This window comes from Pseudomonas sp. RIT357, assembly GCF_000632245.1.
GTDB classification, from domain to species: Bacteria; Pseudomonadota; Gammaproteobacteria; order Pseudomonadales; family Pseudomonadaceae; genus Aquipseudomonas; species Aquipseudomonas sivasensis.
Genome location: NZ_JFYX01000046.1, coordinates 1 through 57,671, shown reverse-complemented (window position 1 = coordinate 57,671; position 57,671 = coordinate 1). Strand labels below are relative to the sequence as shown.

General features: G+C 59.9%; 48 protein-coding genes and 1 tRNA gene (1 of these 49 running past the window's edge). 24 read left to right on the top strand and 25 right to left on the bottom strand.

Annotation, left to right across the window (positions count from 1 at the left end; genetic code table 11):
* A protein-coding gene (locus BW43_RS05605) for a formimidoylglutamate deiminase (RefSeq protein ID WP_032890162.1) crosses the window boundary here: on the top strand, positions 1 to 913 show its 3' portion. Its footprint begins 452 nt before the window's first position; the window shows 913 of its 1,365 coding nt (coding positions 453-1,365); its start codon lies beyond the left edge, outside the window; its stop codon occupies positions 911 to 913.
* Positions 914 to 1,027: 114 nt separating this feature from the next.
* Here the strand turns inward: BW43_RS05605 and BW43_RS05610 are convergent, their stop codons facing one another.
* The 6 genes from BW43_RS05610 to BW43_RS05635 form a co-directional block, all read right to left on the bottom strand.
* Positions 1,028 to 1,597 carry a lipocalin family protein gene (locus BW43_RS05610; protein ID WP_032890161.1) on the bottom strand — a complete coding sequence of 190 codons (570 nt, stop codon included), beginning with the start codon at positions 1,595 to 1,597 and terminating at the stop codon, positions 1,028 to 1,030.
* Between the two features lie 30 nt (positions 1,598 to 1,627).
* Positions 1,628 to 1,882: a lipoprotein gene (locus tag BW43_RS05615; RefSeq protein WP_032890159.1), complete on the bottom strand. Its 255-nt coding sequence runs from the start codon at positions 1,880 to 1,882 to the stop codon at positions 1,628 to 1,630.
* A 176-nt stretch (positions 1,883 to 2,058) separates the two neighbouring features.
* Entirely contained in the window at positions 2,059 to 3,069 is a 1,011-nt protein-coding gene (locus BW43_RS05620) for a class 1 fructose-bisphosphatase (RefSeq protein ID WP_003237460.1), read from the bottom strand.
* A 109-nt stretch (positions 3,070 to 3,178) separates the two neighbouring features.
* On the bottom strand, positions 3,179 to 4,531 hold the full coding sequence (locus BW43_RS05625) for a DUF3999 domain-containing protein (protein WP_032890628.1): 1,353 nt from the start codon (positions 4,529 to 4,531) through the stop codon (positions 3,179 to 3,181).
* Positions 4,531 to 8,046, bottom strand: coding sequence for a DUF2339 domain-containing protein (locus tag BW43_RS05630; RefSeq protein WP_032890156.1), 3,516 nt, complete (start codon positions 8,044 to 8,046; stop codon positions 4,531 to 4,533). Before BW43_RS05630 ends, BW43_RS05625 begins: the two co-directional genes overlap by 1 nt.
* A gap of 157 nt (positions 8,047 to 8,203) precedes the next feature.
* Positions 8,204 to 10,654, bottom strand: coding sequence for a glycogen/starch/alpha-glucan phosphorylase (locus BW43_RS05635; RefSeq protein ID WP_032890155.1), 2,451 nt, complete (start codon positions 10,652 to 10,654; stop codon positions 8,204 to 8,206).
* 239 nt (positions 10,655 to 10,893) lie between these two features.
* Between BW43_RS05635 and BW43_RS05640 the strand changes: the two genes are divergently transcribed.
* Positions 10,894 to 11,328: a YkgJ family cysteine cluster protein gene (locus BW43_RS05640; RefSeq protein WP_003187815.1), complete on the top strand. Its 435-nt coding sequence runs from the start codon at positions 10,894 to 10,896 to the stop codon at positions 11,326 to 11,328.
* A 203-nt stretch (positions 11,329 to 11,531) separates the two neighbouring features.
* Here BW43_RS05640 and typA read toward each other — a convergent pair whose 3' ends face one another.
* Positions 11,532 to 13,352 carry a translational GTPase TypA gene (typA, locus tag BW43_RS05645; protein ID WP_032890153.1) on the bottom strand — a complete coding sequence of 607 codons (1,821 nt, stop codon included), beginning with the start codon at positions 13,350 to 13,352 and terminating at the stop codon, positions 11,532 to 11,534.
* Between the two features lie 139 nt (positions 13,353 to 13,491).
* Complete coding sequence (gene thiI, locus BW43_RS05650; RefSeq protein ID WP_032890151.1) at positions 13,492 to 14,946, bottom strand: tRNA uracil 4-sulfurtransferase ThiI; 1,455 nt, start codon at positions 14,944 to 14,946, stop codon at positions 13,492 to 13,494.
* 334 nt (positions 14,947 to 15,280) lie between these two features.
* Between thiI and glnA the strand changes: the two genes are divergently transcribed.
* From glnA to ntrC, 4 genes are all read left to right on the top strand, one after another.
* On the top strand, positions 15,281 to 16,687 hold the full coding sequence (gene glnA, locus BW43_RS05655; protein WP_032890148.1) for a type I glutamate--ammonia ligase: 1,407 nt from the start codon (positions 15,281 to 15,283) through the stop codon (positions 16,685 to 16,687).
* Positions 16,688 to 16,893: 206 nt separating this feature from the next.
* A complete protein-coding gene (locus BW43_RS05660) occupies positions 16,894 to 17,430 on the top strand; it encodes a chorismate mutase (RefSeq protein ID WP_032890145.1) in 537 nt (178 codons plus the stop codon).
* A 311-nt stretch (positions 17,431 to 17,741) separates the two neighbouring features.
* On the top strand, positions 17,742 to 18,827 hold the full coding sequence (gene glnL / locus BW43_RS05665; protein WP_032890142.1) for a nitrogen regulation protein NR(II): 1,086 nt from the start codon (positions 17,742 to 17,744) through the stop codon (positions 18,825 to 18,827).
* The gene (gene ntrC, locus BW43_RS05670; RefSeq protein WP_032890139.1) at positions 18,824 to 20,260 is read left to right on the top strand and encodes a nitrogen regulation protein NR(I); all 1,437 of its coding nucleotides are present in this window, start codon (positions 18,824 to 18,826) and stop codon (positions 20,258 to 20,260) included. The genes glnL and ntrC overlap by 4 nt, the downstream gene beginning before the upstream one ends.
* Before the next feature lie 617 nt (positions 20,261 to 20,877).
* Here the strand turns inward: ntrC and BW43_RS05675 are convergent.
* Positions 20,878 to 21,318, bottom strand: a complete 441-nt coding sequence (locus BW43_RS05675) for a hypothetical protein (protein ID WP_032890137.1) — start codon at positions 21,316 to 21,318, stop codon at positions 20,878 to 20,880.
* On the opposite strand from BW43_RS05675, the gene BW43_RS05680 reads away from it, so the two are divergent.
* Positions 21,317 to 21,772 (top strand): tRNA (cytidine(34)-2'-O)-methyltransferase, encoded by a 456-nt coding sequence (locus tag BW43_RS05680; protein ID WP_010563141.1) that lies wholly within the window; start codon positions 21,317 to 21,319, stop codon positions 21,770 to 21,772. The genes BW43_RS05675 and BW43_RS05680 overlap by 2 nt on opposite strands.
* A 127-nt stretch (positions 21,773 to 21,899) precedes the next feature.
* Here the strand turns inward: BW43_RS05680 and secB are convergent, their stop codons facing one another.
* The 3 genes from secB to BW43_RS05695 are packed head-to-tail and all read right to left on the bottom strand — an operon-like array spanning position 21,900 to position 23,091.
* Positions 21,900 to 22,379 carry a protein-export chaperone SecB gene (gene secB, locus BW43_RS05685; RefSeq protein WP_014716520.1) on the bottom strand — a complete coding sequence of 160 codons (480 nt, stop codon included), beginning with the start codon at positions 22,377 to 22,379 and terminating at the stop codon, positions 21,900 to 21,902.
* A 42-nt stretch (positions 22,380 to 22,421) separates the two neighbouring features.
* Positions 22,422 to 22,676 (bottom strand): glutaredoxin 3, encoded by a 255-nt coding sequence (gene grxC / locus BW43_RS05690; protein ID WP_032890136.1) that lies wholly within the window; start codon positions 22,674 to 22,676, stop codon positions 22,422 to 22,424.
* 1 nt (position 22,677) lies between these two features.
* Positions 22,678 to 23,091: a rhodanese-like domain-containing protein gene (locus tag BW43_RS05695; protein WP_032890134.1), complete on the bottom strand. Its 414-nt coding sequence runs from the start codon at positions 23,089 to 23,091 to the stop codon at positions 22,678 to 22,680.
* A 151-nt stretch (positions 23,092 to 23,242) separates the two neighbouring features.
* Between BW43_RS05695 and gpmI the strand changes: the two genes are divergently transcribed.
* The 4 genes from gpmI (at position 23,243) to BW43_RS05715 (ending at position 28,443) form a co-directional block, all read left to right on the top strand.
* A complete protein-coding gene (gpmI, locus tag BW43_RS05700; RefSeq protein ID WP_032890132.1) occupies positions 23,243 to 24,769 on the top strand; it encodes a 2,3-bisphosphoglycerate-independent phosphoglycerate mutase in 1,527 nt (508 codons plus the stop codon).
* Between the two features lie 256 nt (positions 24,770 to 25,025).
* Positions 25,026 to 26,321: a murein hydrolase activator EnvC gene (locus tag BW43_RS05705; protein ID WP_032890130.1), complete on the top strand. Its 1,296-nt coding sequence runs from the start codon at positions 25,026 to 25,028 to the stop codon at positions 26,319 to 26,321.
* 30 nt (positions 26,322 to 26,351) lie between these two features.
* A complete protein-coding gene (locus tag BW43_RS05710) occupies positions 26,352 to 27,668 on the top strand; it encodes a S41 family peptidase (protein ID WP_027605074.1) in 1,317 nt (438 codons plus the stop codon).
* Position 27,669: 1 nt separating this feature from the next.
* Positions 27,670 to 28,443 (top strand): divergent polysaccharide deacetylase family protein, encoded by a 774-nt coding sequence (locus BW43_RS05715; RefSeq protein ID WP_032890127.1) that lies wholly within the window; start codon positions 27,670 to 27,672, stop codon positions 28,441 to 28,443.
* 61 nt (positions 28,444 to 28,504) lie between these two features.
* Here BW43_RS05715 and BW43_RS05720 read toward each other — a convergent pair whose 3' ends face one another.
* The 7 genes from BW43_RS05720 to BW43_RS05750 form a co-directional block, all read right to left on the bottom strand.
* Positions 28,505 to 29,260, bottom strand: a complete 756-nt coding sequence (locus tag BW43_RS05720; protein WP_032890125.1) for an ABC transporter substrate-binding protein — start codon at positions 29,258 to 29,260, stop codon at positions 28,505 to 28,507.
* 66 nt (positions 29,261 to 29,326) lie between these two features.
* Positions 29,327 to 30,097 carry an imidazole glycerol phosphate synthase subunit HisF gene (gene hisF, locus BW43_RS05725; RefSeq protein WP_003171107.1) on the bottom strand — a complete coding sequence of 257 codons (771 nt, stop codon included), beginning with the start codon at positions 30,095 to 30,097 and terminating at the stop codon, positions 29,327 to 29,329.
* A 9-nt stretch (positions 30,098 to 30,106) separates the two neighbouring features.
* Positions 30,107 to 30,844: a 1-(5-phosphoribosyl)-5-[(5-phosphoribosylamino)methylideneamino]imidazole-4-carboxamide isomerase gene (hisA, locus tag BW43_RS05730; protein WP_003187784.1), complete on the bottom strand. Its 738-nt coding sequence runs from the start codon at positions 30,842 to 30,844 to the stop codon at positions 30,107 to 30,109.
* A 39-nt stretch (positions 30,845 to 30,883) separates the two neighbouring features.
* A complete protein-coding gene (locus BW43_RS05735; protein ID WP_032890124.1) occupies positions 30,884 to 31,141 on the bottom strand; it encodes a DUF2164 domain-containing protein in 258 nt (85 codons plus the stop codon).
* Positions 31,142 to 31,780, bottom strand: a complete 639-nt coding sequence (gene hisH, locus BW43_RS05740) for an imidazole glycerol phosphate synthase subunit HisH (protein ID WP_032890121.1) — start codon at positions 31,778 to 31,780, stop codon at positions 31,142 to 31,144.
* Positions 31,780 to 32,376 carry an imidazoleglycerol-phosphate dehydratase HisB gene (gene hisB / locus BW43_RS05745; protein WP_028615365.1) on the bottom strand — a complete coding sequence of 199 codons (597 nt, stop codon included), beginning with the start codon at positions 32,374 to 32,376 and terminating at the stop codon, positions 31,780 to 31,782. Before hisB ends, hisH begins: the two co-directional genes overlap by 1 nt.
* 269 nt (positions 32,377 to 32,645) lie before the next feature.
* A complete protein-coding gene (locus BW43_RS05750; protein ID WP_032890119.1) occupies positions 32,646 to 34,307 on the bottom strand; it encodes an OFA family MFS transporter in 1,662 nt (553 codons plus the stop codon).
* A gap of 325 nt (positions 34,308 to 34,632) precedes the next feature.
* Here BW43_RS05750 and BW43_RS05755 point away from each other — a divergent pair, with 325 nt between their 5' ends.
* From BW43_RS05755 to BW43_RS05775, 5 genes are all read left to right on the top strand, one after another.
* Entirely contained in the window at positions 34,633 to 36,852 is a 2,220-nt protein-coding gene (locus BW43_RS05755; RefSeq protein WP_032890117.1) for an AsmA family protein, read from the top strand.
* Entirely contained in the window at positions 36,849 to 37,916 is a 1,068-nt protein-coding gene (mutY, locus tag BW43_RS05760) for an A/G-specific adenine glycosylase (RefSeq protein ID WP_032890116.1), read from the top strand. Before BW43_RS05755 ends, mutY begins: the two co-directional genes overlap by 4 nt.
* The gene (locus BW43_RS05765) at positions 37,913 to 38,185 is read left to right on the top strand and encodes an oxidative damage protection protein (RefSeq protein ID WP_032890113.1); all 273 of its coding nucleotides are present in this window, start codon (positions 37,913 to 37,915) and stop codon (positions 38,183 to 38,185) included. The genes mutY and BW43_RS05765 overlap by 4 nt, the downstream gene beginning before the upstream one ends.
* A gap of 103 nt (positions 38,186 to 38,288) precedes the next feature.
* Positions 38,289 to 38,364 (top strand) — tRNA-Phe (locus BW43_RS05770).
* 417 nt (positions 38,365 to 38,781) lie between these two features.
* The gene (locus BW43_RS05775; protein WP_032890110.1) at positions 38,782 to 39,102 is read left to right on the top strand and encodes a hypothetical protein; all 321 of its coding nucleotides are present in this window, start codon (positions 38,782 to 38,784) and stop codon (positions 39,100 to 39,102) included.
* A 65-nt stretch (positions 39,103 to 39,167) separates the two neighbouring features.
* On the opposite strand, the gene BW43_RS05780 is transcribed toward BW43_RS05775, so the two are convergent.
* Positions 39,168 to 40,772, bottom strand: a complete 1,605-nt coding sequence (locus BW43_RS05780; RefSeq protein ID WP_032890108.1) for a glycosyltransferase family 39 protein — start codon at positions 40,770 to 40,772, stop codon at positions 39,168 to 39,170.
* 88 nt (positions 40,773 to 40,860) lie between these two features.
* Positions 40,861 to 41,826 (bottom strand): arsenic resistance protein, encoded by a 966-nt coding sequence (locus BW43_RS05785; RefSeq protein ID WP_032890104.1) that lies wholly within the window; start codon positions 41,824 to 41,826, stop codon positions 40,861 to 40,863.
* A 203-nt stretch (positions 41,827 to 42,029) separates the two neighbouring features.
* Here BW43_RS05785 and BW43_RS05790 point away from each other — a divergent pair, with 203 nt between their 5' ends.
* Positions 42,030 to 42,443 (top strand): hypothetical protein, encoded by a 414-nt coding sequence (locus BW43_RS05790; protein WP_032890101.1) that lies wholly within the window; start codon positions 42,030 to 42,032, stop codon positions 42,441 to 42,443.
* A 113-nt stretch (positions 42,444 to 42,556) separates the two neighbouring features.
* On the opposite strand, the gene gabP is transcribed toward BW43_RS05790, so the two are convergent.
* Positions 42,557 to 43,948, bottom strand: a complete 1,392-nt coding sequence (gene gabP, locus BW43_RS05795; protein ID WP_032890100.1) for a GABA permease — start codon at positions 43,946 to 43,948, stop codon at positions 42,557 to 42,559.
* Positions 43,949 to 44,502: 554 nt separating this feature from the next.
* Between gabP and BW43_RS05800 the strand changes: the two genes are divergently transcribed.
* From BW43_RS05800 to BW43_RS05820, 5 genes are all read left to right on the top strand, one after another.
* A complete protein-coding gene (locus BW43_RS05800) occupies positions 44,503 to 45,276 on the top strand; it encodes an ABC transporter ATP-binding protein (RefSeq protein ID WP_032890098.1) in 774 nt (257 codons plus the stop codon).
* Between the two features lie 13 nt (positions 45,277 to 45,289).
* The gene (locus tag BW43_RS05805; RefSeq protein WP_032890096.1) at positions 45,290 to 46,042 is read left to right on the top strand and encodes an ABC transporter substrate-binding protein; all 753 of its coding nucleotides are present in this window, start codon (positions 45,290 to 45,292) and stop codon (positions 46,040 to 46,042) included.
* 74 nt (positions 46,043 to 46,116) lie between these two features.
* Entirely contained in the window at positions 46,117 to 46,809 is a 693-nt protein-coding gene (locus BW43_RS05810) for an ABC transporter permease (RefSeq protein WP_032890094.1), read from the top strand.
* Positions 46,809 to 47,498, top strand: coding sequence for an ABC transporter permease (locus BW43_RS05815; RefSeq protein ID WP_032890091.1), 690 nt, complete (start codon positions 46,809 to 46,811; stop codon positions 47,496 to 47,498). The genes BW43_RS05810 and BW43_RS05815 overlap by 1 nt, the downstream gene beginning before the upstream one ends.
* A complete protein-coding gene (locus BW43_RS05820; RefSeq protein ID WP_032890089.1) occupies positions 47,479 to 48,666 on the top strand; it encodes a methyltransferase in 1,188 nt (395 codons plus the stop codon). Before BW43_RS05815 ends, BW43_RS05820 begins: the two co-directional genes overlap by 20 nt.
* A gap of 241 nt (positions 48,667 to 48,907) precedes the next feature.
* Here BW43_RS05820 and bcsQ read toward each other — a convergent pair whose 3' ends face one another.
* Positions 48,908 to 49,867 carry a cellulose biosynthesis protein BcsQ gene (gene bcsQ / locus BW43_RS05825; RefSeq protein ID WP_032890087.1) on the bottom strand — a complete coding sequence of 320 codons (960 nt, stop codon included), beginning with the start codon at positions 49,865 to 49,867 and terminating at the stop codon, positions 48,908 to 48,910.
* A gap of 267 nt (positions 49,868 to 50,134) precedes the next feature.
* Between bcsQ and lapG the strand changes: the two genes are divergently transcribed.
* Both lapG and lapD read left to right on the top strand, forming a co-directional pair.
* On the top strand, positions 50,135 to 50,851 hold the full coding sequence (lapG, locus tag BW43_RS05830) for a cysteine protease LapG (protein ID WP_032890085.1): 717 nt from the start codon (positions 50,135 to 50,137) through the stop codon (positions 50,849 to 50,851).
* An 11-nt stretch (positions 50,852 to 50,862) separates the two neighbouring features.
* Complete coding sequence (gene lapD, locus BW43_RS05835; protein ID WP_032890083.1) at positions 50,863 to 52,821, top strand: cyclic di-GMP receptor LapD; 1,959 nt, start codon at positions 50,863 to 50,865, stop codon at positions 52,819 to 52,821.
* 40 nt (positions 52,822 to 52,861) lie between these two features.
* Here the strand turns inward: lapD and BW43_RS05840 are convergent, their stop codons facing one another.
* The gene (locus BW43_RS05840; protein WP_032890080.1) at positions 52,862 to 53,200 is read right to left on the bottom strand and encodes a hypothetical protein; all 339 of its coding nucleotides are present in this window, start codon (positions 53,198 to 53,200) and stop codon (positions 52,862 to 52,864) included.
* Between the two features lie 124 nt (positions 53,201 to 53,324).
* Positions 53,325 to 57,671, bottom strand: a 4,347-nt coding sequence (locus BW43_RS05845) for an S-layer family protein (RefSeq protein WP_032890077.1), incomplete at its 5' end; no start/stop codon positions are given.

Sequence of the window (57,671 nt, the reverse complement as noted above, 5' to 3'; positions counted from 1 at the left end):
CCTGACCTTGGTGCCCGTGCTCTACACCCACTCGGGTTTTGGCGGGCAGGCGCCGAACGAAGGCCAGCGACGGTTTATCAACAGCACCGAAAACTACCTGGACCTGCAGGCGCGCCTCAAACCGATCCTCGCGGCGCAACCGGCGCAGCAACTGGGCTTGTGCTTCCACTCCCTGCGCGCTGTTACGCCACAACAAATCAATGAAGTCCTGGCCGCCAGCGACAAGACGTGCCCGATCCATATCCATATTGCCGAACAACAAAAAGAAGTCGACGACTGCCTGGCCTGGAGCGGCAAGCGTCCGTTGCAATGGCTGTATGACAATGTCGAGGTGGATGAACGCTGGTGCCTGGTGCACGCGACTCACGCCAACCCGGAAGAAGTGACGCGCATGGCAGCGAGCCGGGCGATTGCCGGATTGTGCCTGACCACCGAAGCCAACCTGGGCGACGGGATTTTCCCGGCAGTGGATTTTCTCGCCCAGGGCGGGCGCATGGGCATCGGTTCCGACAGCCATGTATCATTGAGCGTAGTGGAGGAATTGCGCTGGCTGGAATACGGCCAGCGCCTGCGCGATCAACGGCGCAACCGCTTGTATCGCAGTGACCAACCGATGGTTGGCCGTACGCTGTTCGATGCTGCGCTGGACGGTGGCGCACAGGCACTGGGGCAGCCAATTGGTCGACTGGAAGTGGGCAAGCGTGCGGATTGGATCGTGCTGGACGGTAATGACCCTTACCTGGCGACAGCAACAGAGGATGGCATTCTCAATCGCTGGCTGTTTGCCGGCGGTGATCGCCAGGTGCGTGATGTGCTGGTCAACGGGAAATGGGTGGTGCGCGACGGGCGTCATGCAGGCGAAGAAGAAAGCAGCCGGGCATTTACGCAGGTGCTAAGGGACTTACTCGGTTAAAACATATGGGAGGGGGCTTACCCCCGATTGCAGAGTGTCAGCCAGCAAATCAGATACTGACACACCGCTATCGCGGGCAAGCCCCCTCCCACATTGGATTGAGGGGCTCTCAGGTTATTGCGAAGTCTTGGCCATCTGCTTATCCGATGTCCGGAAGATCAATCGCGTGGTGTCATACCCCTGCTGTCGCGCCCTGCTCAGCAGGTCTTCGCGAGTATCGGCACTGACCGTTGGCGTGCGCGACAGGATCCACATATAGCGCCGGCTCGGGCTGCCGACGATGGCGGTCTTGTAGTCATCGCTGACGTACAGCACCCAGTAATCGCCCTTGGCGACGCCCGGCAGCAGTGACGTGAACCAGTTGTTGAATTCCACCCAGAGCTTGTCAGTCTTGCCAGGCACTTGCGGGGTGGCGGTGCCCTTGGCTTCTTCCCACTTCCATTCGGTGGTCAGGCAGCGGTTAAACACCGACATGTCGCCATCGGGCAACAAGGTGTAGCGTGCTTCGGACTGCGCGCAGTTGCGCTGAAAGTACATCGGCAATCGGGCCAACTCATACCAGGTGCCCTGGTAACGCTTGAGGTTGACGCTGCCGGCAGTCTTGGGTTGCAGATCATCGCCAGAATGGCTGGCACAGCCCGCCAAAAACAGGCTGGCACAAAGGAACAAAACAAAACGCATCATTCTTCTTCTCCCGCAGGCTCTCGCCCCGGTTTACTTCAGGCCTTGCCCGGAAAACATGAGAACTTTGTCACCGGCATATTGAACGCTGATAAAGCTGGTTTTATCGCCCCACGTGCAGCTGGACATGCCCAGTGCGCCGGAACAATCGGTCGGCTTACCCAACAACGACTCCACCTCGGCCTTCGGCATGCCGGCCGACAACTTCGCGTAATTTTCCTGGTTGATCTTGCTGCAAGCGGCCAACAGCACGCAAAAAGCCAGCAAAGCGAGACGGCGTAACGACATGGAATAACTCCTGGAGGGACAAGGCAGCGTGGGTATCTGCCAGAAGCTTAGAAGGGAAAACAGGTGTCTGGTTCCCGACGAGTAAAAACAAAAAAGCCCCGAAAACGCTGAAACGTTTCGGGGCTTCTTTAAGGGTGAACCGGCTCACAACAACGCCGATCACTTATCGCCGCAGCTTACTTCTTGTGATAGGCCGTCACGCGCTCAACTTCTTCCTTCGAACCCAGGAACACCGCTACACGCTGGTGCAGGCCTTCCGGCTGGATGTCGAGGATGCGCTGGTGGCCGTCAGTGGACGCGCCGCCCGCTTGTTCAACCAGGAACGACATCGGGTTGGCTTCATACATCAGGCGCAGTTTGCCCGGTTTGGATGGCTCGCGGCTGTCACGTGGGTACATGAACAAGCCACCACGGGTCAGGATGCGGTGCACGTCGGCTACCATCGCCGCGACCCAACGCATGTTGAAGTTTTTCTTCAGCGGGCCTTCTTCACCGGCCATCAACTCGCCCACGTAGCGGGTAACCGGTTCTTCCCAGTGACGCTGGTTGGACATATTGATCGCGAATTCCTGGGTGGACGCAGGAATGGTGATGTCTTCGTGGGTCAGTACGAAGCTGCCCATTTCGCGGTCCAGGGTGAAACCTTTAACGCCGTCACCCAGGGTCAGCACCAGCATGGTCTGTGGGCCGTAGATCGCGTAACCGGCAGCGACCTGCTCGGTGCCTGGCTGCAGGAAAGCCTTTTCGTTCAGGGCTTCGTTCTGGCTCAGGTATTCGTTCGGGCAGCGCAGCACGGAGAAGATAGTGCCGACCGGTGCGTTGATGTCGATGTTGGACGAACCGTCCAGTGGGTCGAACACCAGCAGGTAGGCACCTTTCGGGTATTTACCCGGGATCTGGTAGGCATTGTCCATTTCTTCGGACGCCATGCCGGCCAGGTGACCGCCCCATTCGTTGGCTTCAAGCAGGATCTCGTTGGAGATTACGTCGAGCTTCTTCTGTACTTCGCCCTGCACGTTTTCAGTGCCCATGCTGCCCAGGACACCACCCAGTGCGCCTTTGGACACGGCATGGCTGATTTCCTTGCAAGCACGCGCGACCACTTCGATAAGGAAGCGCAGATCGGCAGGCGTGTTGTTGCTGCGGGTCTGCTCAATCAAATAGCGACTCAAGGTAACGCGGGACATGTAAGGCTCCGGAGAATGGGGGGCTTGAAAACCCGCGCAGTTTAACGCGAGTCGGGGCGTATTTCCTCCTATCAGAGGATTTAAACCCAATAGAGTTCATGGACTTTATTTAACGCGCCGCCGGTGGCTTGCGCAGCAAACTGTAGGCCATGGCGCCCAGTGCCGCCACGCCGAGCAGCAAGACGGCCCAGAGTCCGAGTTTTTTCCAGTTCGGCCCGTCCTCCACAGCGGCTACGACCACCGGCGACGCGACCGCAACGTCCCCCACAACCTTGGCCTGTCCCAGCGTATTGAGGCGCTCGGCACTGTAATCGGGGATCAGGGTCGACAGTGGCAGGCTTGCGGCTTTCACCGACGCATTGCCCAACGCCAGGCTGAACGGCGGCTCACCCCGCGCCAGGAACACCAACTGGGTAGCGCGCACCGCAAAGCGCAGCGCCGGCGCATCGGCGCCCAAACCGCCACCGCGCTCGTCCACCTGCAGCTTGAGTTCGGTCACGACCTGACCCGGCAACTGCAACTCATCCTGCACCACGTCCTGGCCGTTTTGCGTCAGGCGGTACAGCAAGCCATTGTTCAATGGCTGCCACAGTTGTTTGGCATCGCTGCGTCCCGCCAATGTCACCGGTGCCAGCGTGTTGGGCTGCTTCAACTCAATGCGCAAACGCTCGACACTCAGCCCAGTCGGCAACTGCCAGCTGTACTCCCCAGCCTTGAGTCGCGTTCCCGCCAATGGCTGCGACCACACCAACGGCATTGGCAGACTGCTGCGCGTAGCACTCACCAGCTTGGCCGAGGTCAGCAGCGGCGCCGCCTGCCCCTTCCATACCAGACGCAGGTAGCGCGCTGAGCGTCCTGGCAGGCTGACGTCATGCTGTTCGACCCGTTCGTCGGCGAACGACAAGCGTGCCACCTGCCCCTCGCCCCAAGGCTCCCAACGCTGCAAGTCATCACTGGCTTCAATGCTGAAACGCTGGAAGCCCTCTTGCTCACGGCTCCAGTCCAGGCTCAGTTGCTGCAACGGTGCCTTGATCGCGCTGGCGTCCAGCACCCAGCCGCGCAACACCTGCATACCGGGCTTGGCGGCAGAAGACGGTTTGATTTCCACCAGGGTGCCTTCGGTGGTGGTTTTCATCACCACACCGGGCAGGCTTTCCTGAGTGTCGGCGGCGTACAGCGGGAACCACTTCACATCAGCGACGTTGCGACTTTCGGTGCGCAGGGAAGATTGTCGCGACAGCGCATAGGCCTGGGGCTCACCGGCGGCGTTAAACACGCGAACGTCACCGAGGTCCGCCTGGCGCGCGTTGAGTTGCACAGCCAACGGCAATTCAAGGCGATACCAGGGGCCATTGCCGCTCACACTCAGCGGCACATGGTGGGTGAAATCAGCCGGGGCTTCCTGGGCCGACGCCGCCAGCGCCGCACACATGCCCACCATGGCCACGCTCAACTTACCGATCAAGAGGATGCTCCTTCAGTTTCCATCACAGGTTCGGCCCGCTTAGGTGGCAGCGGTGCGAAATAACCCACCACCAGCAACAGCCCGCCCACGCCGATAAACGACACGATCCGCGCCAGGCCGCCACGGTTACTCAGTTCGACAAAGAACAGTTTGGCCACCACCACCGCAATCAACGCGGCGCCGATCAACCACACTTCGCGACGATGGCGCAGGTGGCCGCCGATCATCAGGCCGAGGGCGATCAGAGTCCACACAATCGACAGGCCGGCTTGCACCAGCATCGACTCCAGCAACGCATCCAGATGGAACGGCACGCCGCCCCAGTGGTGCGCAGTGCGCATGACCAGTGCCGTGAAGAACGCAAACAGCGAGAGACCCGCGATCCCTTGTGCGGCCAATTCGGCACGCGGCCCGCGTTGTGGCGCCACGCTTCGGGACCACAGGTAAACACCCAGCAGCGCGAAGAGCAGGCCCAGTTCCAGAGGGTTGAGCAGAGGCACGTAAGGCAACGGATTGGCGGTGCCATCGCTGAAGGTATTCGCCAGCCAGAACCAGCCGAGCATCAGCACAGCCAATGGCAGCGCGGCCAGGACTCGGTACTCCCTTGGGTACGCCGACACTGGCCACGGCCAGGTGCGCGGTGCGGCGGCCAGCACCAGGTACAGGCTTGGCAGGATGGCCCAGCCCAACCAGCGCCAGGCGTTGTATTCAGCCGACAGGCGCAACAGTCCATAGCGCAATTCCAGTGCCAGCACCCCGATCAGCATCCAGCAGCCTAGGACATGGGCAATACTTAGCATCCTGGCCGGAACCACCGGCGCCAAGCGGCGCAGCGAGATGAAATGCACCACAAACACCGCCAACCAGGCCAGCCATCCGTACTGCGCCGCCGGGTGATAGTAGCTGTGGGCAGATACCAGCAACGCCACGCCCGCCGCCGGCATCAGCAAGGTGCACAGCACACCCAGGGATGCCCAGCGCAGTCGCGCCGCGAGCAACGCCCAGATCGCCACGCTCGCTGCGGCAAGCCCCAGCAGGAAAGAACCAAGCAACGCTTGCGGAACAAAACGCAACACTTCGCCGCCCAGCGCCAATGTCCACCACGCCGCACCCCACACCAGCAAAAGGTCGGACAAGCGTTGCAGCTTCAGCACCGCAAACACCGGCGCATGGGGCTCACGTTGCAAGCGCCAGGCGCCGATCAAGGCGGCCAGGCCCAACACCATCGGCGTCCAGAAACCACTGTGCGCCAGCGGACGCAGGCCTTCGCCGGTCAACGGCCCGAGCAATTGCGGCACCGCCAGCAGGAACGAGCCACCGCCGACCAGTTGCAGCAGCAACCCAAACACAAAACTGACGCGCTGTTGCAGGTACAAGCTCAGCCAGATGATCAACAACCCACTGGCAGCCCATACGCCGCTGGCGCTTTCCCATGGCAGCACAAACAGCACCGCCAGATTGATCAACACCAGACCGGCGAGCAGCACCACCGACAACCCACGTAACAGCCGCACATCGCTGCGCACCATGTCGTCGCGTGCCGCCAACAGCATGCCGCCAATCAAGGCCAAGCCGATCAGGGAGGCCGTGAGCAAACCACTCCAGCCCGCATTGAATACCGCCGCGCCCTCCCCACCCTGCAAGCGCACCAGGAATAACGCGCCACCCAGCAATTGCACCGCGAACGCAGTGAACAGGAAAGTGCGCGAGCCAATGCGCAGGCCGATAAACAGGGTCGCCAGACCGGCGATGGCCCAACTGATGGCGGTGCCTTGGGTCAGCAACAGCAAGGGCGCCAGCAGGTACAAAAAGCTCAAGCCCAGAGACGCAAGGACCGGCAGCCCTTTGCGCTCCCACTCTGCCGCGTGCTCCGCCGATGCCTTGCGCATCTGATCGAAGCTGAACAGCAACGCGGCGCCGAGCAACAACGCACCCAGCGGCGCACCGTCGAGCAGGCTGTGTTCGCCAATGCGCAGTTCGCTGAGGAAGGCCAGCGCTGAGCCCAATTGCAGCAACAAGCCGAACGCACGCGCCAACGGCCGCTGCTGGCGCAAACCGAGCCAGAAGATCCCGGCGCCTTCCACCGCCCACGCCGCAGCCGTCCAACGTGCATCAAGGCCCAGAGGAATCGCCAGGCTGGCAAAGATCACGCCCAGGGCCAGGCACGTTTCCGCCAGCAGCAACGCGCGTCCGCCACTGAGTAACCGCGCCAGGCCCATGTAGATAATGCCCAGGCCCAACGCACTGAACGCCGCGGCGAATTCCAGATGCTGTACCAATGCGAACTGCAAGCCAAAGCCCACCAGCGGCGGGCCGAACAGCATGCCGCCGTCAACGTAATCACCCTTGGCAGCCGACCAGCGCAACAACGCATCACGGCCTTCGGGCGCGTCGCCCAGCTCCAGCAATTTGCGTCGGGCGAACAACAGGCCGATGGCCAGATACATTAGGAAGAACAGGATCAGGAATGGCTCGGTACTCCACAGCAATTCCGGCGTGTAGGAACGCATTCCCCAGGCGAAGCCGATGCCGAAGGTACCGACGAACCCGATCAGGTTGAGCAAGCGCCAGGCCTTGAACCAGGCGATGGCGAGAATACCGGCGTTGAGCAGGGCAAAATAACTGAACAGCGCAACATGGTTACCGGCACCGGTGGACGTAAGGATCGGTGCCGCAAAACCGCCGAGTGCTGCCGCGCAGGCCAGGCCCAACGCGTCCTGGGTGACCGCTAGGATCGCCGAGAACACCGTGACCGCAACCAGCAGGCCCAGCGCCGCGCTCGGGTCGATCAACGGATGCAGGCGCATCGCGGCAAACACCGTCAGGTACAGCACCGCAATCCCGGTGCCTTGTAGCATCAGCCCGTAGTTGCTGTTGCGCAGTCTCAGCCACCAGCCCAGGCCCAGCAGGCCGACGGCGGCAGCAGCCACACCGGCGTAACGCAACTCGATCGGCACCACCATGCCTTCGGTGGCATAACGCAGCAGGAACGCCAGGCCGAGAAACAACAGCACCACGCCGACGCGCAGAACAGTGTTGCCGCCAAACAGCCAATTGCGTGCGCCAGCGAGGGCACGTTCGAACAGGTTGGGGCCACGGGGGATAGCAGGTTCTTCAGGAGGGCGCGGAGCCGGAGCAGGCTTCCAGGCGTCTTCGGGCAATGCAGGGCTTGGTTCGGCGATCATGGCGACGGGCGCCAATTCGGCCGGCAGCTCCCAAACCAGTTCGGGGGCCTTGGCGATGGGTGTCGGTTCAGGGATGGAGGGTTCGACCACCGCGGGGCTGGCCGGCGCAGGCACTTCCAATTGCCGCAGTCGCTCACCGAGGGCGATCACCGACTTCTGCGAGGTTTCCAACTGACGCGCCTGCTGTCGCACCTGGGCCGCAAGCTTCGACAGGCCAATCGCCTGGCCAATGCCCAACCCCAGCAGTGCGCCGATGCCTGCGTCATAGAACGACTCATCGAGCGTCCAGCCGACAACCAGGCCAATCAGCATGAAAATCCATTGCATGGTCGATATTCCCTAAGCAAACCGGCGCTCAGTATATCGACGCGCAACCAATGTGGGAGGGGGCTTGCCCCCGATAGCGGCGTGTCAGTCGACATATTCGTCAACTGACCATCCACTATCGGGAGCAAGCCCCCTCCCATATTTGGATCCAGGGTGCTTAGTCGAGCGCTTTCCAGATCTCCGTGGCGTACTCGCGGATCGTCCGGTCCGACGAGAACCAACCCATGCGCGCGGTATTGAGCACCGCCGAACGCCACCATGCCTTGGAGTCATGCCAATGCGCTTCGACCCGCGCCTGGGCATCCCAGTAGGAGTCGAAGTCGGCACACACCAGGAAGCGGTCGTAGTCGATCAACCCGTCGATCAAGCCCACATAGCGGCCCGGATCATCCGGCGAGAACACCCCGCCACGGATCGCTTGCAGCACATCGTTGAGGCGATGGGACGCAGCAATATCAGGCCCGGCGTTGAACTCGCCAGCGTGTTTTCGGGCTTCCACTTGCTGTGCACTGAGGCCGAAGATAAACATGTGATCGGCGCCCACGCGCTCGTGCATCTCCACGTTGGCGCCGTCCATGGTGCCGATGGTCAGCGCGCCGTTGAGGCCGAACTTCATGTTGCTGGTGCCCGACGCTTCAAAGCCGGCCGTGGATATCTGCTCCGACAAGTCCGCCGCCGGGATGATGCTTTCTGCCAGGCTGACGTTGTAGTTGGGCAGGAACACCACTTTGAGCAACCCGCGCACAGTCGGATCGTTGTTGACGGTGCGGGCGATGTCGTTGGTCAACTTGATGATCAACTTGGCCTGGTGATAACTGGCCGCCGCCTTGCCGGAGAAGATCTTCACCCTCGGCACCCAGTCGGTGCCCGGCTCGGCACGGATCGCCTGGTACAGCGCTACGGTGTGCAGCAGGTTGAGCAGTTGGCGCTTGTACTCGTGGATACGTTTGACCTGCACGTCGAACATCGCCGCCGGGTTCACCGAAATGCCCAGGCGCTCGTGGATGATCTCGGCCAGTGCACGCTTACTGTGCAGGCGCTGGTCGGCGAAGGCTTTGCGGAAGGTCTGTTTCTCGGCGAAGGTTTCCAATTCGCCCAAGCGGGTTTCCATGGTGTCGAGAATGTCCGGACCCAGTGCTTCCACCAGCATCTCGGTGAGCTTGGGGTTGGCCTGGTACAGCCAGCGGCGGAAGGTAATGCCGTTGGTTTTGTTGTTGATGCGATCTGGGTAGAGCTTGTGCAGTTCGGAGAACACCGTGCTGCGCATCAGTTGGGTGTGCAAGCCCGACACGCCATTGACGCTGTGGGAGCCGAGGAACGCCAGGTTACCCATGCGCACGCGGCGACCATTGTCTTCTTCGATCAGCGACACAGCGCGCAGCACGTCAAAATCGTGGATACCTTTGGCGCGCAGCGAGTCGATGTGCTGGGCATTGATCAGGTAGATGATCTGCATGTGCCGAGGCAACATGCGTTCCATCAGGCCTACCGGCCAGGTTTCCAACGCCTCGGGCAGCAAGGTGTGGTTGGTGTAGGACAAGGTTTCGACCGTGACCTGCCAAGCGGCATCCCAAGCGATGTCGTGCAAATCCACCAGTTGGCGCATCAACTCGGCCACGGCGATGGACGGGTGGGTGTCGTTGAGCTGGATCGCCGCGTGTTCGCCCAGGCTCAATACCGAGCCATGCATGTTTTTGTGGCGGCGCAGCAGGTCTTGCAGAGAGGCGGAGACGAAGAAGTATTCCTGACGCAGGCGCAGCTCCTGCCCTGCTTCGGTGCTATCCGCCGGGTAAAGCACCCGGGAGATGCTTTCAGCGCGGGCCACTTCGGCGACGGCGCCCAGGTGGTCACCGGCGTTGAAGCGCTCCAGGTGCAAGTCCTCCACCGCCCGTGCACGCCACAGGCGCAGGGTGTTGACGCTTGCACCGCGCCAACCGACCACCGGCGTGTCATAGGCCACGGCGCGCACGGTCTCGCTGGGCGTCCACACTTGGATCAGCTTGCCGGCGGCGTCCGGCAGGGTTTCCACGCTGCCGCCAAAGCCGATCGGGTAGATCACTTCAGCGCGCTCGAACTCCCACGGGTTGCCGAAATCCAGCCAGCGTTCGGTCTGCTCCTGTTGCCAGCCATCGACAATCGCCTGGCGGAACAGGCCATGTTCATAGCGGATGCCATAACCGTGACCGGCAATGCCCAAGGTCGACATGCTTTCCATGAAGCATGCGGCCAGGCGGCCCAAGCCACCGTTGCCGAGCGCCGCGTCAGGCTCCAGCAGGCGGATACGCTCAAGGTCGACGCCAAGTTCGCTGAGCGCTTCGCGGGCAATCTCCAACACACCAAGGTTACTCAGACTGTCGTAGAGCAAACGGCCGATGAGGAATTCGAGGGACAGGTAATACACACGTTTCTGGCCCTTGCGGTAAATACGCCGCGTGTGGTCCATCCAGTGATCGACCATCTGGTCGCGTGCGGCCAGAGCAATGGCTTCGAACCAGTCGTGGTCGAAGGCGTGATCCGGGTCCTTGCCCACCGCGTAGGTGAGTTTGGTCAAGACGGCATCGCGAAATGCGGCTACCTCTGCTTCTCGTGCAAGTGGTTCCTGAGACATCAATTGCGACCTCGGGCGAGATAGAAGGAGTTGCTAGAGCCTAGACGGTCTGACAGACGGTAGACGCTCTGGTTCGGCAGTTTTTTAACGCATTTACCTTTAGCGGGTTTTGATGCATTGGCCGTGCCTGCTTTCGCCCATCGCACCGTTCGGGATGAAATACGCAAAATATTGTTCAAAAAACCACCAATCCCGGTATGATCGCGCGCCCGGATACAGCCCCACCTTTTGGAACCTTGATGAAGCCTCAACTGATCGCCGCCGCGGAACTCGACCGTCTTGAGACCTGGCAGAAATATTCCGCCCACATGTGCGGTGGCTGCGTGTCCAGCTGCTGCACGCTGCCGGTCGAAGTGAAGATCAAGGACCTGATCCGCATTGGCATCGTCGATGAGTTCGAACGCGGCGATCCGCCGAAGAACATCGCCAAGCGGTTGCAGAAGGAAGGCATCGTCGAGCGCTACAACAACAAATCCGAGATTTTTACGCTGCAGCGCATGAGCAACAACGATTGCCTGTACCTGGATCGTAAGACGCGCTTCTGCACTATTTATGACAAGCGCCCGGATACCTGCCGCAATCACCCGAAGATCGGACCGCGGCCGGGGTATTGCGCGTACAAGCCGAAGGAAGTGGTGCGCGAGACCAATTTCAAGACCCTCGACAAGTTCTGATCTGGGTTTTGCAGGGGGCTCAAGGGCTCTATCGGGGGCAAGCCCCCTCCCACACTGACCGCATTCCAAATGGCTGTACTCGATCAAATGTGGGAGGGGGCTTGCCCCCGATGAGGCCGGTACAGCCACCACAAAACCAGCAGGCATAAAAAAACGCCCCCGGCCTTTCGACCGGGGGCGTTTTTCATTCAGCCTGAGTTAACTCAGTTCTTGGCTTTCTTGGCAGCGCGGGTACGCTCGCCTTCGTCCAGGATCTTCTTACGCAGGCGGATCGACTTAGGCGTAACTTCGCACAGCTCGTCGTCCTGGATGAATTCCAGGGCCTGTTCCAGAGTGAAGCGAACAGGTGGGACCAGAGCGATGGTTTCGTCTTTGCCCGAAGCACGCATGTTGTCGAGCTTCTTGCCTTTGGTTGGGTTTACGCCCATGTCGTTGTCACGGCTGTTCAGACCAACGATCTGACCGTTGTAGATCTCTTGACCGTGTTCAACGAACAGCTTGCCACGCGCCTGGAGGGTTTCCAGGGAGTAGGTCAGTGCCTTGCCAGTCTCAACCGATACCAGAACACCGTTCTGACGGCCGGACATGTCGCCGGACTTCATGGTGTCGTAGCGATCGAAGATCGAGGTCAAGATGCCAGCGCCGTTGGTCAGGGTCAGGAACTGGTTACGGAAACCGATCAGACCACGAGCAGGGATGTTGTATTCCAGACGCACACGGCCTTTGCCATCCGGCACCATGTTGGTCAGGTCGCCTTTACGCAGGCCCATCTCTTCCATGACCTTGCCCTGGGATTCTTCAGGGGTGTCGATGGTTACGTTTTCGAACGGTTCCTGCTTCACGCCGTCAACTTGACGGATGATCACTTCTGGACGACCAACGCCCATTTCGAAGCCTTCGCGACGCATGGTTTCGATCAGTACCGAGAGGTGCAGCTCACCACGGCCGGAAACCTTGAACTTGTCAGCCGAGTCGCCTTCTTCAACGCGCAGTGCAACGTTGTACAGCAGCTCTTTGTCCAGACGTTCCTTGATGTTACGGGAAGTCACGAACTTGCCTTCTTTACCGCAGAAAGGCGAGTCGTTTACCTGGAAGGTCATGGAAACGGTTGGTTCGTCAACGGTCAGAGGCTTCATCGCCTCGACGTTGTCCGGCTGGCACAGGGTGTCGGAGATGAACAGGGAGTCCATACCGCTCACGCATACGATGTCGCCAGCGAAAGCTTCTTCAACGTCGATACGGTGCAGACCGTGGTGACCCATCAGCTTCAGGATACGACCGTTACGCTTCTTGCCGTCGGCGCCGATAGCAACAACCGGGGTGTTCGGCTTGACGCTACCACGAGCGATACGGCCAACGCCGATAACACCCAGGAAGCTGTTGTAGTCCAGTGCCGAGATTTGCATCTGGAACGGGCCGTCACGGTCAACTTTTGGAGCCGGTACGTTGTCGACGATCGACTGGTACAGCGGGGTCATGTCTTCAGCCATGTCGGTGTGTTCCAGACCGGCAATGCCGTTCAGGGCCGAGGCGTACACGACTTTGAAGTCCAGCTGTTCTTCGGTAGCACCCAGGTTGTCGAACAGGTCGAAGATCTGGTCCAGAACCCAGTCCGGACGCGCGCCTGGACGGTCAACCTTGTTGATGCACACGATCGGACGCAGGCCGGCTTCGAAAGCCTTCTTGGTCACGAAACGGGTTTGCGGCATAGGGCCGTCTTGGGCATCAACCAGCAGCAGAACGGAGTCAACCATCGACATTACGCGTTCTACTTCGCCGCCGAAGTCGGCGTGGCCCGGGGTGTCCACGATGTTGATGTGGTAGCCGTTCCAGTTGATAGCGGTGTTTTTTGCCAGGATGGTAATACCGCGCTCTTTTTCCTGGTCGTTGGAGTCCATCACGCGCTCGTCGTTGAGCTCGTTGCGCTCCAGGGTGCCGGATTGACGCAGGAGTTTGTCTACCAGGGTGGTTTTACCATGGTCAACGTGAGCAATGATGGCGATGTTACGTAGATTTTCGATCACTTGTGTATCTCGATCAGAGGATTCGGTGTGCTGACAGGTCGTGGCAGCGATTTACAGTAGAGTCAGGCCTTGCCGTTACAGCTTGACGGCAGAGTCGGGGGGCCGGTGACGCAGGCCACAGGCAAACAGCCCCGGGCTCTTAGCTCGGTCGATAAACGCGCACATTGGCATGCCCCTCACTGAGCAAATGGTGGGCATGCAGGCGACTCATCACGCCTTTGTCGCAATACAGCAGGTACTGACGGCTGTCATCCAGTTCCTTGAAACGCGCGTTCAATGCGTAGAACGGCAGCGTTTGTACGTCGACGCCAGGAATTTCCAGCGGCTCATCTTCAGCGGCATCCGGGTGACGGATGTCGACAACAATCTGGCCGGCCAGGGCTTCACTGACTTCTTCGATCTGCACATCCTGGCCCAGTTCGTCGATAACACGATCGATCGGGACCAGCTTGGCGTTCTGAAGCGCACGCTCCAGAATCGCCATATCAAACTGTTGTTCTTCGTACTCCACGCGGTTGCGCTTGGCGTGGGTCTTGGGATTCACCGAGATGACCCCGCAGTATTCAGGCATATGCTTGGCGAAGTCGGCGGTGCCGATTTCTTCTGCCAAATCGATGATGTCCTGCTTGTGGCTGGCGATCAGTGGGCGCAACACCAGCTTCTCGGTCACGCAGTCGATCAGCGACAGGTTCGGCAGCGTCTGGCTGGAAACCTGGGAAATCGCTTCGCCGGTCACCAGGGCGTCGATCTGCAACTGATCGGCAATCCGAGACGCAGCGCGCAACATCATACGCTTCAATACTACGCCCATATGACTGTTATCGACTTTACCGAGAATTTCGCCCAGCACTTCCTCAAACGGTACGCTCACAAATAGCACGCGTTGGGAGCTGCCGTACTTCTTCCAGATAAAGTGCGCGACTTCCATCACGCCCAATTCGTGTGCACGCCCACCCAGATTAAAGAAGCAGAAGTGGCTCATCAGGCCGCGGCGCATGATCTGGTAGGCCGCGACCGTGGAATCGAAACCGCCGGACATCAATACCAGGGTCTGTTCCAGGGCGCCCAACGGGTAGCCGCCGATGCTGTCGTGCTGGCTGTGAATCACAAACAACCGTTGGTCGCGAATTTCCATGCGCACTTCAATTTGTGGCGCTTTTAAGGAAATTCCGGCGGCGCCGCACTCGCGACGCAGCTTGCTGCCGACGTATTTCTCGACGTCCATGGAGCTGAATGGGTGCTTGCCGGCACGCTTGCAGCGTACCGAAAAAATCTTGCCTTCAAGGCTGTCACCGAAGTGCCGTTTGCATTTTTCGGTGATGTCATCGAAGTCGCCCAGCGGGTACTCATCCACCTGGAGGAAATGCGCGATACCCGGCATGCAGCTCAGGCGCTCGGTCATGTCCTTCAAGGCTTTGGCGTCGGTAAGGCGGGTTTCCAGCTCGAGGTTGTCCCACACACCGTTCACCACCACAGCCGGGTCCAGATCGCGGAGCACGGCACGGATGTTCTTGGCCAACTGACGGATGAAACGCATCCGTACCGGTCGGCTCTTGATGGTGATCTCGGGGAAGACTTTAACGATTAATTTCATGGAAACAGCGCGCGCAGGGCCTGCCGAAAAAGGGGGGCGCGGATTATAGCGGAAATCGCTCAAGGTTTAACCAGTTAATATGCACATCACTCGACTCGCACTAAAGCAGTGCATTTGCACGCATCAGCGCCACATTGCAGTGCGCGAATTTCGCGCTTTTGTCGCAATGCACCTTTATAGGGGCGTTTTTGGAGCAAAAAACCCATGTTGGCGCACTGGCATGCAATTTGCTCTCTTGTGAGGCAGGTTGCCATGGCGGACTATCCGCGCCGGCATCACCCACATTCTAAGGGCTAACTCCACTACCCCAGCCCGAAGCCACCCGGAGGACACTATGTCGAAGTCGGTTCAACTCATCAAAGATCATGACGTTAAATGGATTGATCTGCGCTTCACGGACACCAAAGGCACTCAGCACCACGTGACCATGCCGGCTCGCGATGCGCTGGATGATGCGTTCTTCGAAGAAGGCAAAATGTTCGACGGTTCCTCCATCGCTGGCTGGAAAGGCATCGAAGCCTCCGACATGATCCTGATGCCGGACGACAGCACTGCCGTGCTGGACCCGTTCACCGAAGAAGCCACCCTGATCCTGGTGTGCGACGTGATCGAGCCTTCGACCATGCAAGGCTACGACCGCGACCCACGTGCGATCGCCAAGCGTGCCGAGGAATACCTGAAGTCGACCGGTATCGGTGACACCGTATTCGTAGGCCCAGAGCCAGAATTCTTCATCTTTGACCAAGTGAAGTTCAAGTCCGACATCTCCGGCTCCATGTTCAAGATCTACTCTGAACAAGGTTCGTGGATGTCCGATCAGGACGTGGAAGGCGGCAACCATGGCCACCGTCCAGGCATCAAAGGTGGTTACTTCCCAGTTCCGCCGTTCGACCACGACCACGAAATCCGTACCTCCATGTGCAACGCCATGGAAGACATGGGCCTGGTCATCGAAGTTCACCACCACGAAGTGGCGACTGCCGGCCAGAACGAAATCGGTGTGAAGTTCAACACCCTGGTTGCCAAGGCTGACGAAGTTCAGACCCTGAAGTACTGCGTACACAACACTGCCGTTGCCTACGGCCGTACCGCGACCTTCATGCCTAAGCCTCTGTACGGCGATAACGGTTCGGGTATGCACGTTCACCTGTCCATCGCCAAAGATGGCAAGAACACTTTCGCTGGCGAAGGTTATGCCGGCCTGTCCGATACCGCCCTGTACTTCATCGGCGGCATCATCAAGCACGGTAAGGCCCTGAACGGCTTCACCAACCCTTCGACCAACTCCTACAAGCGTCTGGTCCCAGGTTTCGAAGCTCCGGTAATGCTGGCCTACTCGGCGCGCAACCGTTCCGCTTCGATCCGTATTCCTTACGTCTCCAGCCCACGCGCTCGCCGTATCGAAGCTCGCTTCCCGGATCCAGCAGCCAACCCTTACCTGGCCTTCGCTGCTCTGGTTATGGCCGGCCTGGACGGTATCCAGAACAAGATCCACCCTGGCGACGCTGCCGACAAAAACTTGTACGACCTGCCGCCTGAAGAGGCCAAAGAGATCCCACAAGTGTGCGGCAGCCTGAAAGAAGCCCTGGAAGAGCTGGACAAGGGCCGTGCGTTCCTGACCAAAGGCGGCGTATTCAGCGACGACTTCATCGACGCTTACATCGGCCTGAAAAGCGAAGAAGAAATCAAGGTTCGTACCTTCGTACACCCACTGGAATACGAGCTGTACTACAGCTGCTGATCCGGTAGCGCTGCTTAAAGTGGCGTGACAAAAAAGACCTCCTTCGGGAGGTCTTTTTTTGCCCGTGAATTACACAGTTCCACACCTGCAAACCTAATCAAAAAGGTGGGAGGGAGCTTGCTCCCGATAGCGGTGGGTCAGCTGATACAGGTGCTGACTGACACTCTGCTATCGGGGGCAAGCCCCCTCCCACAAGGAGATCAGCATTGAAACGTCGACTTGTGTTCGCTCTATTATTCGTCAGCGCCAGTGCATTCGCTGCACCGCCGACACTGGAGCCATTGCTCAACAGCATCGCCGAACGCCTGACCATTGCCGACCAGGTGGCCCTGAGCAAATGGGACAGCAAAAAACCGGTAGAAGACAAAAAGCGCGAGCAAGATGTGCTCGCCAGCGTCATTGCCCAGGCACCGAGCTACAAACTGGAGCCCGCCGCCGCCGAGCAATTTTTCTCGGCGCAGATCGAGGCAAACAAGCTGGTGCAGTACACCCACCTGTCCGACTGGCAGTTCCAGGGCAAGGCACCCGACGACCCGCGCCCGGACCTGGTAAAGCAGATTCGCCCGCAACTGGATCAATTGCAAAAACGCCTGCTGCAACAACTGGCGGACTTCACTCCACAACGTACCGACCCGCATTGCCCTCAATGGCTGGCCGAAGCGGTACATGAGCCGCTGAACGACCCACTGCGGCAATTGGCGATGATCCGCGCTACGGCCGAGCTGTGTATCTACAAAGACTAAAACTGTAACCCCGATCCAAAAATGTGGGAGAGGGGCAACCCCTCCCACATTTGATTTATATGATTTCGGCACTTCCTGAACAACCTTCACAAAACCGCACTATATTGGTGCGACATCCTGCACCCACCCCAACGACTAACACCATTTTGGTTCGAAACTTCCCGTTCAAGCTGGCAGAACGCCACAGTTTCGGGCCCTAACCCCCCATTTCAGGGCTTTCGCGCTTCTTTTCGGAGCCTTGGTTTGGTTTTTGCATTTTCCTTGTATCAGCGTGTGCCTCAAGCCCGCGCCTTGCTCCAAAAGAGGTCCTGATGACCATCAGCGATGCACTGCACCGTTTGCTACTCGACAACCTGACCACCGCGACCATCCTGCTCAATGACGACTTGCGTCTTGAGTACATGAACCCGGCGGCGGAGATGCTTCTGGCCATCAGTGGCCAGCGCAGCCATGGGCAGTTCATCAGCGAGCTGTTCACCGAGTCGGCCGAAGCCTTGAGCTCGTTACGCCAGGCGGTGGAGCAGGCGCATCCATTCACCAAGCGTGAAGCGATGCTCACGGCCCTTACCGGGCAGACATTGACCGTCGACTACGCTGTGACCCCGATCCTGAGCAACGGCGCGACCCTGCTGCTGCTTGAAGTACATCCCCGTGACCGCCTGCTGCGCATCACCAAAGAAGAAGCGCAGTTGTCCAAGCAAGAAACCAGCAAGATGCTGGTACGTGGCCTCGCCCATGAGATCAAGAACCCGTTGGGCGGCATCCGTGGTGCGGCGCAGTTGCTGGCACGCGAGTTACCGGACGAGAACCTAAAGGACTACACCAACGTCATCATCGAAGAAGCCGACCGCCTGCGTAACCTGGTGGACCGCATGCTCGGCTCCAACAAGCTGCCGTCCCTTGCGATGACCAACGTGCACGAAGTACTTGAGCGCGTCTGTCATCTGGTAGAGGCGGAAAGCCAGGGCTGCATCACCTTGGTGCGCGACTACGACCCGAGCATTCCCGACGTGTTGATCGACCGCGAACAGATGATCCAAGCGGTGCTCAACATCGTGCGCAACGCCATGCAGGCCATCAGCAGCCAGAACGAATTGCGCCTGGGCCGCATCAGCCTGCGCACCCGCGCACTGCGCCAGTTCACCATCGGCCACGTGCGCCATCGCCTGGTGACCAAGGTCGAGATCATCGACAACGGCCCAGGCATTCCTGCGGAACTTCAGGAAACCATCTTCTTTCCCATGGTCAGCGGCCGCCCGGACGGTACCGGGCTGGGCCTGGCCATCACCCAGAACATCATCAGCCAGCACCAGGGTCTGATCGAATGTGAGAGCCATCCCGGCCACACCACGTTCTCGATCTTTCTGCCTCTGGAACAAGGAGCCCCATCGACATGAGCCGTAGTGAAACTGTCTGGATCGTCGATGACGACCGTTCTATCCGCTGGGTCCTTGAGAAAGCCTTGCAACAGGAAGGCATGACCACCCAGAGCTTCGACAGCGCCGACGGGGTGATGAGCCGCCTGGCACGCCAGCAGCCCGACGTGATTATTTCTGACATCCGTATGCCAGGCGCCAGTGGCCTGGACCTGCTGGCACGCATCCGCGAGCAGCACCCGCGCCTGCCGGTGATCATCATGACTGCGCACTCCGACCTGGACAGCGCTGTCGCGTCTTACCAGGGCGGCGCATTCGAATACCTGCCCAAGCCGTTTGACGTGGACGAGGCTGTGGCGCTGGTCAAGCGCGCCAACCAGCACGCCCAGGAACAACAGAATCAGGAAGCCCCGCCGGCCCTGACCCGCACCCCGGAAATCATCGGTGAAGCGCCGGCGATGCAGGAAGTGTTTCGCGCCATCGGGCGCTTGAGCCACTCCAACATCACCGTGCTGATCAACGGCGAGTCGGGTACCGGTAAAGAGCTGGTAGCCCACGCTCTGCACCGTCATAGCCCACGGGCAGCGTCGCCGTTTATCGCACTGAACATGGCAGCGATCCCCAAGGACTTGATGGAGTCCGAGTTGTTCGGCCATGAGAAAGGCGCGTTCACCGGCGCCGCCAACCTGCGTCGCGGACGCTTTGAACAGGCGGATGGTGGCACGCTGTTCCTCGATGAGATCGGCGATATGCCGGCCGACACCCAGACTCGCCTGCTGCGCGTACTGGCGGACGGCGAGTTCTACCGCGTTGGCGGTCACACACCGGTCAAGGTTGATGTGCGCATCATCGCCGCGACTCACCAGAACCTGGAAACCCTGGTGCATGCGGGCAAGTTCCGTGAGGACTTGTTCCACCGCCTCAACGTGATTCGCATCCACATCCCCCGCATGTCGGACCGCCGCGAAGATATCCCCACCCTCGCCCGCCACTTCCTCAGCCGCGCCGCCCTGGAGCTGGCGGTCGAGCCGAAGCTTTTGAAAAGCGAGACCGAGGAATACCTGAAGAACCTGCCATGGCCAGGCAACGTGCGCCAGTTGGAGAACACCTGCCGCTGGATCACGGTGATGGCGTCCGGGCGCGAAGTGCATATCGGCGACCTGCCGCCGGAGCTTTTGAGCCTGCCGCAGGATTCGGCACCAGTGACCAACTGGGAGCAGGCGCTGCGTCAATGGGCCGACCAGGCACTGGCACGGGGCCAGTCGAACCTGCTGGACAGCGCCGTACCGGCGTTCGAGCGGATCATGATCGAGACCGCCCTCAAGCACACCGCCGGCCGCCGGCGCGATGCTGCGGTGTTGCTGGGCTGGGGTCGCAATACCCTGACGCGCAAGATCAAGGAGCTGGGCATGAAAGTGGACGGTGGTGACGACGATGAGGGCGACGACGCCTGAATCTCGAATCCACTGAGGTGTAATGTGGGAGGGGGCTTGCTCCCGATAGCAGTAGGTCAGTCACAACATCTGTGCCTGATACACCGCCATCGGGAGCAAGCCCCCTCCCACATTTAGACCTCCACACGGACTCAGAACCGTGCACCGCTTCAATGCACCCTGTTCTAGCATCGCGCACACGTTCCACGCCAGAACCAACCATTTTGTTAAGAGAATGCTGAATTCCGAAAACACCAAAGCCCCGTAATCCGGGGCTTTGCGCTTTTTGAAGAATTTTTTTGGCACAACTTAGCCACTCTGGCACGCGCCCTGCAATAACCCAAGTACAACCCAGTTTCGGGGACCTTGGTACAGGCAGGCCGAGAATCCCCTCTTTACACCCGGGGTGCTTGATGCGAACCGCGTCGCGCTCCACACCGCTTTGGGGAACCTCGGTACAGGCAGGCCGGGGACTCCCTCTTTAACACCGAAGCCTTGATGGCTTCACCCCGTTTTGGGAGCCCTGGTACAGGCAGGCCGGGAACTCCCTTCTTTACACCGGGACTTATGTGGCACAGCGCCCATAGCCCCAGCCCGTTTTGGGGACCTTGGTACAGGCAGGCCGGGGATTCCCTCTTTTATTGCTCCTGGAGATGGATCTCCAACCGCCAGCGGTCATCGACCTCTTCTCCCTTCCACTCCCCGCGCAACGGCCGAGCCGCGACCAGGTTCAGCAGCAGGCCGCCATCGGTCTTGCGCACGCGCCAGTTCACGTCCTTGTTGTTGACCTTAAGTTGCCCGGTGCTGGCCTTGCCTTGGGCATCAAACAGCAACGCCACGGTGCCATCGATATGCTCGCCGTGCAGCTTGGGTTCGCTGTTGAACCACACCACTACGCCATCCGTGGTCGTCTCTACCTGTTGCAGTTCGACCGGGTCCGCTGTGGTCAGCCGGCCAATCATCAGGCCCACCATCAAGCCGACAATCGCCAGCGAGCCCATGACCCTTGGCAATAGCTTCGGTCTTGGGTCTTCTTCAGGGGTAGAATGCAGCGCATCTTTGCCTTCGGAGCCGTGCATGTTTCACGTCATCCTTTTTCAACCAGAAATTCCGCCGAATACCGGCAACGTTATCAGGCTGTGCGCCAACAGTGGCTGCCACCTGCATTTGATCGAGCCCCTGGGCTTCGACATGGACGACAAGCGTCTGCGCCGTGCCGGGCTGGACTACCACGAGTACGCCACGCTCCAGCGCCACGCCGACTTGGCCAGCTGCCTGGAAAGCCTGGGGCATCCGCGCTTGTTCGCGTTCACCACCAAGGGTTCGCGACCGTTCCATGATGCCAGTTTTGCCGAGGGCGATGCCTTCCTGTTCGGCCCGGAGAGCCGTGGCCTGCCGGCCGAAGTGCTCGACGCCCTGCCCGATGGGCATCGCCTTCGCCTGCCAATGCGCGAAGGCTGCCGCAGCCTGAACCTGTCCAACACCGTAGCCGTTGCCGTGTACGAAGGTTGGCGCCAACTCGGTTTCAAATAACACACCAAACAAAATGTGGGAGGGGGCTTGCCCCCGATGGCGGAGTGTCAGTCGACATCTATCTGACTGATCCACCGCTATCGGGAGCAAGCCCCCTCCCACATTGGGTTCTGCGTCGGGTTCGAGATTACTGAACCGTCGGTGCGCCTTCCTGTTGCATGCGCTGCAGCTCTTGAGCGTACAGGGCATCGAAGTTCACCGGAGCCAGCATCAGCGCAGGGAACGAACCACGGGTGACCAGGCTGTCCAGGGTCTCACGGGCATACGGGAACAGGATGTTCGGGCAGAACGCGCCCAGGGTGTGGCTCATGGACGCTTCGTCCAGGCCCTGGATCAGGAAGATACCGGCCTGTTGCACTTCAGCAATGAAGGCCACTTCTTCACCGTTCTTGACGGTGACCGACAGGGTCAGCACAACTTCGTGGAAGTCGCCTTCCAGTGCCTTTTGACGGGTGTTCAGGTCCAGCGCAACGCTTGGGGTCCACTCCTGGCGGAAGATGGCCGGGCTTTTCGGCGCTTCGAACGACAGGTCACGCACGTAGATACGCTGCAGCGAGAACTGTGGGCCTTGAGCTTCTGCTGCTTCGGTGTTCTGTTGGTCAGTCATCGCAGATCCTTCTTGATCTTGGGGTCTTTTAGGGTTTAGGAGTCAGACGAGCAGCAGCGCATCGAGTTTACCGGCGCGCTCCAGGGCAAACAGGTCGTCGCAGCCACCGATGTGTTTGGCGCCGATCCAGATCTGCGGCACAGACGTGCGTCCCGCCTTCTGGGCCATTTCGGCGCGCACCTGGGGCTTGCCGTCGACCTTGATCTCTTCGAAGGCAACGCCCTTCTTATCCAGCAGAGCCTTGGCTCGCATGCAATAAGGGCAATAATCGCTGGAGTAGACGACAACCTGGCTCATATCACTTCACCAGCGGCAGGTTATCGGCGCGCCAGCTGCTGATGCCACCGGACAGCTTGGCCGCAGTGAAACCGGTCTTGAGCATTTCGCGGGCGTGAGTGCCAGCGTGCTGGCCTTGGGCGTCGACCAGGATGATGGTCTTGGCCTTGTGTTTTTCCAGCTCGGCCAGGCGCGCGATCAGCTTGTCCTGTGGAATGTTCAGTGCACCGACGATATGGCCGGCAGCGAATTCCTTGGCTGGGCGGATATCCACCACAATGGCCTCATCCTTGTTGACCAGCGCGGTCAGCTCCGACGTGCTCAGGCTGCGACCACCACGGCTCAATTCGTGAGCGATCAGCAGCGCCAGCAGGATGACGAAGGCACCCACGAGCAGATAGTGGGCAGTGGCAAATGCAATCAGGTGATCAACCATCAAGGAGGTTCCAGGGCGTTAAAATGGCGGTAAGTATACACAGCCGTCAGGGGGGGCCAACCCCCGTAAAGCGGTGACGTGGTCGGAACTTCGCTTTAAACTGCCACTCCCTTTTCAATTGCCTTCCTTTATTACCGCCGCGAGAGGATCTATGACTACTACGCCTAAACCTTTGGTCCTGATAATTCTCGATGGCTTCGGACACAGTGAAAGCCACCACGACAACGCGGTATACGCGGCCAAGAAGCCTGTACTGGACCGTTTGACCGCCAGCGTCCCCAACGGCCTGATCTCCGGCTCGGGCATGGACGTGGGCCTGCCCGACGGGCAGATGGGCAACTCGGAAGTCGGCCATATGAACCTCGGCGCCGGACGAGTGGTATATCAAGACTTCACACGCGTGACCAAAGCGATCCGCGACGGCGAGTTCTTCGAGAACCCGACCATCTGCGCAGCGGTAGATAAAGCAGTAGCCGACGGCAAGGCCGTGCACTTCATGGGCCTATTATCCGACGGCGGTGTACACAGCCACCAAGACCATCTAGTTGCCATGGCCGAACTGGCCTTCAAGCGCGGCGCCGAGAAGATCTACCTGCACGCCTTCCTCGACGGTCGCGACACTCCTCCAAAAAGCGCGCAATCGTCCATCGAGCTCCTGGACGCCACATTCGCCGCCCTGGGCAAGGGCCGCATTGCAAGCATCGTGGGCCGTTACTTCGCCATGGATCGTGACAACCGTTGGGACCGAGTGTCCCAAGCCTACAACCTGATCGTCGACGGTCAGGCCGAATTCAACGCCGCCACCGCCCAAGAAGGCCTGGAAGCCGCCTACGCCCGTGGCGAAAGCGATGAGTTCGTCAAGGCCACCACCATCGGCGAACCGGTAAAAGTCGAAGACGGCGACGCCGTGGTGTTCATGAACTTCCGCGCCGACCGCGCCCGCGAGTTGAGCCGCGTGTTCGTCGAAGACGGCTTCAGCGAGTTCGAACGCGCCCGCCAGCCAAAAGTGCACTACGTCGGCCTGACCCAATACGCCGCGAGCATCCCGGCCCCCGCCGCCTTTGCTCCGGGCAGCCTGGACAACGTGCTCGGCGATTACCTGGCGAAAAACGGCAAGACCCAACTGCGCATTGCCGAAACTGAAAAATACGCCCACGTGACCTTCTTCTTCTCCGGCGGCCGTGAAGAACCGTTCCCAGGCGAAGAGCGCATTCTGATCCCGTCGCCAAAAGTCGCCACCTACGACCTGCAGCCGGAAATGAGCGCGCCGGAAGTCACCGACAAAATCGTCGACGCCATCGACCACCAGCGTTACGACGTGATCGTGGTCAACTACGCCAACGGCGACATGGTTGGCCACAGCGGCAACCTGGAAGCCGCGACAAAGGCCGTGGAATGCCTGGACTTGTGCGTCGGCCGCATCGTCGACGCCCTGGAAAAAGTCGGCGGCGAAGCGCTGATCACAGCCGACCACGGCAATTGCGAGCAGATGTCCGACGAGTCCACCGGCCAGGCACACACCGCTCACACCACTGAGCCAGTGCCGTTCATCTACGTGGGCAAGCGCGACTTCAAAGTGCGTGACGGCGGGGTATTGGCGGATGTGGCGCCAACCATGCTGATGCTGATGGGGCTGGAGAAGCCAGCGGAGATGACCGGGACCTCGATTCTGGTTTGATTTCAACCACACCACTGAACAGTGTGGGAGGGGGCTTGCCCCCGATAGCAATGGGTCAGCCAACACATATTCAGCTGACACACTGCAATCGGGGGCAACCCCTTCCCATATTGGATCTCCCGTGTTTGGAAGATGTCTTTTTGCCATACCACCGCCACTCGGCGCCTATCTTGCCCGCCAGCCCCAATTGGGCGTTTTTTTTGCAGCGCTTGGCGGGCATACTAGGCCGTCCCTTTCCCTGGTGTCGCCCGCCTCTATGCTTCGCGCCTTGATTACCCTTGCTCTTGTCTGCCTGCTCCAACCGGCGTTCGCCGATGAGCGCGCACAAACCCAACAACAGTTGGACGCTACGCGTCAGGACATTACCGAGCTGAAAAAACTGCTCGGCAAGCTCCAGGAAGAAAAATCCGGGGTGCAGAAAGACCTGCGCGGCACGGAAACCGAAATGGGCAAGCTAGAGAAGCAAGTCCAGGAGCTGCAAAAAGAATTAAAGAAGAGCGAGTCGGAACTGGAGCGACTCGACGCTGAGAAAAAAAAACTCCAGAGCGCACGCGTTGAACAGCAACGCCTGATCGCGATCCAGGCCCGCGCCGCCTACCAGAGTGGCCGCCAGGAATACCTCAAGCTGCTGCTCAACCAGCAGAACCCTGAGAAATTCGCGCGCACCCTGACCTACTACGACTACCTGAGCAAAGCCCGCCTGGAGCAATTGAAAAGCTTCAACGAGACTCTGCGCCAGTTGGTCAACGTCGAACAGGAAATCGCCAACCAGCAGTCGCAGTTGGAAGACCAGAAAAGCGCCCTCGACACCCAGCGCGATGAGCTGGACAAGGTCCGCAAGGAGCGCCAGCTGGCCCTGGCCAAGCTCAATGACGACGTGAAAGCCCGCGACGCCAAGCTCCAGGCCCGCGAGCAAGACCAAGCCGACCTGGCCAAAGTGCTCAAGACCATCGAAGAAACCCTGGCGCGCCAGGCACGTGAGGCCGAAGAAGCGCGCCAGAAAGCGCTGATCGCCCAGCAGGAAGCCGAAAAAAAGCGTCAGCGTGAGGCCGAACTGGCAGCCACCACTGACGCTCCGGCGCCACGTAAACCGGCACATGCAGCGCCTGGCCCGTTGGTTTCCAGCGCCGGCGAGTCCTTCGGAGGCCCTTTTGCTTCAGCACGAGGAAAACTTCCATGGCCTGTTGATGGTCGACTACTGGCACGCTTCGGTGAAACCCGTGGCGACGACACCCGCGCCAAGTGGGATGGGGTGATGATCAGCGCCTCCGCCGGCAGTCAGGTCCACGCCGTTCACGGCGGGCGCGTGGTGTTTGCCGATTGGCTGCGGGGCGCCGGTTTGTTGGTGATTCTTGACCACGGTAATGGCTATTTGAGCCTTTACGGCCACAATCAGACGTTACTCAAGTCGGCAGGTGATGTTGTAAAAGCCGGTGAGTCCATCTCCACTGTCGGTAACAGTGGTGGCCAGGACACCCCGGCGCTGTACTTCGCTATTCGTCAGCAGGGTCGCCCGAGCGATCCCGCACAATGGTGCCGTTCCCAAGGATAGGGCCGCATCTACATTAGGAGTTCGTTCGACATGCTGCATTTGTCCCGCCTCACTTCGCTGGCCCTGACGATCGCCTTGGTGATCGGCGCGCCTCTGGCTTTCGCCGACCAGGCCGCTCCGGCTGCACCTGCTGCCACGGCCGCGACCACCAAGGCCCCGTTGCCGCTGGACGAGTTGCGCACCTTTGCCGAGGTCATGGACCGCATCAAGGCAGCCTATGTCGAACCCGTAGACGACAAGACTCTGCTGGAGAATGCCATCAAGGGCATGCTCAGCAACCTCGACCCGCACTCCGCCTATCTGGGCCCTGAAGATTTCGCCGAACTGCAGGAAAGCACCAGCGGTGAATTCGGTGGACTGGGCATTGAAGTCGGCGCCGAAGACGGCAACATCAAGGTGGTGTCACCCATCGACGACACCCCGGCGTCCAAGGCCGGCATCCAGGCGGGTGACTTTATCGTCAAGATCAACGGCCAGCCGACCCGTGGCCAGACCATGACCGAAGCCGTGGACAAGATGCGCGGCAAGATCGGCCAGAAAATCACCCTGACCCTGGTACGCGACGGTGGCAACCCGTTCGACGTGACACTCACCCGCGCGACCATCGTGGTCAAGAGCGTGAAGAGTCAGCTGCTGGAGTCGGGCTACGGTTACATCCGCATCACCCAATTCCAGGTCAAGACCGGCGACGAAGTGGCCAAGGCACTGGCCAAGTTGCGCAAGGACAACGGCAAGAAACTCAGCGGCATCGTGCTCGACCTGCGCAACAACCCAGGCGGCGTGCTGCAGTCGGCGGTGGAAGTGGTCGACCACTTCATTACCAAAGGTCTGATCGTCTACACCAAGGGCCGTATCGCCAACTCCGAGCTGCGCTTCTCGGCCACCGGCAACGACCTCAGCGAGAACGTGCCACTGGCCGTGCTGATCAACGGCGGCAGCGCCTCGGCTTCGGAAATCGTCGCCGGCGCCCTGCAGGACCAGAAACGCGGCGTGCTGATGGGCACCACCAGCTTCGGCAAAGGCTCGGTGCAGACCGTGTTACCGCTGAACAACGATCGCGCATTGAAGATCACCACTGCGCTGTACTACACGCCGAACGGCCGCTCCATCCAGGCCCAGGGCATAGTGCCGGACATCGAAGTGCGCAAGGCCAAGATCACTAACGAGATCGACAGCGAGTACTACAAAGAGGCAGACCTGCAAGGTCACCTGGGCAATGGCAACGGCGGTGCCGACCAGCCGACCGGCAGCAGCAAGAAAGCCAAGCCGATGCCACAGGACGACGACTATCAACTGGCTCAGGCGCTGAGCCTGCTCAAGGGGCTGAGCATCACGCGCAGCCGTTGATATGCGATTTGCCCTGATCCTTGCTCTGCTGTGCAGCCTGGTGGGAGTCGCCCAAGCGACTCCCACAGGCGAACCTCACAAAGCCTATCTGACACTGATCATCGACGACCTGGGGCAAAACCTGCCTCGGGATCGCCGCGTGCTGGCCCTGCCTGGGCCGGTGACCACGGCGATCATGCCCGACACCCCCCACGCTGCAGAATTCGCCCGCGAAGCCCACAAGGCCGGCAAGATCGTGATCCTGCACATGCCCATGGACCCGGCCACCGGCCCGTTCGCCTGGCACCCTGAGCTGCCTATCGAAGAACTCGCCAAACGCCTGGACGCCGCGTTCAACGCCGTGCCCTACACCGCCGGCATCAACAACCATATGGGCAGCCGCATGACGGCTCAACCTGCGGCAATGGCCTGGTTGATGGCCGAGCTGCAGCGGCGCAACAAGTTCTTTGTCGACAGCCGTACCAGCGCGCAGACCGTGGCAGCCGCCGAGGCACAGAAGATCGGTCTGGCGAGTGTTTCGCGGGACGTGTTCCTGGACGATGAACGCACCGAAGCGGCGATCACCACACAGTTGCAAACCGCGATCAAGCTGGCCCACAAACAAGGCTCGGCCGTGATGATCGGCCACCCTTACCCACAAACCCTGGCAGTGATGGAGCGCGAGCTGCCCAAGCTCAAGGCACAGGGCATCGAGTGGATTGATATTAAGCTGATGATCAGCGTGCGCAGCAATCAAGCCATGGCTGGACACGGGAAGGACGGGGTTTACCGCTAGAAACTCCGCAACGATCCCCAGTAAGAGCTGGCAAGCCAGCGCCTACAGAATTTCGGGTCTTTTACAGATACTTCGCCGTGATCTCGTCGACGACGCCGTCTTTACGCAACTGGTCCAGCGCGGCCTGAAGCTTGGCTACCAAGTCGTCCGGCACATCCTTGTTCAACGCGAGGTAGAGCTGGGCGCTGTTGAATCGCAGCACGGTCTTGAGCCCGGTCACCCCAACTTGGCGTGCCAGGTAACGCCCGGCCGGGTCGCCGGTAGCCCACAAGTCGATCTGGCCATCCACGAGCTTTTGCGCATTGTCCTGGTCACGCAGCACTACGATCGGGTTGAGGCCCTGTTTCTCCAGGGTCTCGGCGATGGCATCGCCTTTATAGGCGCCGATCTTGTAGCGCCGCGCTTGCTCAAGTTCGGCAAGCTGGATCTTGCTGTCCGACTTGGCCAGCAGCACCCAATCATCCGGGCCAATGGGGCCGACCCACTTGAACAGCGCTTCGCGAGCCGGCAAACGTGCCATTACGAATACGCCATAGCCGGGTTTTTCCAGGGCGAGCTTGTAGATTCGCTCCCAAGGAAAACGCAGTGTGAGGTTGTAGGAAATGCCGGCACGCTTGAAGGTTTCGCGCACGATATCCACGGCGATGCCTTCGATGTTTTCTTCCTTGGCGAAGTTCTTGCCGTTTTTCGCCATGTTGTACGGCGGGAAGTTTTCCGTCAGCAACACCAGGGAGGCGTCGGACGGTTCCTCGGCATGGGCCGAACCGACTAACAACAGGGACGAACTGGCGAGGGCAAGTAAGAGGGTCTTGAACATGAAGGCTACCGGAATCCATGGCAAGCGCAGAGAGTGCCGCGCGCCCGCCATGGTGTCCAGCAACGTTTAACGAACGACGATACCGCGCGCCGCCATATAGGCCTTGGCCTCAGGAACGGTGTATTCGCCAAAGTGGAAAATACTCGCCGCCAGCACTGCGCTGGCGTGGCCTTCGATCACGCCGTCGGCCAGATGCTGCAGGTTGCCGACGCCGCCGGAAGCGATCACCGGAATGCCCAGCGCGTCGCTGATGGCACGGGTCACGCCCAGGTCAAAGCCGTTTTTCATGCCGTCCTGGTCCATGCTGGTCAGCAGGATCTCACCAGCGCCCAGGCCTTCCATCTTCATCGCCCATTCCACCGCGTCCAGGCCAGTCGGCTTGCGACCGCCGTGGGTGAAGATCTCCCAGCGCGGGGTTTCGCCCGGGCCGGAGACTTTCTTGGCGTCGATAGCCACTACGATGCATTGCGAGCCGAAGTGTTGCGCGGCTTCGCCGACGAACTCCGGGTTGAACACCGCTGCGGTGTTGATCGAGACCTTGTCCGCGCCAGCATTGAGCAGGTTGCGGATGTCTTGCACGGTGCGCACGCCGCCGCCCACGGTCAGCGGGATAAACACCTGGCTGGCCATGCGCTCGACGGTGTGCAGCGTGGTGTCGCGGCCATCAACGCTGGCGGTGATGTCGAGAAAAGTAATCTCATCGGCACCTTGCTCATCGTAGCGACGGGCAATTTCCACCGGATCGCCGGCATCACGGATGTTCTCGAACTTGACGCCCTTGACCACGCGACCATTGTCGACGTCCAGGCAAGGGATGATGCGTTTGGCCAGCGCCATGGTCAGTCCTCAGCCGTTGTAGGCATCGCAGTAAGCCTGGGCTTCGGCGACGTCCAGAGTACCTTCATAGATCGCGCGGCCGGTGATGGCGCCGATGATCCCTGGCGCCTTGGCGTCCAACAGCGACTTGATATCGCCCAGGTTGTGAATACCGCCGGAAGCAATCACCGGGATCTTCGTCGCCGCAGCCAGCGCGGCCGTGAACGGTACGTTGCAGCCCTGCATCATGCCGTCTTTGGCGATGTCGGTATAAACGATGGCGGACACGCCGTCAGCTTCGAACTGCTTGGCCAGGTCGATGACTTGTACGGTGCTGATTTCAGCCCAGCCGTCGGTGGCGACGAAGCCATCTTTAGCGTCCAGACCCACGATAACTTTGCCTGGGAACGCGCGGCAGGCTTCAGCAACGAAGGCCGGGTCTTTCACAGCCTTGGTGCCGATGATCACGTAGCTCACGCCAGCTTTGACGTAGTGCTCAATGGTTTCCAGGGAGCGGATACCGCCGCCGATCTGGATCGGCAGATTCGGGTAGCGCTTGGCGATGGCGGTAACCACCTCACCGTTGACCGGCTGGCCTTCGAAGGCGCCGTTCAAGTCCACCAGATGCAGACGACGGCAGCCCCCTTCTACCCATTTGGCAGCCATGCTCACCGGGTCATCGGAGAACACGGTGGAGTCTTCCATGCGGCCTTGGCGCAGACGTACGCAGGCGCCGTCCTTGAGATCGATAGCGGGGATAATCAGCATCTGGCAAACCTTATTCGATATTCAGCAATGCTTGGGAAATCAGGGTTTCTCAAGCGACCACAGGTCGCTTTCGATGCTTTCGAACCTTTCTTTAAGGAGCGTCTGCGAATCGAAAATCGCCCTGTTGTAATAGTGCGGAGCCACTTCGGTGGTGAACAGCTCAAGAATCTCGGCGACCTCGAACGAGCCCAGCTTGAGCTCGAAGCGATCTTCCATGAAGCGCTTGATCTTGAGGGTAGCCTCACTCTCCTGCTCAGGCGTGAGGTTCAAGATCGGCAGCTTCGGCTTCCTGGCCATTTACCAGCGCCCGTCCCACGCGGCGAAGTTCTGCAGCAATTGCAGGCCATGGGTATGGCTCTTCTCCGGATGGAACTGCACAGCAAAACGCGAACCTTCGGCCAACGCTGCGGCGAAGTCGACGCCGTAGTGCCCGCCACCCACCACCTGGCCCGGCTTACCGGCGGCGATGTAGTAGCTGTGCACGAAATAGAAACGCGCCAGGTCCGGGATGTCGTGCCAGAGCGGGTGATCCACCGTCTGACTGACTTCGTTCCAGCCCATATGCGGCACTTTCAGGTGGGCGCCATCTTCGTGCAGGTCCTTGCCGAAGAACTTCACCTGGCCAGGGAACAGGCCGATGCAGTCGACGCCGTCGTTCTCTTCACTGCGGTCGAGCAAGGCTTGCATGCCCACGCAGATGCCGAGGAACGGGCGATCCTGGCTGACTTCGCGCACCAGGCTGTCAAAGCCCAGACGGCGGATCTCGGCCATGCAATCGCGAATCGCGCCAACACCGGGGAACACCACGCGGTCAGCTTCGCGAATCACATTGGCATCGCTGGTGATCAGCACCTTGCCGGCACCTACGTGTTCGAGGGCCTTGGCCACCGAGTGCAGGTTACCCATGCCGTAATCGATAACCGCGACCGTCTGCATTACAGAACGCCCTTGGTCGAGGGCATTTGCCCGGCCATGCGGTCATCCAGCTCTACAGCCATGCGCAGCGCGCGGCCGAAAGCCTTGAACACGGTTTCGATTTGGTGGTGGGTGTTGGTGCCGCGCAAGTTGTCGATATGCAGGCTGACGAGCGCGTGGTTGACGAAACCCTGGAAAAATTCCTGGAACAGGTCGACGTCGAAGCCGCGGCCCACGTTGGCACGGGTGTACGGCACGTGCATCTGCAAGCCTGGGCGGCCGGAGAAGTCGATGACCACTCGCGACAGCGCTTCGTCCAGCGGGACATAGGCGTGACCGTAGCGACGGATGCCTTTTTTGTCGCCGATGGCCTTGGCAAATGCCTGGCCGAGGGTGATGCCCACGTCTTCCACCATGTGGTGGTCGTCGATGTGCAGGTCGCCCTTGCCTTCGATATCCAGGTCGATCAGCCCGTGACGGGCGATCTGGTCCAGCATGTGCTCAAGAAAAGGTACACCGATATCAAATCGGGCCTTTCCGGTGCCATCCAGGTTAATCGAGGCTTTGATCTGGGTTTCCAGAGTGTCGCGCTCGACGGACGCCTTACGTTCGGCCATCACCAGCTCCGCAAAATCATTGGGCGAAAAAGGCAGCCATTATAGGGGCGCGGGCGCTAAACAGAAACATCGAAGGGGATAAGACTGACGAGTTGAAGTGGGGGGTGTCGGGGATAGACATGTGCATACAAGTGCGAATCCACTTATGAAAACTCTGCACAGCCAATGTGGAAGGGGGCTTGCTTCCGATGGCGGCGGCTCAGTCGCCTAGTGGCTGACTGATCTGACGCTATCGGGAGCAAGCCCCCTCCCACAATGGTTTTGCGGTGTTAGTGGAACAGTACCGCCGTCTTCTGCAGGGTCACCCACACACCCCACGCCAACGGAATACCCACCACCAGCCAGGCCGCAATGGCCAATGGCACCGTACCGGGGGCTGCTTTCCACTCCAGGGAAGTGGTGGCATCCGCGCCCTTGTCGTGGCCCAGCGCCTGTTCGGCAGCCAGTTCGGCGTCGGTCATGAAGTACTTGTCGGCCACCGGACGTACCAGCATGTTGCAGATAAAGCCCAACACCAGCAGGCCGGCGAGGATGTACAAGGTGATGTCATAGGCCGCAGCGCGTTCAACGCCGATGCTCAGTTGATACTCACGCAGGTAGTTCACCAACACCGGGCCCAATACGCCCGCAGCAGCCCAAGCGGTCAGCAGGCGACCGTGGATCGCGCCGACCATCTGGGTGCCGAACAGGTCGGCCAGGTAAGCCGGAACGGTGGCAAAACCACCGCCGTACATCGACAGGATGATGCAGAACGCGGCCACGAACAGCGCCACGTTGCCCAGGTGCCCCAGGTTCGGGATCAGCGCGTAGAGGGCAAAGCCCAGGGCGAAGAACACGAAGTAGGTATTTTTACGGCCCAGGTAGTCGGAGAACGACGCCCAGAAGAACCGGCCGCCGATGTTGAACAAGCTCAACAGACCGGTGAAACCCGCGGCGATCGCGGCGATCGACGCCAGTTGCCCGGCATCCAGTTGACCGAACGGCACATCAACACCCAGTAGCTTGCCACCGAACACTTCCTGCAGCAGCGGCGAAGCCATGCCGAGGATGCCGATACCGGCCGATACGTTCAGGCACAACACCAGCCATACCAGACGGAATTGCGGGGTTTTCCACGCCACGCTCACATGCACGTGACGGTGGGTGATCATCGCATTGCTGGCTTTTTTCGCCGGCGCGGTCCAGCCCTCAGGCTTCCAGCCGGTCGGTGGCACGCGATAAGACAGCGCACCGCCGATCATGAACACGAAGTAGATCGCGGCCATCACCAGGAAGCTCTGCCAGACGCCCACGCTGGTCGGCGAAGCGAAGTGACCCATCAGCGCTGCCGCCAGGGGTGCACCGACCATCGCGCCCCCACCGAAACCCATGATCGCCATACCGGTGGCCATGCCACGCTTGTCCGGGAACCACTTGATCAAGGTCGACACGGGCGAGATATAGCCCAGGCCCAGGCCGATGCCGCCAATGACGCCGGAACCGATCCACATCAGCCAGATCTGGTGGGTGTAAATACCCAATGCCGAGATCAACAGGCCGCCGCACCAGCACAACGCCGATACAACACCCGCCTTACGCGGCCCGGCATGTTCCAGCCAGCCGCCCCAGATCGCTGCCGAGCAGCCCAGGAAAATGAAGAACAGGGTGTAGATCCAGCCCAGCATGGAGATGGGCCAGTCGCATTGGGACGAGAAGACTTGGGCGATAAAGCTCATGTCTGGCGCGCAGGCAACGGGCTTGGTGATACCCAGCGCCTTGGACAGCGGCAGCCAGAACACCGAAAAACCATAGGCCATGCCGATGCAGAGATGGATGGCCAGGGCGGCCGGTGGAACCAGCCAGCGGTTGAACCCGGGCTTGGCGATGATGCGCTCCTTGGACAGGAACGCAGGCTGTGCGGCGGTAGAACCGGCCGCAGTGCTAGTGCTCATTGGTGTTTCCCCCAGTTATTAGTATGCGTCCGTCAGGCGCTCTCTCCCTCGGCCTTGCACGCAAAGCGTGGCCGTTTTTGATGAGTGAAGCTCCATTTTGGCGCGACGATACGTCGCAGAAGGCGGACGAACACGCAGAGATTAGCACCTGCGGATGACGGAAAAACCAAACTGATATCACTTTTTTCAGGAAATTCTCTTTTTTTGACGCCAGAATCCCGCTACCTGGCACGCGGATACAATGTAACGATCGGTGACCTGACGCCGGTCATCGGGCGTTATACTCTGCGGCTAAATTTTAAAATCGACATACAAGGACTCGCCCATGAAAGCGTTCGGCAAAATCCTGGGTCTGGTACTTCTCGGGCTGTTGCTGATCATTGTGGCTCTGGGCTTCGCCCTGACCCATCTTTTCGATCCCAACGACTACAAAGAAGAGATTCGCCAGATTGCCCGCGACAAGGCCCACATCGAGCTGACGCTCAATGGCGATATCGGTTGGAGCCTGTTCCCCTGGCTCGGCCTTGAACTGCACGAAGCCAGCGTGGCGACCCTGACCACCCCGACCCAGCCCTTCGCCGACCTTCAGATGCTCGGCCTGTCAGTACGCGTATTGCCGCTGCTGCGCCGCGAAGTGCAGATGAGCGACGTGCGTGTCGAAGGCCTCAACCTGCGCCTCAACCGCGACAAGCAGGGTCACGGCAACTGGGAAGACATCGGCAAGACTGCACCGGTAGCCACCACCGATACGCCCACCACGCCGCCCCCGGCGCAACCGTCACCCGAAGCCAAGCCAGAGAAGCCGGCCCAGCCGATCCGCCTGGATATCGACAGCCTGACGGTCAACAACGCCCGCATCGAATACAACGATGAGCAGACCGGCAAGCAGTTCAGCGCCGAGAGCATCCAGTTGAGCGCCGGTGCCGTGCACGAAGGCGCCAGCATTCCGGTGAAGCTCACCGCCTTCTTCGGCAGCAACCAGCCGGTAATGCGCGTCAAGACCGAGCTCAACGGCAATCTGCGCATTCAGCGCGCCCTCAAGCGCTACCAGTTCGAAGACATGCGTATCAGCGGCGAAGCCACTGGCGAGCCGCTGCAAGGCAAGACCGTGACCTTCTCCACCCAGGGTCAGTTGCTGGTGGACCAAGCGGCCAACATTGCCGAATGGACCAACCTGAAACTGTCGGCCAACCAACTGCGCGCCTTGGGCGAGCTGAAGGTCAATGACCTGGACAAGACCCCACAGCTCAGCGGCGCCTTGTCCATCGCCCAGTTCGACTTGGCCAAGTTCCTCGACAGCGTCGGCAGCCCACTGCCACCGATGGCCGAGGGCAGCCTGAGCAAAGTCGAACTGGTCAGCCGCCTCAAGGGCACGCCAACCAGCCTGGCCCTGGAAGACCTGAACCTGAAGCTCGACGGCAGCACCTTCAACGGCCGCGTCGCCGTGGACGATTTCGCCAAACAGTCGCTTCGCGTGCAACTCAAGGGCGACAGCTTCAACGCCGATAACTACCTGCCGGCGAAGTCCGAATCTGCCAAGGGCGCAACCGCCGCCCGCCAAGCCGAAGTGCAGAACAGCGAAGCCGGCGCCATGGCTGCCGGCGGCACCACACCGCTACCGGATGCGCCTACCAAAGGCGCCTGGAGCACCGACAAGCTGCTGCCTCTGGCGCACCTGCGCAAACTGGATGTCGATGCTGATCTCGCCTTCGGCCAACTGACCTTGAGCAAATTGCCGATCCAGAATGCCGTGCTCAAAGCGTCCGGCATCGACGGCCAACTCAAGCTCGACACCCTGAGTGGCGGCCTCTACAACGGCAGCTTCCAAGCCAACGGCACACTCGATGTGCGCCAGGATATTCCAGTGCTGGCACTGCAAAGCCGGATCAAGCAAGTGCCGGTCGAACGCATCCTGCAGGCCCAGGGGCAAACCCCACCCGTGAAGGGCCAGGTCACCCTCGACAGCAACCTCAGCGGCCGTGGCAATAGCCAAAAGGCGCTGATCGACAGCCTCAACGGCACTGCCAGCTTTGTGATCAACAACGGTGTGCTGCTCAATGCCAACCTTGAACAGCAGCTGTGTACAGGCATCGCCATGCTCAATCGCAAGACCCTGAGCGGCGAACAGCGGGGCAAAGACACGCCTTTCCAAGAGCTGAAGGGCAACCTGACCTTCCGTAATGGCGTGGCCAATAACCCTGACCTGAAAGTGCGCATTCCGGGCCTGGCCGTCAACGGCAACGGTGACATCGACCTGCGCGTGTTGGGCATGGACTACCGCGTCGGCATCATCGTCGAAGGCGACCAGCGCGAAGTGCCGGATCCGGCCTGCGAAGTGGGCTCCAACTTCCGCAACATCGAAGTACCGCTGCGCTGCCGCGGCCCGCTGGAATTGGGTGCCAAGGCGTGCCGCCTGGATAAAGATGGCTTGAGCCAAGTCGCGATCAAGGCGGCCGGTAACAAGCTCAGCGAGAAGCTGGAAGAGAAGCTCGACAAGGTAAACCCGCAATTGAAAGATGCATTAAAGGGCCTGTTCAAGCGATGAGAAACGAGCAGTTTTCACAGGCGGTGCTGGACTGGTACGACCGCCACGGTCGCCATGACCTGCCCTGGCAACAGGGCATCACGCCCTACCGGGTATGGGTCTCGGAGATCATGCTGCAACAGACTCAGGTGAGCACCGTGCTCAATTACTTCGACCGTTTTATGGCGTCTTTGCCAACGGTCGAAGCTCTGGCCGCCGCACCGGAAGATGAAGTGCTGCACCTGTGGACTGGCCTTGGCTACTACACCCGGGCGCGCAACCTGCAAAAGACTGCGAAGATCATCGTGGCCCAGTACGGCGGCGAATTTCCCAAGGATGTCGAAAAGCTCACTGACCTGCCCGGCATCGGCCTGTCCACCGCCGGCGCAATCGCCAGCCTGAGCATGGGCCTGCGCGCACCGATCCTCGACGGCAACGTCAAGCGCGTGCTGGCGCGCTTTACTGCACAAGAGGGTTACCCAGGCGAGCCGAAGGTGGCCAAGCAGTTGTGGGCCACTGCAGAGCGCTTCACGCCCCATGATCGCGTTAACGCCTACACCCAGGCGATGATGGACATGGGTGCCACCCTGTGCACGCGCAGCAAGCCCAGCTGCCTGCTATGTCCGCTGGAAAAGGGCTGCGAAGCCCACATGCTCGGCCTTGAAACACGCTACCCGATTCCCAAGCCGCGCAAGGCCGTCCCGCAAAAGCGCACGCTGATGCCGATGTTGGCCAACGCCGAGGGCGCGATCCTGCTTTACCGCCGCCCTTCCACAGGTTTGTGGGGCGGTTTGTGGAGCCTGCCCGAGTTAGACGACCTGCAAGACCTCGAACACTTGGCCACACAACACGCACTCGAACTGGGCAAGCACCAGGAACTGCCAGGGCTGATCCACACGTTCAGCCACTTTCAACTGGCTATCGAACCCTGGCTGGTCCAGGTCGAGGAATCCGCCCATCACGTGGCCGAGGCCGACTGGCTCTGGTATAACCTCGCCACCCCGCCGCGCCTGGGCCTTGCCGCCCCGGTAAAGAAACTGCTGAAGCGCGCGGCTGAAGTATTGAACGCAGGAGTGTCGTCATGACCCGCACCGTAATGTGCCGCAAGTACAAAGAAGAACTGCCAGCCCTGGAGCGCCCTCCGTACCCAGGTGCCAAGGGCCAGGACATCTACGATCACGTCTCTGCCAAAGCCTGGGGCGACTGGCTTAAACACCAGACCCTGCTGATCAACGAAAAACGCCTGAACATGATGAACGCAGAAAATCGTAAATACCTTGCGGGCGAGATGGACAAGTTCTTTTCCGGCGAGGATTACGCCAAGGCCGACGGCTACGTACCACCCGCTCAATAATTGATCAAAAACCGGGGTCGGCGCGTAAGCGACGGTAATAATTAAATATTTTTTGAAAACTTGCTTGACGACCCCCTGAAAAACCAGTTTAATGCGCCCCGTTGCCCAGATAGCTCAGTCGGTAGAGCAGGGGATTGAAAATCCCCGTGTCGGCGGTTCGATTCCGTCTCTGGGCACCACTAATTAGTTTCAGGTGGTGCAAACGTCATCTGAAATACACAAGAAACCCGCCAAGTGCGGGTTTTTTGTTGCCCAGGATTTAACCTCCTAACCCGCCTCTTCGTTACGCCGCGCACTAGTAGCGCTATGATATGATTCAAAATGTGCCAAGGTAGGCGATTAACAGTATGCGGATGCATCCCTCCTGTAACCCGTCAGCCAATGCCACCTAGTATCGGAGTAGGCAACGACGGCGGATCCTGTATCCCCACCAGCCTCCCTCTACACGCTACAGCCTCTCTCCCCCACTTCAACACAGCCCAGGGTCACGCCCAAGCGGTGAGGGAGCGCACGCAAGCGCAGCGGCACAAGGACACATCATCCGGCGATGCGCAGCCCAGCGTATCGCTTAATCATACGGGCACATGGAGAAACAAATGGCATACACATCGATCATTTTCAAAAACCCGAATACGGGCGCGATGAAGGAAGCTCCAGTCGGTTTTTCGTGGACAACCTTCTTTTTCGGTTGCTTCCCGGCACTGTTTCGCGGCGACGTGAAATATGGCGTGATCCAGTTCGTCATTGCGATGGCGACCATGGGCCTTAGCAACATCGTCTTTGCGTTCATCTACAACAAGCTCTACATCAAGGATCTCATCGGCCAAGGCTTCAAGGCTCAATCCATTGCCAGTGGCGATATGAACTTCGCGTCGGCGAAGATCGGCATGCAGATCCCACAGCTGGAAGCCGCGTAATCGAAGGCGGAAACCGTATCCGACAAAAAGCCTGCTGAATGCAGGCTTTTTGCTGACCGGCTGACTCACTGCAACAAGAACACCAGCAACGGATTGTCGTTCAACCGTCCTTCAAAGTCGGGAGGCTGATGCTCCAGCGACGTCCCCGCCAGCAGTGCGACCTCCTTGCGCGCCACGACCACCCAGGCTGGCCGATGCACATGAGCTAATTGTTCAAGCTCATGACCACCAATGAACACCGGTTGCTCGTCGTGATCCAGGTTCATCATGTAACGCACCGCCCAGGTATCCCGACCGAGGTCGATAAACACCAGCGGGCCCGGCCGCGTGGCACGTAGCGCTTCAACCTGGCTGACAAACTGCCGGGTATCGAACTGTAAGTCCTTGGCCGGCTCCACCACGACCACCAGCAGCAACCACTGCGCCACCAATGCAATCAAGCTGAGCGACACCAGCCGCGCAATACGCCGCCAGGCGATCAACGCAGCGACTTGCAGCACCACCAGCACGCCCACCCACAACGGCAGCGAAACGTCTGGCCAGTAACCGTGCTTTTGCCACCCATGCCGACAGACAAATACTACAACCACACACAACGTCGGTAGCGCCGCGACAAGCCCCTCATAGCATCGACGCACGCCCCCAAGCCAGCCTTGCGCCTGGAGGAGCCCATAGGCCGCGACAGCCGCAAACATCGGCACCATGGGCAGGATGTAATAGGCGCGCTTGAAGTGCGGCACCGACAACCCAATCAAAATCATCAGGCCGCAAGCGCCTAGCCGCACAACCAATTGCACGGGCTCATCAAACCGTTCACGCCAGCGATGACGCAACGCAACCAGCGTGGCCAGCGCCAACGGCACCACAGGGAAGTAACGGTACAAACTCAGTTGAAGATAGAAATAGAACGGCTCGCCACTTTCATCCAGGCGCCCGCCCACTTGCATCCTGAACACCTCTTCGGCGAACCCATCACCACCACTGATGCGCGCCAGCTTTATCAGCAGCCACCAACAGACCGCTAACAACGCCAGACCAACCAGGCCGTGAATCAGCACCTGCCTGACCCGTTGCCCCGGATTACCAAGCGCCCAATACACACACACCACGCCGCAGACCTCAATCAACCCCAATGGCCCACGTATGGCGAAGCCGAAGATGAACAGCGGGAACACCGCCAACTGCCTCAATCGCGAGCCCAGGCGCTCGCCACTGTGCAGCAGGTAGAAACTGCCAACGCAGAGCAAAGCCACCATCTGATCCAGGCAAACCGAACGAGACTTTTCCAGCAGTTGAGTGGTGAGCAGGGTCAACAAAACGGAGAGCAGCGCCCACTGCCGACTCGCAGGGACCAGCAGGCGATAGAGCAGCGCAATCCCCCCGGCAGACGCCAGTGCGGTGGGCAGTACGTTCGCCAAGTGATTGGGCGCACCGAATAACCGGGCAAACACAAAACTGAAGAAGGTAGCGGTGCCAGGGTAGTCCGCGTAGGGCTGACCGTAGGTCGTGGGAAAAAGGCTCGCGCCATGGCGAAACATTTCTTGCAGGAACAGCGCCCAACGTCCGTCAAATCCCTGGGGCTGTTGATCCCAGATCCCCAGGGTAAAGAGCAGCAAGGCAAACAGGAAAATGCCCAGGGATTCCAGGCGAAAAAGGTTGCGTTGATCCATCGGTAGGCCTGTCAGGTGAGGAGCGCTGACTTAATGGTGCCGAGCACGCCCCTGAACATCGCCTGAACAGACCTGAACATTCACCCAGCTACCGACCTGCGGGCCACACCGCCCACGGGATCAGGCGCACGTAGATCAACTCAGCCACCAACTCGACCAAGGTCTGCAGGATCACCGCCGTGGCGGCCAACCCCCGTACGTCTTCAGGCAGGGCCAGCGCCAGGGGCAATACCACCAGCGAATTGCGCGTGGATGCGCTGAACGTCACCGCCCGCGCCGTGACCGCCGGCAGCGCGAACAGCCGCGCCGCCAGCATCCCCATCAGTGGCGCCAGCAGCACAAAGCCCAGATAGACCGGAATCACTGGCACCAACAGGCCGATATCGCGCACCACCGAGGTGACTTGCGAGCCGATCACCACGAACAGCACCAGCGCCATGGCGGGTACCGGCAACCAGGCCCAGGCGTTATTCCACGCATTGACAATTGCGTAGCGCCGCGCCAGGGACGTCGTGAGCACCGCCAGCACCATCGGCACCACGATCAACTCTACAAAGGCTTGAACAAACGGTCCCACCGCAACCACTACTTCGGACTGCGCGCCCAGCATAAACCCCAGGTACACCGGCAACAGCGCCAGCTGCAGTAACAACAGCACCGGCGTCGCCGCCAGCATCAACCGCGAATCGCCTTTGCCGATATGGGTAAACACCACCACATAATCGATGCACGGCGTCAGCAACACCAACAACGCACCCACCAGCAAGGCCGGGCGCTCCACCAGGCCACGGGTCAATGCCCACACCAGCAGCGGCACCAGAATGAAATTGGCCAACAACAACGCCGACAGGAAGCGCTTGTTGCTCAAGCCCTCGCGCAAGTCCAGAAAGGGGATTTGCAGGAACATCGCGTACATAAGCACTGCGATGACGGGGGTGATCAATACGTTGAGGTTGTGGGCGGATTGGGGCGCGAACAGGCCGACGACGGCAGCCAGCAGGATGGCGACAAAGTAGATTGGGATCTGGTTGTGTTCGAGGGTGTCGCGGGACATGAAGGCGCTCGAGAAAATTGCGAAGGCACCAGCTTATGCGCCTACTGGCGCAGGGTCGACCCGTACTACCCGTTCACAACAACCGCAGAAGCCATGAACGTAACGACGCGCCAACGCCGCCAATTCTGAGGATGCCCTTGGGATTTCCTCCAACCTGCGCTTCAATACCCCACCCAGATCCAGAACCTTAGGATGTCGAGCCCATGGCTTCGCCGAACAAGCAGCAAAAACGTGCCCAGCGGGCAAAGACCAAGGCTAAGCAAAACCGCACTCAGCGCGCCGTAGCGACCAAGCCGGATGCGTTTGCAGGCGATGACAGTCGCATTGACCTAGAGTCGGTCGATTTGACTGAGCTGTTTGAGGAGATGCGCGTCGCTGGCGAGACCAGCCAACAGGCGTTGTGCGCGGCATTCCTGGCCCACCCGCTGCTGGCGCTGGTGCTGGAACAGGAAGGTGAAGAAGAAGCCACCGACTTCATCCTGGCAGCGCTGATCGAATATCGGCAGTGGGCCACGGACAGCGACGATGAAGCCGCCGCACTGGCGTGGGTCGAGTCGCCGCAGTTCCAGGCGGATTACGTCGCCGCATCCCAGGCGCTGGTGACTTCCCAGGACTGACGCAAAACAAAATGTAAGAGGGGGCTTGCCCCCGACAGCGTGTTTTCAGTCAATTAGATGTCGACTGACGCACCGCTATCGAGGGCAAGCCCCCTCCCACATTGGGACTGCGGTCAGTTAAGCACCGCAGCGCCTGATCTCTGCGCCTTGCGACGGCTCGACACAAACAACCCCGCCGCCACTACCAGCAAGCTTAGAACGCCGGTCGCGATAATCTCGACCCGGTGCGCTTCCTGGAACAGCATGATCGTCAGCGTCCCCACGATAAACACCATCACCGCGTAGGTCAGGCCAGGGAACAGCCACATCTTGAAGACGATTTTCTCGCCCGCCGCCGTACGCTTCTGACGCATGCGCAGTTGCGACACAGCGATGACGAGGTACACCAGCAACGCGATGGCGCCGGAGCTGGCCAGCAGGAATTCGAACACCGCTGCCGGGGCCACATAGTTGGCAAAGACCGCCAGGAACGCAGCACCGGTAGACAGCAACACAGCCCAGTAAGGCGTGCCGCTCTTATTAGTGCGCTTGGCCACTGCCGGAGCGTCACCGCGACGGCCCAGGGAGAACAGCATGCGCGACGCGGTGTACAGCGCCGAGTTCAGGCAGCTCGTCACGGCAACCAGCACCACCAGATCGACGATCAGCTTGGCATTCGGGATGCCCATGCGTTCCAGCACGGTCTGGTAGGAACCTACCGCCGCCAGTGTCGGATCGTTCCACGGCACCAGGGACACGACGATGAAAATCGACAACAGGTAGAACAAACCAATCCGCCAGATCACCGAGTTGGTGGCCTTGGTGATTTGCTGGCCTGGGTTCTTCGATTCCGCCGCGGCGATGGTGACGATCTCGGTACCCATGAACGAGAACATGGTGGTCAGGATGGCCGCCAGTACTGCGCCCATGCCGTTGGGCATAAAGCCTTGGGTGTCGAACAGGTGCGAAACACCGCTGACCTGGCTGGTCGGCAGGAAGCCGAAAATCGCCGCCAAGCCGAGGATCACAAAACCCACGATCGCTACGACTTTGATCAGCGCAAACCAAAACTCGAACTCACCGTAGTTCTTCACGCTGAACAGATTGGTCGCGGTCAGCAGCAACGTGATGATCAGCGTAAAGGCCCAGATGGCCACATCAGGGAACCAAGCGTGGAGGATGGTCGCAGCAGCGTTGGCTTCCAACGGAATCACCAGCACCCAGAACCACCAGTACAGCCAGCCAATGGTGAAACCGGCCCAGTGACCAATCGCACGGTCGGCGTAGGTGGAAAACGAACCGGTGTCCGGCGAGGCAACGGCCATTTCGGCCAGCATGCGCATCACCAATACCACCAGCGTACCCGCAGCGGCATACGCCAGCAGTACGGCCGGGCCGGCGGCAGCAATCGCGTGGCCGGAGCCAACAAACAAACCGGCACCAATAACGCCGGCAATCGACAGCATGGTGACGTGACGCGGTTTGAGCCCCTGTTCGAGGTCATTGGAGCTTTGCGTACTACTCATTGACACACCTTTGCGAGGAATTGCGAAAACGGTCCACCCGGCCTGGTGTCTTCTTCGTGAAAAGAAACCAACAGGGCGTTCTTTATTTTTTACGCAAGATTTGCGCCAAAATGTTACGAAGTCGCAATTGACGCGGGCTGTAGGACGATTCGACAGTCGTCGCAAGTCATTGAGAACAATGGCATTCCGCTATAGCGTTACCGTGCGACTCACATTCAAGACGAACAAGCGCACCAAAAACACACACAAAAAGTACGTGACGCGCCATAAAGGGGCCGATGGGTACCGTTTGCCCGTTTAACCCTTCCAACACCCGGCCAAAGCTGGCACCATCGCGCCCTTTTTTACGCAAAGCCTGCGGTTTATCGGGTTCAAACGGTTGTTCGGTTGTTGAGGGCGCGACACGCTGCTGTGCCGATGCGACACCCTGCCGCACACGCCCCATTTACCGCCGGCCACGCTGTTGGCTGCCATCAAGACGCTATGCTAGCTTGGCGCCTCGCCAGGAAGGCGGCCCAACAGCAGGAATGCAATGAACACAATGAGGACCGCACATGGCCGAGGCCACGCCCGCGCTTGAAATCCGCAACTTGCACAAACGCTATGGTGAGCTGGAGGTACTCAAAGGTCTCTCGCTGACCGCTCGCGACGGCGATGTGATCTCGATCCTGGGTTCCTCCGGTTCCGGCAAGTCCACGTTCCTACGCTGCATCAACCTGCTGGAAAACCCACACCAGGGCCAGATCCTGGTGGCCGGCGAAGAACTCAAGCTGAAGGCCGCGAAAAACGGCGAACTGATGGCCGCCGACGGCAAGCAGATCAACCGGTTGCGCAGCGAAATCGGTTTTGTATTTCAAAACTTTAACCTGTGGCCACACATGAGCATCCTCGACAACATCATCGAGGCCCCCCGCCGTGTGCTCGGCCAGAGCAAGGCCGAGGCAATAGAAGTGGCCGAGGCCCTGCTGGACAAGGTCGGCATCGCCGACAAGCGCCACGCCTACCCCGCGCAATTGTCCGGCGGCCAGCAACAACGGGCAGCCATCGCGCGTACCCTGGCGATGCAGCCCAAAGTCATCCTGTTCGACGAACCCACTTCTGCCCTTGACCCGGAAATGGTTCAGGAAGTACTTAATGTGATCCGCGCGCTGGCCGAAGAGGGCCGCACCATGCTGCTGGTCACCCATGAAATGGGCTTCGCCCGCCAAGTGTCCAGTGAAGTGGTGTTCCTCCACCAAGGCCTGATCGAAGAGCAAGGATCGCCACAGCAGGTGTTTGAAAACCCGCTTTCGGCGCGCTGCAAACAATTCATGTCCAGCAACCGCTAACGGAGCAACATGCATGCAGAACTATAAAAAATTCCTTCTGGCCGCGGCCGTATCGATGGCGTTCAGCGCCACGGCCATGGCAGAAACCTTGAAGATGGGGATCGAAGCGGCTTACCCACCTTTCAACAATAAAGACGCCAGCGGCAACGTCGTCGGCTTCGACAAAGACATCGGCGACGCCCTGTGCGCCAAGATGAAAGTCGAGAAGTGCGAAGTGTATGTGTCCGACTGGGACGGCATTATCCCGGCCCTGAACTCCAAGAAGTTCGACTTCCTGGTGTCCTCACTGTCCATCACCGATGAACGCAAGCAAGCCGTCGACTTCACCGACCCGTACTACTCCAACAAGCTACAGTTCATCGCACCTAAAGCCACTGCGGACTTCAAAACTGACGCCGAGTACCTGAAGGGCAAAGTCATCGGTGCACAGCGTGCAACCCTGGCCGGTACCTATCTGGAAGACAAGCTGCCGGACACCGAAGCCAAGCTGTACGACACCCAGGAAAACGCCTACCTCGACCTGACGTCCGGCCGCCTCGACGGCATCCTCGCCGACAAGTACGTGCAGTACGAATGGCTCAAGAGCAAAGACGGTTCCGCCTACGAGTTCAAGGGCGACCCGGTTGTAGAAAGCGACAAGATCGGTATCGCCGTGCGCAAGGGCGACCCACTGCGCGAGCGCCTGAACAAAGCCCTGGCAGAGATCAAGGCAGACGGCACCTACAAGAAGATCAACGACAAGTACTTCCCGTTCAGCATCGAATGACCTGAACGGTCTGCCCGACGCGCTCACTTGAGCGCGTCGGCTTCCAGCAATGCCTGCCGCGATATGAAAACACCATGAATTTCGATCTCTACGGATTCGGCCCCGCGCTCGCTGCCGGCGCGCTGATGACCGTCAAACTGGCGCTCACGGCGTTATGCCTGGGGCTGGTACTCGGCCTCGCCGGTGCCTTGGCCAAGACTTCACCGTACAAGCCGCTGCAATGGCTGGGCGGTACCTACTCGACAATCGTTCGCGGCGTGCCGGAACTGCTGTGGGTGTTGCTGATTTACTTCGGCACGATCAACGCCATGCGCTCACTGGGTGAGTTGCTCGACATTCCCGACCTGTCCCTCAGCGCCTTCGCCGCCGGCGTCATTGCGCTGGGGCTGTGTTTCGGTGCCTACGCCACCGAAGTACTGCGCGGCGCAATCATCTCCATCCCCAAGGGCCACCGCGAAGCCGGTGTGGCACTGGGCCTGTCGAAGTTCCGGATCTTTACCCGCTTGATCATGCCGCAGATGTGGCGCATCGCCCTGCCGGGGCTGGGCAATCTGTTCCTGATCCTGATGAAGGACACTGCGCTGGTCACGGTCATCGGTCTCGAAGAAATCATGCGCCACGCGCAGATCGCCGTAACCGTCACCAAACAGCCTTTCACCTTCTACCTGGTCGCCGCGTTCATTTACCTGGGCCTGACTTCACTGTCGATGGTGGCTATGCACTTCCTGGAAAAACGCGCCGCCCGCGGCTTCGTGAGGACGACGTAATGGAATGGGAAGTCATCATCAAGTGGCTGCCGAAGTTTATCCAGGGCGCCATCCTGACCCTGGAGCTGGTGAGCATTGCCGTGATCCTCGGTTTGATCCTGGCCATCCCGCTGGGTATCGCGCGCTCATCCAAGCGCTGGTATGTGCGCTCACTGCCCTACGCCTACATCTTTTTCTTCCGTGGCACGCCGCTGCTGGTGCAGTTGTTTCTGGTCTATTACGGCCTGGCCCAATTCGACAGCATCCGCTCAAGCTTCATGTGGAAGTACCTGCGCGACCCGTTCTGGTGTGCCACCGCCACCATGACACTGCACACCGCAGCCTATATCGCCGAGATCCTGCGCGGCGCCATCCAGGCCATTCCACCTGGGGAAATTGAAGCAGCCCGAGCGCTGGGCATGTCCAAGCCCAAAACGCTGTTCTATATCATCCTGCCCCGCGCGGCGCGCATCGGTTTGCCGGCCTATAGCAACGAAGTGATCCTGATGCTCAAGGCCAGTTCACTGGCGAGCACCGTGACCCTGCTGGAACTGACCGGCATGGCCCGCACGATCATTGCGCGCAACTACCTGACGGTGGAAATGTTCTTCACCGCCGGTGTGTTCTACCTATTGATCTCCTTCCTGCTGGTACGCGGCTTCAAACTGCTGGAACGCTGGCTGCGCGTCGATGCCTGCCAGGGACGTTGAAGCGCGCTTCCGGGCACTGGATGCGTTTCTGATCGAGCATCAAGGGCTGTGGCGACCACGGCCCTTTACTCAGCGCCAGTTGCCTTGGGAAAACGAATACCCCGAACTGGCCCAGTGGCTGCGCCAACGCTCGTTGGCCGATGCCGAAGCCAATCACAACCAGCCCCATGATCTGCTCGCCCCCGCACCTTTTCCACAGTTCGCATCCCAGGCGCTGCAACTCAGCACTGTGGATAAGTTACCAACGCAGCCCTTGCAACCCGCCGCGCACCGCCTGAATGTCGATGTGCCCGGCCGCAAATGGCAACAGATCGAAGCCTTCGGCGCGGCGCTGCAGTTTGCGCAAACACCCCGGCATTGGTTGGACTGGTGCGCCGGCAAAGGCCACCTTGGCCGCCGCCTGCTGCACACAGGCCAGCAGCTGACCTGCCTGGAATACGACCCGGCCTTGATCGCTTCGGGCCAAGCCTTGAGCGAGCACCACGGCCTGCCCGTCACCCATCGTCTGCAAGACGTGATGGCGGATGTAGCCATAAGCGCCGAACACACCCCCGTGGCCCTGCATGCCTGCGGCGACCTGCATGTACGCCTGCTGCAAGTGGCCAGCGCCGCCGGCTGCAAGCAACTGGCACTGGCGCCGTGCTGCTATAACCGCATCCAGGGGGATACCTACCAGCCGCTGTCCGACGCGGGCCGCGCTTCCACCTTGCTGTTGTCGCTCGACGACCTCGGCCTGCCCCTCAGCGAAACCGTAACCGCCGGCAAACGCGTGCGCCTGCAACGGGACACCTCCATGGCCCGGCGCCTCGGCTTCGATCAATTGCAACGCCTGTTACGCGGCTGCGACGAGTACCTGCCTACGCCGTCCCTGCCCACACACTGGCTGGACAAACCCTTCGCTGACTACTGCCGCGAACTGGCACGCCTCAAAGGGTTATCCACAGGCGAACAAGACTGGGCGGCGTTGGAGGCCCATGGTTGGCAGCGCTTGGCCGAGGTCAGGAACCTGGAGTTGGTGCGTGGTCTGTTTCGGCGCCCGCTGGAGTTATGGCTGGTGCTGGATCGGGCACTGTTTCTCAGCGAACGTGGCTACAGGGTTGAGGTCGGCAGCTTTTGCGACCCGACGTTAACGCCGCGCAACTTGATGGTGCTCGCCGAGCGCGATTAAAGGGCGAAATTGTCGCACCCCAACCTGTGGATAACTCTGTTGATGAATTCGTTACAGACCCTGTAGCGCTCTACGCTGCGGACCAAAAGCCACGCTGTTCATTTTTTGTTCACACAATAAAACGCACGTAAAACAGGCAGTTGCACTGTGTTGAGAACCGCTCCACAAAATGGCTGTTTCATCACAACTGCATCCAACCGATTGTGCATAAGCATCTGGAGGTAAGCGTATAAACCGCGCTTTAAACGCGTTTTCTGCGAGCGATCAATAACCGGCAAAGGTCGGTGATATCGTCACCGGCCAGGCTCGTCGCCGTGTTGTCCAAAGGGTCCGTAGAAAATGCCAAGCCTTCGCTGATCGCCGGATCACGGTGCACGACTTCCAGCGGGTACTCACCTCGGCGCAACTTGAAGGCGTCGAGCATTTCCAGGTTGAACGTCGAGTTTTCGTCCAGTTGGTTGATCACCAAGTGGCAACGCGGTGGACGCTCACGCTCAAGATGAGGCGCCAGCAACTCATCCAATTGGTCCAGGGTGCCGAGGCAAGCGGCATTCGGTTGGGCGACGACCAGCACGATGTCAGCCACGCTCAGTGCTTGATGGAGATAAACGTTGTCACCTGCGGGGGTATCGACGATGACTGTGTGCCGTTCACTCAGCCCCAATGCCGACAGGCGCTGGGTCAGCCACTTCGGCTCGCGGGTCAACCAGCGTTGCAGGTTTTCCCTTTGCTGGGTGTCGGTGTCGCCAAAGGGAATGACCTGGCAACCGGCAAAACCCGATTGCAGGATGGTCCTCCATGGCGCGTTGAGCAGACTACTGCGACCCACACCGGGTAGCTCATGATCAACACCAAAGTGCTGGCGCAAAGCATTCTGGGGATCCAGGTCCAATGCCACGACCGACTCACCCAGGCGCTGCAAACCGCTGCTCAGTGCCGTGGCCAGCGTACTGCGGCCAACACCACCATTGATGGACACCAGCGCCACTACCGTCGGGCGTAGCGTGGTCAGTGGCTCATTGTGATGATGTTCATTGGCGTGGGACGCATGAGTGCTCATGCGCGAGCCATCTTTATGGTTCACCCGAGTGCCATCGTCGAAGGGAACGCTGCCGAAAAAATGCAGGCGAGCGTTTCTTCCCTTGGGATCACGGGAAACGCTCTTGCCGAACAGGGCAAATAGATCATCAGTGCGGCTCATGGCCGGAGCTCCTTCACGGCGCCATATAAAGACGTGAAAAGGTCGGCAAGGTATGGCTTCGCCGCAGGTCTTTTTGTAGGCGTTCTCATGGCTTCATTCTGTGACAGCGTTAAAGAAGTGTCATTATTTTGATGAAATTACCACCGCCCTTTCAGACGAGCGGAAAACAGCCAATTTACTGACGGACTTTTACTACAATTCACTGGCAGTGATTTCATCGTGCCATTGTTTTTTACCCGCTATCACCGCACCATTGCCGCACCTTCAATGCTGCAAGCTTGGGTAATCGCAGTGGCGATACGCTTTAAATTCCCTCGGATTCTGTACGGCCTCGCCATCACGCTGTTGCTGGGTGGCGGCCTGCTGGGCGATTTGCTCGCCGACTGGGATTTCAGCCAAATCAGCCGCCGCGCCGAGTCGCTTTACGGGCCACTGGGCCCCGGGCGTCAGCGCATTGATGCATGGCAGCAATTGCTGTCAACGCAGAAGCAAGTGGGTGAGGCCGAGCAGCTCAAAGTGGTGAATCTGTTCTTCAACCGCCAGTTGCGCTACGAGGAAGACATCGACCTGTGGCACGAGATTGATTATTGGGCGACCCCTATTCAGTCCCTGTGGAAAGGCGCAGGCGACTGCGAAGACTACGCCATCGCCAAGTACTTCAGCCTGCGTCACTTGGGCGTCCCCGCCGAAAAACTGCGCATTACCTACGTTAAAGCGTTACGCCAGAATCGCGCGCACATGGTGCTGACGTACTATGCCAGCCCCGAAGCCATGCCCTTGGTACTGGACAGCCTGATGGACGCCATTTTGCCCGCCAGCCAGCGCGCGGATTTGCTGCCGGTGTACGCGTTCAACGGTGAAGGGCTGTGGTTGACCGGCGCGGCGGGCAACAAAAAAGTCGGTGACACCAAGCGCCTGTCACGTTGGCAGGATGTCTTGAAAAAAATGACCGCTGAAGGGTTTCCGGCCAGTTCGGATAATTAACAGGAGCTACGATGTCACTGTTCAAACAATTGCTGATCGCTATCTGCGTGTTCCTGGTGGTCGCGTTCAGCGGTAGCTTCTTCGTCAGCCTTGAGAGTTCGCGTACCCAGTACGTCAACCAACTGCGCTCCCACGCCCAGGACGCGGCCACGGCGCTGGCCCTGTCGTTGACGCCGAACATCGATGACCCGGCGATGACCGAACTGATGGTCAGCTCGATCTTTGACAGTGGCTACTACGCAAGCATCCGTGTGGTGGACCTGAGCAATGACCAGGTCCTGGTGGAGCGTGCCGCCGAGCCGGATGCCAGCAGCGTTCCGGCTTGGTTCGTGAAGATGATCGGCCTCGCGCCGGCTGGCGGCGATGCCATTGTCAGCCGTGGCTGGCAGCAGGCGGCGCGGGTTGAGGTGGTCAGTCACCCGATGTTTGCCCTGGCCAAACTCTGGCAAAGCGCGCTCGGCAGCCTGGGTTGGCTGTTGATCTGCGGCGCCGCGAGTGCAGTGCTGGGCGCGCTGTTGCTGCGTCGCCAGCTGAAACCGTTGGACTATATGGTCGAGCAGTCCCACGCCATCGCGCGTCGTGAGTTCCTCAGCTTGCCCGACCTGCCCCGCACCCCGGAATTACGCCGCGTGGTGCAGGCCATGAACCAGATGGTGGAGAAACTCAAGGCGCTGTTCCACGAGCAGACCGAACGCAGCGAGAAGCTGCGGGTGGAGTCCTACCAGGACAGCCTGACCGGCCTGGCCAACCGTCGTTATTTCGAGATGCAGTTGCAATCGAGGGTCAGCAACATGGAGGAGTCCAGTTCAGGCTACCTGCTGATGTTGCGGGTCAACGACCTGGGCGGCCTCAATCAGCGTCTGGGCGGGCAACGCACCGACCAGTTGCTGCAAGCCGTCAGCCAACAACTGGTGCGTACCTGTGCCAAATACCCGGAAACCAATAACCTGATCACCCGCAGCCGGGGTGGCGAGTTCGCCGTGCTCGCGCCAGGCTTGGTGCGCGACGAAGCAGTGCAGTTGGCCCAGGAACTGGAAACCACCTTGCAAAGCCTGCACGAAACCGGCGCCACCGACATGCCCACCGTGGCCCACATCGGCCTGGCCCCTTATAACCCCGGCGACGCCTCGGCAGACCTGCTGATGCTGGCTGACCAAGCGCTCACCCAGGCCGAAGCCAACAGCCTGCAAAGCTGGGTCTGCCTGTCACATCAAACCCTCGACACCGTCAGTGACGACCCGCACAGCTGGCACACCTTGCTCGACAATGCGCTGAGCCAGGGTCGCTTCCGCCTGTTCTTCCAGCCGGTGGTGAGCAGCAGCGATACCCGCCAGGTCCTGCATTACAAAGTGCTGTCGCGCTTGCTCGACAATCAGGACCAGACCATCGCCGCCGGGCATTTCCTACCGTGGCTGGAGCGCTTCGGTTGGACCGCGCGGCTCGACCAGGTAATGCTCGATCTGGTGATCAAACACTTGGGCCAGCACAACCAATCGGTCGCGCTGAACCTGTCGGCGGCTACCCTGAACGATCCGCAAGCCCTGGAGCACATGTTCGAGCGCCTGTCACAACACCCGTTGCTGGGCGAGCGCCTGACCCTGGAAATCGGCGAGGAGCAAGTCCCCGAACAGGCACAACTGGAACGTCTGATCCGGCGCATGCGCGGTCTGGGCTACAGCCTTGGCCTGCAACGCTTCGGCGGGCGCTTCAGCATGATCGGTAACCTCGCGCATCTGGGCCTGGCCTACCTCAAGATCGACGGCAGTTACATCCGCGACATTGACCAGGAAAGCCACAAGCGCTTCTTTATCGAGGCCATCCAGCGAGCGGCCCACAGCATTGATCTGCCGCTGATTGCCGAGCGCGTGGAAACCGAGGGTGAGTTGCGGGTGATCCGCGAGATGGGGATTGAAGGGGTGCAAGGCCAACTGGTCGGTGAACCGGCGCCCTGGAAGTGGAGCACAGAATAATCACGCCTCCTTGACGATTAAGCCGTGAAGGAGGTGCGCGTCAAATCAGGCCAGTTTCATCATCATTGATCAGCTCGCTCAAACCGCCCAGCGCCGCCCGGGCCTGGGTGCGTTCCAGGAACTTGGTCTGCGCCGCCGGCGGCAAGTCGGTGATGCTCATTACGTTCTTGGTGATCAGCACCTGAATCAAGTCGTCCAGTACGCGGATCATCTCAAGGTCACTGCTCTTGAGCTGCTTGAGGCTGGTCTCGATCTCATCGTCGGCAAACCACGCCTGGATCTCGTGATGGTCAGCCGGTAGCGTCTCAGTGGCTTCAGCGAAGGCCTGCGCCTCGACACGCACCAAAGCGTTGTATTGATCGCGTAGCACGTAGAACATCAGCCCTCTCCCAATAAAAAATCCCTGCAGGCGCCGCACACGGCTCCCACAGAGATTACACACATTTCGCCGAAGCGGATGCCATGGGGGCGCCAATCCCTAAAGATTGCCGCCCCCATGGTGATCAGTCGTGGTGCTTGACGGTCAAGTCGCCACCGGCGATCAGGCTATTGATCGCGGCGGAACCCGAGCCCCAACTGGCGCCATCCACTTTGATCGTGACATCAGCCGTGCCGCCACTGGTGCCGGTGAACGACCCGGTGCTGCTCACGCTCAGCGTCGAGTTGCCCGACGAATCGGTGGTCAGCCTCAGGTAGCTCGACAAGTTGGTGTCGTTATTGCCTTGCAGCAGGTCGGACAGGTCCAGCTTGTCGCCTTCACCGTGTTTGAAGTCAGTGATGCGATCAAAGCCACCGTTGGTGTTGGTGTCGCCTTTGAGCCACACAAAGGTATCGGCACCCGCGCCGCCGGTGAGGATGTCGTTGCCCTTGCCGCCCACCAGGATGTCATTGCCTGCGCCGCCGGAGAGCGTGTCGTTACCGCCCTGGCCGAACAGGATGTCATCGCCGGCGTTGCCGATCAGGGTGTCGCCGCCATCGTTGGTGCCGTAGATGTTCGACGCGTTGGCCAAAGCACCGACGTCCTGCACATGCTCAGTGATGTACTGATGCAAGGTGCGGTCGTCGATCTGATCGACCGTGGTCGCCAGCTTCTCGGCAGCGAATGCCTTGAGTGCCGCGCTGCCTTCCTGGCCTTTGTAGCTGATCAGGTCGCCGAAGATGATGTCGTTGCCCGAACCGCCGGAAACGTTGTCGGCACCGGTATCGGCGGTGTGGCCGGTAATGGTGTCCGCCAGCTTCGCGGTGTCGATCGTGCTGACCGTTTTGTCGGTATCGAAGTACTTCTGCAACATGTCCTTGTCGACGCTGCTGCCCAGGCCGATGGCCTGAACCTCAACCCCGCCCTTGACCGCAGTGATCAACGCCGCGTAAGCGTCTTTGGCCGCTTCCAACGGATAGTCGTAGTAGTAGCTGCTGTTGCCGACAGCCCCCGCCACGTCGAAACCACCGCGGCCGTCGGACACGACATAACCTTCAAAGGTCTTGGTGCCGGACGAGTTGTACGAATAGACCTTGCCTTCGCTGTCAACGATGACCTGGGTCTTGCCGTAGATCGTTGCGGTGACCTCAGTGGACTGGCCCAGGGTGTAGTTTTTGCTATTGACCTTGCTGTCGAAGTAAACCGTATCGCCGTAGCGGCTGGTCGCCCCAAGAGTAGGGTTGTTGTACGTGTAGTTGTAGACGTTCGGCGCACCGTCGGTAATGAAGTACGTCAGGTTCTTCGCACTGGCGTTGCTGGTCGCTTCAGAGCTCTTGAACCAGGCCGTCGCAGTGTTGAAGGCGTCCTGGTAGTTGGTCACGTCAGTCGAGTTGGAGCTCATGTTGTTCAACACAGCCTGCAACGCATCCTTGGCAGCCGCCTGGTCAGCCAGGTTGACCGACACTTGCGATTCGACCTTGGTATCGAAGTCCACCAGCAACACTTTCACCACACCCGAACCGGTCAACTTGGCGTTGGCGATCAGGGTATCGAAGATGGTCGACAACTGGGACTTGATCGAAGTCATCGCGCTCGAGCCGATACTGCCCGAGGTGTCAACGATGAACGCGATGTTGTAGTTGGTGCCCGGGGTGGTGATGCCACCTTTGTCGCCAATCACGATGTTGTGGGTCGAGGTGGAGCCCAGGTCGATGGTATCCACCGCAGCGCCGCCTTCCGTAACAGGGGTGTAGACCTGAGGCTTGACCGTGATGGTGGTCGTTGCCGCCAACGAACTCAGGCTGTTGCCACCCTCATTGTCAGTCACCGCGACATCAATGGTGCGGTCGCCCAGCGTCGGGTACTTGCTGGTGCTGGAGTACTGGAACGACTCAAGCAGCGTCTTGTAGGTCGCCGCATCCGCCACGCCCGACAGGGTCAGCACGATCTTGCCGCTGACGTCAGTCCCGACGCTGGTCACGGTGATGCCTTTGTAGGTACCACCCACCGCTACCAGACTGGAGCTCAGCACATCGCCCGAACTGGCGTTTTTCAGGGTGATGGTCGCACTTTGCATCTGCGTGCTGTCGACGTCGCCAATGGCCACGCTGCCGGTAATCGCCACACCCGTGGTGCTGCGTTCGGTGTACGCGGTGTTGTAGCCGGTGGCGACAGCGCCGTCAGCCGTGCTCAGGTCCAGGGTTGGGGCGTCGTTGACCGCAGTGATCACGATGCTCACTTTGCCGGTCGTTACCGCCGAAGCGCCAGTGCTCAGCTCCGTGGCCGTGGCTTTCACGGTGAGGTCGAAGCTGGCGGTCGAATCCTTGAGCGGCGTAACGGTCAGGGTTTTCAGGTTCCAGGTGCTGACATCGTAGAGCGTGCCGCTGCCGTTCGACGTGATGCTGTGCCCAGTGGTGCCGTCGGTAATCACGGTGCCGGCTGGCAAGCCGCTGATTTCCACCTTGTGCGACTCCGAGCCGTCGTTGTCGACAAACGTGGTAGTGATCGGGCTGACCTTGATCGCGGTGTCTTCCAGACCACGGTTGTAGACGTAGCCAGTGTAATAACCTTCGCCGTTGACGATATGGCTATCGCCGAGCACCGCACCGGCGGCTTTCAACGCGTCCACGCTGGTGTAGGTCTGCAGGCCGCTGTTGCCCAGGGACATCGACACGCCGTTGTTGATCGACACATTGACGTCGTAGTTGCCCGCGCCTGCCTGGTTGTAGTGGTAGATATCCAGGGTGTAGTAGCCCGACTCGGTCGGGGTGTAGCTCGACCCGGTAATCGCGCTGCCCTTGCTCCACGTCTCGGTGGCAACCAACTTGCCGCCCACGGTGATTGCCAGGCTGTCGTCGGCCGTACCAGTGAAGGTGTAGCTCTTGCCGGCTTCCAGGTAAATCAGGCCGGAGACTTTGGTCGCGGTACCGTCTGCCACATTGCTGTTGCTGACGCTGCTGGTCACGCCGGTGGTGACGGCGCTGGCAGCGGTCTTGGCGTCGATCACACGGATCAGATCGCTGGAATTGACCACACCGTTACCGTTGGTCCCCAGATCAGTGCGCAGAGTGCCGCCAGTCCAGGTTTGAATGACCAAGCCTGTAGGAACAGCGCCGAACGCGCCAACCGTCACAACCGGCACATCCGCCACCGGGTGGATATCCACGGTGATGACCTTGGTGTCGCTGTAGGAATTGCCGTCGGTAGCCTGGAATTTCAGCTGGGTGTAATCGGTCTGCTTGTTGCCCACACCTGTGGCCGCGAAGGTGTTGTCACCCGATTCGTTGGCTGCCGGGGTGTAACGCACGTTGTGGCCGTCGAAGTCCGCCTGGCTGAACGACTTACCGGCAGAGGTATCGGTTTTCAGATCAGTCGCGCTGAGTTTGACCCACGCGCCGTTGGAGTAGTACTCGATGGAACCGGCAGGCAGGCTGGTGAACACCACTTTCGGGTTTGTGGAGTCCTCATCGCTAACGCCGAAGGTCGCCCAGGTCAATTCGATCGGGGTGTCTTCGTCGCCCTGGATGTAGCCGTTGCTGGCGATCGGAGTGTCGTCGACCAACGTCACGGTCGGCTGACCAGTGCTGTGTGAGTTGGCGCCGTCAGCGTCAGTGACGGTCAGGTCAATCTTCGGCAACTGATGACCGGAGTTGACGAAGTCCGCGCCCTTCTGCGTCAGCACAACGTTGGTGCCGGACAGGCTGTAATAGCCATCCGAATTGGTGCCGGTGGTGAAGGTGATCTTCAGTTGGGCGACCGGTGTTTCTTCGTCGCTTGCCGAGAAAGTACCGGCCACGGTGCCAACTTTGGCGGTGTTCTCCACGATGGTAGCCGCAGCCACGGTGATAACCGGGATGTCGTTGACCAAAGTAACGACCGGCTGAGCATCGCTATGCGAAGTGGCGTTGTCGGCGTCGGTGACGGTCAGGTCAATTTTCGGCAACTGGTTGCCGGCGTTGACGAAGTCCGCACCCTTCTGCGTCAGCACAACGTTGGTACCGGACAGGGTGTAGTAACCCTGAGTATTGGTGCCGGTGGTGAAATCAACTTTCAGGCTGGCCGTCGGGGTTTCTTCGTCAGTTGCTACGAAGCTACCGGCGATGGTGCCGACTTTGGCGCTGTTCTCGACAATGGTGGTAGCAGCCACGGTGATAACCGGGATGTCGTTGACCAAAGTAACGACCGGCTGAGCATCGCTGTGCGAAGTGGCGTTGTCGGCGTCGGTGACGGTCAGGTCAATTTTCGGCAGTTGATTACCGGCGTTGACGAAGTCCGCACCCTTCTGCGTCAGCACAACGTTAGTGCCAGACAGGGTGTAGTAACCCTGAGTATTGGTGCCGGTGGTGAAATCAACTTTCAGGCTGGCCGTCGGGGTTTCTTCGTCAGTTGCTACGAAGCTACCGGCGATGGTGCCGACTTTGGCGCTGTTCTC

Bases quoted from the DNA above. Each gene is read 5' to 3' on its own strand.
- BW43_RS05610 (WP_032890161.1), bottom strand. From the start codon at position 1,597: ATGATGCGTTTTGTTTTGTTCCTTTGTGCCAGCCTGTTTTTGGCGGGC.
- BW43_RS05615 (WP_032890159.1), bottom strand. From the start codon at position 1,882: ATGTCGTTACGCCGTCTCGCTTTGCTGGCTTTTTGCGTGCTGTTGGCC.
- BW43_RS05620 (WP_003237460.1), bottom strand. From the start codon at position 3,069: ATGTCCCGCGTTACCTTGAGTCGCTATTTGATTGAGCAGACCCGCAGC.
- BW43_RS05630 (WP_032890156.1), bottom strand. From the start codon at position 8,046: ATGCAATGGATTTTCATGCTGATTGGCCTGGTTGTCGGCTGGACGCTC.
- BW43_RS05635 (WP_032890155.1), bottom strand. From the start codon at position 10,654: ATGTCTCAGGAACCACTTGCACGAGAAGCAGAGGTAGCCGCATTTCGC.
- BW43_RS05640 (WP_003187815.1), top strand. From the start codon at position 10,894: ATGAAGCCTCAACTGATCGCCGCCGCGGAACTCGACCGTCTTGAGACC.
- thiI (WP_032890151.1), bottom strand. From the start codon at position 14,946: ATGAAATTAATCGTTAAAGTCTTCCCCGAGATCACCATCAAGAGCCGA.
- glnA (WP_032890148.1), top strand. From the start codon at position 15,281: ATGTCGAAGTCGGTTCAACTCATCAAAGATCATGACGTTAAATGGATT.
- glnL (WP_032890142.1), top strand. From the start codon at position 17,742: ATGACCATCAGCGATGCACTGCACCGTTTGCTACTCGACAACCTGACC.
- ntrC (WP_032890139.1), top strand. From the start codon at position 18,824: ATGAGCCGTAGTGAAACTGTCTGGATCGTCGATGACGACCGTTCTATC.
- BW43_RS05680 (WP_010563141.1), top strand. From the start codon at position 21,317: ATGTTTCACGTCATCCTTTTTCAACCAGAAATTCCGCCGAATACCGGC.
- BW43_RS05675 (WP_032890137.1), bottom strand. From the start codon at position 21,318: ATGCACGGCTCCGAAGGCAAAGATGCGCTGCATTCTACCCCTGAAGAA.
- secB (WP_014716520.1), bottom strand. From the start codon at position 22,379: ATGACTGACCAACAGAACACCGAAGCAGCAGAAGCTCAAGGCCCACAG.
- grxC (WP_032890136.1), bottom strand. From the start codon at position 22,676: ATGAGCCAGGTTGTCGTCTACTCCAGCGATTATTGCCCTTATTGCATG.
- BW43_RS05695 (WP_032890134.1), bottom strand. From the start codon at position 23,091: ATGGTTGATCACCTGATTGCATTTGCCACTGCCCACTATCTGCTCGTG.
- gpmI (WP_032890132.1), top strand. From the start codon at position 23,243: ATGACTACTACGCCTAAACCTTTGGTCCTGATAATTCTCGATGGCTTC.
- BW43_RS05705 (WP_032890130.1), top strand. From the start codon at position 25,026: ATGCTTCGCGCCTTGATTACCCTTGCTCTTGTCTGCCTGCTCCAACCG.
- BW43_RS05710 (WP_027605074.1), top strand. From the start codon at position 26,352: ATGCTGCATTTGTCCCGCCTCACTTCGCTGGCCCTGACGATCGCCTTG.
- BW43_RS05715 (WP_032890127.1), top strand. From the start codon at position 27,670: ATGCGATTTGCCCTGATCCTTGCTCTGCTGTGCAGCCTGGTGGGAGTC.
- BW43_RS05720 (WP_032890125.1), bottom strand. From the start codon at position 29,260: ATGTTCAAGACCCTCTTACTTGCCCTCGCCAGTTCGTCCCTGTTGTTA.
- hisF (WP_003171107.1), bottom strand. From the start codon at position 30,097: ATGGCGCTGGCCAAACGCATCATCCCTTGCCTGGACGTCGACAATGGT.
- hisA (WP_003187784.1), bottom strand. From the start codon at position 30,844: ATGCTGATTATCCCCGCTATCGATCTCAAGGACGGCGCCTGCGTACGT.
- BW43_RS05735 (WP_032890124.1), bottom strand. From the start codon at position 31,141: ATGGCCAGGAAGCCGAAGCTGCCGATCTTGAACCTCACGCCTGAGCAG.
- hisH (WP_032890121.1), bottom strand. From the start codon at position 31,780: ATGCAGACGGTCGCGGTTATCGATTACGGCATGGGTAACCTGCACTCG.
- hisB (WP_028615365.1), bottom strand. From the start codon at position 32,376: ATGGCCGAACGTAAGGCGTCCGTCGAGCGCGACACTCTGGAAACCCAG.
- BW43_RS05750 (WP_032890119.1), bottom strand. From the start codon at position 34,307: ATGAGCACTAGCACTGCGGCCGGTTCTACCGCCGCACAGCCTGCGTTC.
- BW43_RS05755 (WP_032890117.1), top strand. From the start codon at position 34,633: ATGAAAGCGTTCGGCAAAATCCTGGGTCTGGTACTTCTCGGGCTGTTG.
- mutY (WP_032890116.1), top strand. From the start codon at position 36,849: ATGAGAAACGAGCAGTTTTCACAGGCGGTGCTGGACTGGTACGACCGC.
- BW43_RS05765 (WP_032890113.1), top strand. From the start codon at position 37,913: ATGACCCGCACCGTAATGTGCCGCAAGTACAAAGAAGAACTGCCAGCC.
- BW43_RS05775 (WP_032890110.1), top strand. From the start codon at position 38,782: ATGGCATACACATCGATCATTTTCAAAAACCCGAATACGGGCGCGATG.
- BW43_RS05780 (WP_032890108.1), bottom strand. From the start codon at position 40,772: ATGGATCAACGCAACCTTTTTCGCCTGGAATCCCTGGGCATTTTCCTG.
- BW43_RS05785 (WP_032890104.1), bottom strand. From the start codon at position 41,826: ATGTCCCGCGACACCCTCGAACACAACCAGATCCCAATCTACTTTGTC.
- BW43_RS05790 (WP_032890101.1), top strand. From the start codon at position 42,030: ATGGCTTCGCCGAACAAGCAGCAAAAACGTGCCCAGCGGGCAAAGACC.
- gabP (WP_032890100.1), bottom strand. From the start codon at position 43,948: ATGAGTAGTACGCAAAGCTCCAATGACCTCGAACAGGGGCTCAAACCG.
- BW43_RS05800 (WP_032890098.1), top strand. From the start codon at position 44,503: ATGGCCGAGGCCACGCCCGCGCTTGAAATCCGCAACTTGCACAAACGC.
- BW43_RS05805 (WP_032890096.1), top strand. From the start codon at position 45,290: ATGCAGAACTATAAAAAATTCCTTCTGGCCGCGGCCGTATCGATGGCG.
- BW43_RS05810 (WP_032890094.1), top strand. From the start codon at position 46,117: ATGAATTTCGATCTCTACGGATTCGGCCCCGCGCTCGCTGCCGGCGCG.
- BW43_RS05815 (WP_032890091.1), top strand. From the start codon at position 46,809: ATGGAATGGGAAGTCATCATCAAGTGGCTGCCGAAGTTTATCCAGGGC.
- BW43_RS05820 (WP_032890089.1), top strand. From the start codon at position 47,479: ATGCCTGCCAGGGACGTTGAAGCGCGCTTCCGGGCACTGGATGCGTTT.
- bcsQ (WP_032890087.1), bottom strand. From the start codon at position 49,867: ATGAGCCGCACTGATGATCTATTTGCCCTGTTCGGCAAGAGCGTTTCC.
- lapG (WP_032890085.1), top strand. From the start codon at position 50,135: ATGCTGCAAGCTTGGGTAATCGCAGTGGCGATACGCTTTAAATTCCCT.
- lapD (WP_032890083.1), top strand. From the start codon at position 50,863: ATGTCACTGTTCAAACAATTGCTGATCGCTATCTGCGTGTTCCTGGTG.
- BW43_RS05840 (WP_032890080.1), bottom strand. From the start codon at position 53,200: ATGTTCTACGTGCTACGCGATCAATACAACGCTTTGGTGCGTGTCGAG.